Source organism: Streptomyces sp. NPDC001220 (genome assembly GCF_053597895.1).
Map to the genome: position 1 here is coordinate 57,672 of NZ_JBSFJE010000019.1, position 57,671 is coordinate 115,342.

Genomic DNA, 57,671 nt, shown 5'->3' on the forward strand with positions numbered 1-57,671 from the left:
CCGCACACGCCTCCCGCCCCTGGACCTGGGAGGGTCTGGACGACGCCGCGTACGCGGGCCGGCCCCGGTTCGACGCGGCGACCCACCCCGGGCGACTGACCGACCCCGACGGGTATGTCTCCGACCTGGTGGAGCCCCCCGGTGACGGGAACCGCTTCTACGCGGCCGTGACGACGGCGCTGGCGGCCGCCCGGGAGCAGGCTCCCGACGAGTCCACCGTGACCGTCCCCGGCCCGGCCGAGGCGCTGCCCGTCACCGCCCGGCTCGCCCCCCGGACGACGTTCCGGCTGGAGGAGCTGACGGCCGCCGGGCTGACGCTCACCCCGGAGCAGCTCCGTGAGTTCCGGCAGAGCGGAGGCCGGCTGCCCGCGTCCCTGACGCTCGCCCGCCCGCAGGAGGAGGCTCTGATCCGGGCGCAGTTGACCGCCGCCCGGCGCTGGGACCGCGACACGGCACTGCTGGCCGCCGAGCTGACCGCGCGGGCCAACGGGATTCATCTGACCCTCGTCCACGAGGACGGCACGGTCGACACCTTCGGCACCGCTGCCGTCCGCGGTGCGAACACGGTGACGGTGTACGAGCGCGGGGACGAGTACCTCGCGGCCGTCCCGGTCGGCCTCCTCAACCCCGCCCCGCCCCTGAACCACCGCTCCGGCACCGGGCGGTCTCCGGAGCGGCGGACCGGCACCACCGGCCCCGATGCCGCGACGCGGCCCCCGACGGCTTCCCGGTACTCCGACGAGCAGTCTCCCGCCGGGCGCGGCAAGCAGGCCGTGCGCGACGAGCAGCCTGCCGCCGTGCGCGACGAGCGGGCCGTGGCGCGGACGCCGGAGGAGCGAGCGGCCGCTGTATCCGAGGCGTGGGAGGAGCGTGCGGCCGCCGCCGCGGAATGGGAACGGCTGAACGCCGTGCTCCGTACGGCGGAGGAGGCCAGGGGCACCGGTGCCAGTTCCTCCAGCGCATCCGACCCGCGGGTGGCGCCGAGGCAGCGTCAGGTCGATGCGGCGGCCCGCATGCAGGCGGCCGAACGGCGACTGGCCGAACTCGGGGTCGACGTCCAGCAGAGCCTCAGGGCCCCGGCACCCAGGCCGCCGGTCATCCGTGACCTGCGGGACGTACCGCAGCCCGAGCCGCAGTCGGTGCCCGCAGCCAAGGTGCCCGCAGCCAAGGTGCCTGCGGCCGAGGCGCCCGTGGCCGAGGCGCCGGTGCATGCGTCGGAGGAGAACCTCGTCGCCGCGCCGCTCCCGGCGGTCGACGGGCGGACGGTCGTCCAGGTGCCCGGCCACGAGGGGCTGCTTCTGCGGGCTCCTCGCGGCGAGGCTCCGAAGCTGCTGGGGAGCGGTGCCGATTCGGGCCTGTTCACCGTGGCGAACGTGAGCAACCGGGTCGTGGTCCAGGAGGTGGCGGCGGCCGGTGGTCCGGCCGTACACACCTGGACCTTCGCTCGCCTGGGCGGCCTGCGCCTCGCGGAGGAGAACGTCCGGCTCAGCGAGGGCTCCTTCCACGGCTCCATGATCACGATCGCGGGCGGAAGGGTCGGGGACGTATCCGCCGACGGTGCCGAATGGCCGGCCAAGCTGGGAGAGGGCGACGAGATCGTCATCGCCTCGATGACCGGCAACCAGGTCTACCGCCGTACCACGGGTGAGTTGGTCAGGGTGTCCGCACCGGATCTCGCCCCGCCGGTACGGCCCGCACACCTGCCCGGCGCGCAGGGTGAACGCTGGGACGCGGCCGTGAGCCTGGCCCGCACCCATCTGGCCGCGGCCGCGGCCGACCACCAGCTGGAGGTGTACATGCTGGACGTCACCGTCAGCACGTTCACCTCCAAGAAGGGCTACGGCGGTTTCGTCACTCCCCGCGCCCTCGCGGGCGACACCGACCTGGTGGCCGAGGCCCGGACCTTCAACAAGATCACCAGGGGTCTGTTGTACGCGGGTCCGAACCAGCGCGTCACCCTGTGGCGCGGTGTGTCCATGGACCCCGATGCCGCACAGGCCGACCACTTCATCGAGCGGCTGCCCGCCTCCACCTCCAACTCCCGTGCGTTCCAGGCCACGTGGGCCAGGCAGGGCATCAACAGCAACCGCGTGATCTTCGAGATCGACGTCCCGGCCGACCACGGCAAGCTCGCCATGGCCTACCCGCCCGGCTACGCCAGGACAGCCGATGACGCGCCCGCAGTCAACCAGGACCAGTGGGAGGTGACCCTCGCCCCGACCAGGCTGATCCGCACCGGCCCGTCCCGGGTCGAGGACGGCATCACCGTCATCCCGGTCCGCGCGGAACAGATCCCGGCCGGTGAGCTGGAGAGCGTGATCACCGAGCCGTGGCCGGGTGTTCCGTCGGCGACCGCGTTCGCCGACTTCGGCAGGGCTTTCGAACAGGACTCCCTCCGCAGGTGGCACGGCCTGGAGGACGCCACGGTCCGCGAGGTGGGCACCGACCCGCTGGTCCGGTCGTTCGTGGTGAGCCGCCCCGGGCTCGCCGACGAACTCACCATCACCGTCACCCACAAGCCGGCCGACGACGCGGTCTCGGTGACGTTCTCCGGCGACGATGTCCGGCCCTTCAGCAAGGAGTGGAGCGGAACCGGCTTCGGCGATCTGGCGTCCGACCTGCGCGGCAACGTGCTGTACAACAACGATCTCTTCGCCAGGCTGCCGACCCCTGCCTCCTGGCGGGACCTCGCCGCCGGTCCCGCACACCCCGAACTGATCCCCGGCATGTCCGCCGGCCCGCTGACCGGCCCGGGGAAGAGTGCCCCTTCGACCCCGGCACAGTCGGACGCGGTCGCCGGCGGCACCTTTGCCGCCGGCCGGAGCGCCGTCGATCCGGCCGTCACCGAGGGGACCGCGTCGTCGGAGCCGTGGACCACCGGAAAGGTCACCTTCAAGGAGGGCTCCGAGGACGTCGACCCCCTCCAGCGCGGCTACCTCGCCCATCTGGCCCGCAAGGTGGTGCGGGCGGGACTGCGCGACATTCGGGCGGGACTGCAGGCACCCTGGATCACCGTCACCGGGCATGGCAACGGCTCGTGGCTCATGCCGAGAAGCCCCGATTGGGGCGCCGAAAGCAGGGGCCAGGGGCGTGCCAACGCCGTCGCCGAACTGTTGCGGACCGGGATACGGAACGCCCTCGACCAGCTCCAGCGGAACGAACCGCCCGGCAGGCACGTCGATTCCAGTGCCTTCGTGATCGTCAGCGACAGCAGGGGGCGGGACGTCGCCGCCGACGGTCCGTCCGGCGGCGCCGACGCGGGGGCCGCGCGACGGCAGGCGACCATCGAGATCGAGCTGGCGCCCCGCTCGCAGGCCGTCGCACGCCTCGACGCCCTACGGCTGGCCGACACCGATCCCGGTCTGCGCGAGGGCGCCTTCGATCCGGGTCCGCTCGCCCGCCGGATTCTGCACCTGGACGCGCAGCACACGGTGCGGGACACCGACCGGCACGCGCTGTACGCATTGGTGGACGAGGCGATCGCGGCGGGCCGGGCGACGAGTCTGGCGGCACTGGGCGCATACGACCTGTGGCGGCGGGGAGCGCTGTCCGACGCGAGCCGGATCAGCGGCGCGGACGGCCGGGCCCTGGGCCGCAACTGGACGGGCACCCCGGCAGGCGACCTGCCCACGGAGTCCTACCTCGTGCTGCGCGAGGGCGGCGTCGCCGACAGCCCGACGGCGTTGTGGCTGCGGCAGGGACCCGATGACAACCGCCCGTACGTCGTCGCGGCCAAGGGCGATCACGAGCGAGTCGGGGTGCGGCTGGCGGACGGGTCCCTGCCCCGCGTGCCGTTGGAGGAGTTCGCCGAACTGCTGGCCATGGACCCGGACCTGGCCGCGCTCGACGACCGGCTTCCCGTCGTCCTCGCCGTCCCGCACGCGGGCGCCCGGAGTCCGCGCCTGCCGCGTACCGCCGCCGCCCGGACCGGCAGGACCGTGTGGTCGCACACCGGCGAGGTGAAGCTGCACGAAGACCCGTCGACGCGGACGACCCGGATCGCGGTGGTCAACCGCCGGTCAGCGGGGGAGCCGTTGGGAAGCTGGTTCGCCAGCGAGCCGGACCGTCCGGGGCTGGTGGACCGGGCGCCCGGGATCGAGGAGCGATTCCTGCGCGTGATCGACGGTACGCCGGTCCCGGACGACGAGATCATGAGCCACACCCTCACCGCCAAGGGGCGCCCGTACGGCCGCGCCGTCCTCACCAAGGGCGACGTGGTCGAACGGGAGGGGCACTTCGATTCGGTGCTGCGTACGAACGAATACGTGCACATCGACCCCGTCTCCCAGAATCAGTACGGTGACGCGGAGGACGTGCCCTGGTTCGGCCGGGACGCGTACTTCTTCTACCTGCACGGGAACCCGGGCTCGTTCCAGATCGTGAGGGCGGACGGGACTGCCAGGACCACGCCGGGCGACCAGATCGGCGGGTATCTGCAGCGGCGCCCGAGTCTGCGGCGGCTTGCCGCCGACGGCGTCGTCGTCCTCATGTCGTGTTGGGCCGGCGCGGCCGCCGACGACCTCTCCGTCCCCGGCGAGGCCGCCCGCGCCCCCTTCGTCGCCGACCCGCTGGCGACCGTTTCCGAGGCCCAGCAGGTGGCCAACCAGGTCGACCGCACCGTGTTCGCGGTCGATCGGGTCCACTACGTCTCGCGCGGCGGGGGGCAGAGCCGGCAAGGCGTCGCCATGACCGCCGAGGGGGAGCGGAGCGGCTGGAAGGAGTTGCGGCCGGAGCCGACCGGGGCGGCGCTCGACGAACTGGCCCGTACGGCGGGCCTGCACACGGGCACGGACCCGGCCTCGGAGGAGAACAGGGCCGCGACCCTGCGACTGGTGCGGGCGCTGCGGCAAGTGTTCGGCGCCTCGGTCGAGGACGACAAGGACGATGCCTACGGGGAGTACCAGCGGCTGCTGCGCGGTATCGGCGCACTGGAGACGATGCGCCGCGACGATCCGGGGCTGCGGGACAACGGTGCGTTCACCATGGACCTGCTGGACCGGGTCGCCCGGTCGCATCTCGAGCGGTCCGCGGGACGCGCCGAGCCCCCGGGTACGACCTTGGACTCGACCGAGATCCTGACCGTGCTGGAGGCGGCAGGGACCCAGCCGGCCGGGGTGGCTCTGCGGGACTTCGTGCCGCTTCCGTCGGTGGACGCGGCCCTCTCCTTGCTGGCGACGGACGATCCCGAGCGGCGGGCCGTCCAGGTCCTGGACCTGGGGTCCGGTCCGGTCACGGCGGTCCACCGGCAGCGGCTGCTGTGGGCGACGGCCAAGGCTGTCGAGGGCCTGTCGGCCGCCGCCGATGTGAATGCCCTGGCGGTGAAGGTCCTGCACCTGGACGGCTCCGCGCTGCCCGTGGACGACGCACGGCGTGGGGAACTCCTGTGGACGATGACCGGGGCGGCCGCGGCCGGCCGTGACGTCCACAACCCGACCGCGCTCGCCGCGTACCACCTCGAACGGGCCGGTGCCCTGTCTCCGGACACGCTGTTGCTGTCGTCCGGTGGCCGGGCGGTGGGCCGCAACTGGACCGGCAGGCCGATGACCGATCCCCTGGTCAGGGACGAGTACCTCGCCGTGGACACGAACGTCGGTGCGAGCAGCGCCGTGCTCCACCGTATGCCGTGGCGCGTTCGCGGAGCCGGCACGGGCGGGAGCGCCTTCTTCGTGCTGGCCGACGGTGGTCGCGACCACGTGGACATGCCCTGGCCCGACGGCTCCTCTCGCCCGGTTCCCCCTGAGGAGATCGCCGAACTGCTCGCCAACGACCCGGTGTTGAGTGCTCGTCCGCCGAAAGACCCGATCGTGCCGATCATGCCGCACACCCGGCGGAGCGGCCCGCTGATGAGGGCCCTCACGGACCGGGCGGCGACCGGCAGGACCGTGTACATGCCCGCGGTGAACGTCGAACTGTTCCACGACACCAGGAGGAACGAGTACGACATCATCGTCGAAGAGCCCGCCCACCCGAGCTCCAAGACCGGCTGGGTCCGCAAGGACCCTCCGGCTCTGGTCCCGCCCGCCTCGGCGTCACCGGCGGTACCCGTCACCACCGCGGTGTCGGCAACCGACGCGCCCGCGCCCACGCGGCACGTCGAGGCGAGGTCCGCGGCCGGCGCCACCGTCTCCCCGGACCTCGGCGTGCGTCCCGAACTCCTCCCCACCATGCCTGCCCCGTCCCCGCACAACCTCCGCCCGGAACAGACGCACGCGGTCGGCACAGCCGGCCAGGCCGCTGGCCAGGATGCCGTCGATCCGGCCACCGCCGACGCGACCGCGTCATCCCGGGCGTGGACCAGAGAAAAGGTCACCTTCGAGGAGGGCTCCAAGGAGATCGACGACCGCGGGAGCGGCTGTCTCAGCACGTTCGCCCGCAGGGTGGCGGAGGTGGGTCTGCGTGACGTACGGGCCGGGCTCTCGGCCCCCGAGATCACCGTCACCGGGTACGGCAACGGATCGTGGCTCACGCCGGGACTCCGTGACTGGGGCGCCCGCCGCACGGGCCAGGAGCGCGCGGACGCCGTCGCCGGGAAGCTGCGGACCGAGATATGGAACGCCCTGTACCTGCTCCAGCAGAACGATCCGCCCTCCGCGAGGCGTGTCGGCGACGGCGAATTCATGATCTCCACGCGCAGCCGGGGCCAGGACGTCGTCACCGACGGCTCGTCCGGCGGCGCGGAGCTGCGGGCCCTGCGGCGGCAGGCGACGATCGAGGTCGAGGTGGCGGCCCGCTCGTCGGCCTTCGAGCAGTTGGACGCCCTGCGGCTGGCCGATCCCGACCCCGCGCTCAACCAGGGCCTCTTCGATCCGGATCCGCTCGCCCGCCGGATTCTGGGTCTGCCACCGGCACAGAAGGTGACGAGCGCCCATCGGCGCGAACTGCACGCGGTGATGGACGCGGCCACCGCGGCCGGCCGCGCGACGAGCCTGGCGGCGCTGAGCGCGTATCACCTCGTACGGCAGGGAGCGCTGTCCGCCGCGACCCGGATCACCGGACCGGACGGCAGGGCCCAGGGCCGCAACTGGACGGGCGAGCCGGTCGTGGACCTGATCTCGATGTCGTACGCCACCCTGCGCGCCGGCCGCCTCGTCGACCTCGAGCCGGCCCTGTGGCACGAGGCGTCCGGTGACCACCGGCCCTTCGTCGTCGTCGCCGAGGGGGACCAGGACCATGTGATGGTGCGCCTGGCGAACGGTTCCCGGCAGCGCGTCCCGCTGGCGGACTTCGCCGAACTGCTCGCCATGGACCCGGACCTGGCCGCGCTCGACAGCGGGGTCGCCGTCGTTCTGGCGGTACCGGGAGCGGGCGCCGGGAACCTGCGCCTGCCGCGCACCGCCGCCGCCCGGACCGGCAGGACCGTGTGGTCGCACAGCGGCGCCGTGTCCTTGTACCAGGACCCCAAGGACAAGCGGACCCGGATCGCGGTGAGCCATCGCGCGGACGCGCAGGAGCCGCTGGGCAACTGGTTCGCGGGCAAGCCGGACGAACTCACGGCCGGGGACCCGGCGGTGGACGCCGAGGACCGCGTCGTACAGACGATCGACGGCACGCTCGTCCCGGACGACGAGATCCTGAGCGAGACCATGGCCGCCGACGGCATCCCGCACGGCCGCGCCGTCTTCGACAAGGCGGACATGCTCAGCCGCGAGTTGTACTTCGCCGCGGCGCCCGAGATGACGGAGAACCGGCATCTCGACCCCCTCACCGGGAAGCAGCACGGAGCCGTCGACGACGTGCCCTGGGCGGGCCGCAAGGCTTACTACTTCTTCCTGCACGGGCAGCCGGGCGGGTTCTCGCTCGAACGGCGGGACGGCACCGCCAAGTGGGCCCGCGGCGACCAGGTCGGCGGGTATCTGCGGCGCAGGCCGAGCCTGCGCGGGCTGGCCGCCGACGGCGTCATCGTGATCATGTCGTGCTGGGCCGGCGCCCCCGCGGAGCGGTCCACCACCGTGAACGCCGCCAGTCGCGCTCCCTTCGTCGCCGACCGGCTGGAGACCGTCTCCGAGGCCCAGCGGGTGGCCAACCAGACCGGCCGCACCGTGTTCGCGGCCGACCGATCGCACTACGCGGCCAGGGACTCCCTGCCGCCCCAGCAGGGAATCGCCACGACCGGGGACGGCAAGCGCGGCCAGTGGGCGGAGCTGCGCCCCGAGCCGGGCGAGGCGGAGCTGGACGCCCTGGCCCGTACGGCGGGTCTGCACACCGCCCAGGGCCCCGCGTCGGCGGAGACCAGGGTCGCGACCCTGCGGCTGGTGCGGGCCCTGCGACAGACCTTCGGCGTCGCGGTGGAGGACGACAGGGAGGATGTCTCGGGTCGCTACCAGCGGCTGCTGGGCGGTATCGGCGCGCTGGAGACGATGCGCCTGGACGATCCGCTGCTGCGGGACACCGGGCAGTTCACCCTCGACCTGCTGGACCGGGCGGCCCGGTCCCGGCTCGGACAGTCCCCGGCCCCCGGCGCCGAGGTGGCACCGGACGACGTCGAGACGCTGCTGGACGCGGCGCGGACCCAGCAGCCCGGAACGGCTCTGCGTGACTTCGTTCCGCTGCCCTCCGTGGAGCAGGCCCTCGCCACGCCCGCGGACGCCGACCCCGACCTGAGGGCGCGCCACGTCCTGCGTCGGGGATCGGCACCGGTCACCGCGGCGCACCGGCAGCAACTGCTGTGGGCGATGGTCAAGGCCGTCGAGACACTGGAGGCCGCCCCGAACGTGGACGCGCTGGCCGCCAAGGTCCTGCATCTGGGTGCCCTGAGCGGTCCGGTGGACGACGCACGGCTCGAGGAGCTCTTCTGGACGGTCGCCGGGGCCGCCGCGGCCGGCCGCGACACCGGCAACCCGGTGGCGCTCGCCGCCTTCCAGCTCGAGCGCAACGGCGCCCTGTCGTCCCGGACGCTGCTCCGGACGGCGAGCGGCGCGGCGCTCGGGCGCGACTGGACGGACGGGCAGCTGAGCGGCCCGCTGGCCACGGAGAGGTACCTCTCCGTGGCGTCCGGCGCCGATCCGGCCCGCGCGCAGGCCAGGAGTGCCCCGTGGAACGCCTCCGCGAACAGCGGAGACCGGACCACTCCGGCCTACTTCCTGCTGGCCGACGGCGGTGCCGACACCATCGACATGCCCTGGCCCGACGGCACCCGGCGCCCGGTACCGCACGACGAGATCGCCGAGTTGCTCACCAACGACCGGTACCTGACGGCCGTCGAACCGACCAGGCCCGTCGTACCGGTCGTGCCGCACTCCGGCAGCGGCACCTCCCTGACGAAGGCCCTCACCGACCGGGCGGCGACCGGCCGGAAGGTCTACTCGCCCGCCGTGGACATCCGGCTGTTCCACGACACCACGGCCGGCGAGCACGTCATCGTCGTGACCACGCCGCCGACCGGGCCGGGCTCCGCCGACTGGATCCACACCCGCCCCCCGAAGCCGGCCGCGCCGGCAGCGGCGGCCACGGCGACGACCGTCGCGAACGGCGGGACCGACGTCACCGACGGGATCGACGAGGCGTCGCGCGCCTCCGCCGCACCGCCCGCGCCGACGTCCGTCGTCGACGGCACCGCCTCCCCTGACTCCAGCACCTCGGAGACGACTGCGGCTTCGAGGTCCTGGCCCACAGTGAAGGTCACCTTCGAGGAGGGCTCCAAGGAGGTCGGTCCGGATCAGCGCGGCAACATCGCCGCTCTGGCCCGCAAGGTGGTCGAGGCGGGGCTGCGCGACGTCCGCGAGGGGTTCGCGACGCCGTGGATCGCCGTCACCGGGCACGGCAACGGCTCGTGGCTCAAGGTGAGAAGCAGTCATCGGGGCGCCACACGCACGGGCCAGGAACGCGCGGACGCCGTCGCCGACGTGCTCCGGACCGAGATCGACACTGCCCTGGACCTGCTTCAGCGGAACGTTGCGCGCGCCGACCGTGTCGGCACCGACGCTTTCCGGATCGTCAGCCGCAGCAAGGGGCGGAACGTGGCCGCCGACGGCTCCGCCCTGCGGGACCTGCGCCGGCAGGCGGACATCGACATCGAGCCGGAGCCCCGCTCACCCGCCATCGAACTGCTGAACAGCCTCCGGCTGGCCGAGCCCGGATCCGGTCTGGCCGACGGAGCCTTCGACCCGGATCCGCTCGCCCGCAGGCTCCTGCACCTGGATCCGCACGAGCCAGTATGGGAGGCACAACGCCAAGCACTGTACGACCTGGTGGACGAGGCGAACGCGGCCGGCCGGGCGACGAGCCTGGCTGCGCTCGGCGCGTTCGACTTCTGGAAGCGGGGGGCGCTGTCCGACGCGACCCGGATCACCGGGCGCGACGGCAGGGTCCTGGGCCGCAACTGGTCGGACACGACGGTCCGGAACATGATCACGGCGTCCTACCACCAGACGAGCGGGAGCGGCCTGCAAACCTCCACGGCGTTGTGGGAGCAGCAGGGAGCCGGTGACAACCGCCCCTACGTCGTCGCGGCCAAGGGTGATCACGACCATGTCGTGGTGCGGTTGGCGGACCGTTCCCGGCCGCGCGCGACGCTGGAGGAGTTCGCCGAACTGCTGGCCATGGACCAGGACCTGGCCGCGCTCGACGGCCGGCTCCCCGTCGTACTCGCCGTCCCGCACGCGGGTGCCGGGAGCCCGCGTCTGCCGCGCACGGCCGCCGCCCGGAGCGGCAGGACCGTGTGGTCGCACAGCGGCAGGGTGAAGCTGTATGAGGACCCGTCGACGCGGCAGACCAGGATCGCGGTGATCGACGACCAGGCTCAGGGGGAGCCGCTGGGAAGCTGGTTCGCCAGCGAGCCGGACGATCCGCCGCTCACGGGCCGCCGGGCCCTGGGGCACGAGCACTTCGTGCGCATGATCGACGGGACGCTGGTACCCGACGACGAGATCATGAGTCACACCCTCGCCGCCGACGGGCGCACGTACGGCCGCGCCGTCCTCACCAAGAGCGACCGGCTCGAACGCGAGCGGTACTTCGATTCTCTGCCGACGATGAACGAGTACATTCACATGGATCCCGTCTACTGGGACCAGCACGGTGATGCGGAGAACCTGCCCTGGGTCGGCCGGCCGGCGTACTACTTCGTCCTGCACGGGACCCCCGGGGCGTTCTCCCTGGTGAGGTCGGACGGGTCGCGCCGAAAGGCACGCGGTGACCAGGTCGGCGAGTACCTTCAGCGGCGTCCGAGTCTGCAGGGGCTCGCCGCCGACGGAGTCCTGGTACTCATGTCGTGCTGGGTCGGCGCGGCACCCGCGGAGGGTCTCCCGAGCGTTCACGACGCCAGCCGCGCCCCCTTCGTCGCCGACCCGCTGGCGACCCTTTCCGAGGCTCAGCAGGTGGCCAACCAGGTCGACCGCACGGTGTTCGCGGTCGACCGGGTCCACTACCTCACGCACGCCGCCGGCGTGAACCAGCAGGGGATCGCCACGACCGCCGAGGGAGAGCGGGGCAAGTGGCTGGAGCTGCGGCCGGAGCCGACGGGGGCGGCGCTCGACGACCTGGTCGGTACGGCGGGTCTGCACACCGCCCAGGGCCCGGCCCCGGCGGAGACCAGGGTCGCGACCCTGCGGCTGGTGCGGGCCCTGCGTCAGGTGTTCGGGCCCTCGGTCGAGGACGACAAGGACGATGCGCACGGGAAGTACCAGCGGCTGCTGCGCGGTATCGGCGCACTGGAGTCGATGCGCCGCAACGACCCGAAGCTGCGGGACACCGGACCGTTCACCATGGACCTGCTGGACCGGATCGCTCGGTCGTATCCCGGACGGTCCGCGGGGCCGCCCTTGAAACCGGCGGACGTCCAGGCCGTGCTGGAGGCGGCGGAGACCCAGCCCGCCGGGGTGGCGCTGCGCGACTTCGTTCCGCTGCCCTCGCTCGACAAGGCCCTCGGGCTGCTGGCGGACGGCGATCCCGACCAGCGGGCCGTCCAGGTCCTGGACCTGAAGGCCGGCCAGGTCACGGAGGTCCACCGGCAGCGGCTGCTGTGGGCGACGGTTCAGGCCGTCGAGACCCTGGAGGCGACCACCGACGTGGACGCCCTGGCGGTCAAGGCCCTGCACCTGGACGCGTCCACCCAGCCCGTGGACGAGGCACGGCGAGCGGAACTCCTGTGGACGACGGGCGGGGCGGCCGCGGTCGGCCGTGACCTCCGCAACCCGACCGCTCTCGCCGCCTACCACCTGGAGCGCAACGGTGCCCTGTCCTCGCGCACCCTGCTGTTGTCCGACGACCGCGAGATCCTCGGCCGCGACTGGATCGACATACGGATGGCCGATCCGTTGGTCCCGGACAGGTATCTCGCCTCGTCCAACGGCACCGACGGAGCCAACGCCAAGGTGCACAATGCGCCGTGGCGCGCCGACGGGGCGTACCTGGGCGAGCGGCCCCCCGCCTACTTCGTCCTGGGCGAGGGCGGTCCCGACCACATCGACATGCCCTGGCCCGACGACTCCCGGCGCCCGGTGCCCCTCGACGAGATCGCCGAACTGCTGGCCAACGACCCGGTGCTGAGTGCTCGCCCGCTGCACGAGGCACTCGTGGCGGTCGTGCCGCACACCGGCCGCGGTGAGGCCCTGGCGAAGGCCCTGTCCAGCCGGACGGCCACCGCCAGGACCGTGTACACGCCCGCGGTGGACGTCGATGTCTTCCGCGACACCCTGAGGGAAAAGACTTTCGTCGTCGTGGCGCCGAAGCCCCCAGGATCCGCATCCGCATCCGGATCCGACTGGGTCCGCACCGACCCGCCCAAGCCGGTCACCCATGTCCCGGCCGCGCCGGCGGCACCCGCTCCCGTCGTCGTGACCACGGCCGGCGCGCACAGCACCGGCGGCGAGGAGTTGCCGCCGGTCGCGGCCGGGCGGGAGACGGAACCCGCCCCCGCCGTCATGGAGCTGGTCGAGGGGCCGATGCCGAACGCCGCGATTCCCACGGACGCGGCGGACATCATCCCGCCGCCGATCCCGTACCCGGGGCGGCCCGTCTTCGTCGCGGCCACCGGCAGTCCCGAAACGGTCCGCACCGAAGGGCTGGTGCCCGGCGGCACCGGCCTCGACCTCGTCGCCTACGCACAGGTGGGCGGCCCCGGCCATGGGTTCGTGAGCGCCGACACCTCGCCCGAGGCAGCGGCGCAGCGGCTGCACGAGGGCCATGTCTGGGAGGTCGACACGCCGGGCGGTATCGACATCACCGCGACGCTCGGTGCCTACGGGATCCGCCCGGAGACCACCGGCCGAAACGAGGTCCTCTTCGCGGGCGGCGTCGCCTCCCGGTTCGTCAAGGGCGGCTGGCCGATCGTCCCCGGCGCCGGTGAGGGGAACACCCTCGGCGAGTGGATCGCCAACCCGGACTACCGGCCGTACACCGACGTTCCCGCCCCGGCGCCGACCGCCCCCGGGCGCCGGCTGCCCCTCGAACCGCTGCTGGAAAAGCGGGTGTTCCGCGTGGAGGACGTGGTGTCCCCGGCTGAACTCCAGGCCCTGTCCGAGGCGCTTGCCACCGCGGACCCGGCACCGGGCGAACAGTACGCGCACGAGCTGGGCACCGGGCTGACCGAGCACATCAGGGCGGGGCTGGCGGCGGAGGACCTGGCGGTCGGCCATGTCGATCTGCACCTGAGCATGGAGGACCCGAACCACTCGATGGCGGGCATGGCACTGGCCCGTGCCGTGGCCAACGGTCTCGGTCGCCGGGCCATGCTCACCGTCGGCGCCCTGCGGACGCCCACCGACATCTGCCCGTCCAGAAACTGACACAGACCCGTTCGGACCTCGGATCCGTATCTCCCAGTGGAACCCCTGAGCGCAACCCCCCGAGTGAACAACGGCCCCCAGGAAGGCAGATGCTCGCATGCCCGAGTACGAGCAGGTCGACTTCTCCGCGCTCGCGCACCATGCCCGCCGGATGCAGGGCACGGTGGCCGACGCCCAGCTCGACCTGCGGAACATCGAGGCCACGGGCCACAGCACGGACGGCATGGTCAGCGCGACCGTGTCGGCCGAGAGCCGGGTCGTGGACCTGCGTATCGACCCGTCGGTGATCGACCCCGACAACCCTGAGCGACTGGTCCGGCTGATCGTCCAGGCCATCGACAGCGCGCACGACACCGTCACCGAGCAGCGCGCCGAGGTCATGTCGGGGATCACGGGCGGCCTGCAGGACATCCTGGCCGGGCTGAACGGCGACAAGAACGGGGAGAAGAGGCCGCCCGTAGTACCGCGCTTCCCCGAGCGCCGTCCCCGGCGATGACCCCGCCCCTGAGCCCGACCGACGAGGAGAACTGATGTCCCGGGTCATCTTCCACCGGCCCGCCAGGGTCGTACCGCCCCCGTTGCCCACCGACCCGGTGGTGCTCTCCGCGCCGCCGCAGCCGGTCGGCAAGGACAGCAACGCCAGCTGGCTCATGCTGCTGATGCCGCTGCTGTCCAGCATCAGCATGGCCGCCTACCTGATGTCCGGCGGCCGGCGGATGCTGGTTCTGCTGGGCATCGCGTTCGTCGTGATGTCCATCGGCGTCACCGTCGGCGTCCGGATGCAGATGCGCGGCCAGGCCCGTAAACAGAAGCTGCGGGCCCGCGACCGCTACCTGGACCACCTGGTCGAGGTGCGGCGGACCGCCCGGCAGGTGGCGGAGAACCAACGCACCGTCGCCGCCTGGCAGTTCCCCTCCCCGCACCGGCTGTGGGCGATCGCCTCCCAGCGCCGCCGGGTATGGGAACGCCGGGTCACCGACGCCGACTTCCTCAAGGTGTCCGTGGGAACGGGCAGCGCGCCGCTGTCCACGCCCATCCGGATGTCCACCCGCAACGACCCGACCGTGGAGTACGACCCGCGCGCCAAGACGGCCGCCGACCGGCTGGTCGACACCATGTCCGTGGTCGGAGACCAGCCCGCCGTGCTGGACCTGGCGAAGGCCGGCGTGGTCAGCGTGCTCGGCCCGTCCAAGTCGGCCCGCGCGGCCGTACGTGCCCTGCTCTGCCAGATCGCCGTGCTGCACGCCCCGGACGACGTGGGCATCGCCATCGCGACCGGCGGCGAGGACTGGAACTGGGCCAAGTGGCTGCCCCACACCCATGAACCGGACACCACCGGGGAGGCCGGCGTGGTGCCGCTGGTCGCGGAGGACTTCGAGGGCATCGCCGACCACCTTCAGCAGGCTCTGGAAGCGGCCGTCCAGCAGCCGTCCCGCCGGCTGGGCCTGACCGACCGGGACGTCCCGGACACCCGCCGCCGCCTCGTGGTCGTCCTCGACCGCTACCTGCCGCGGGCGGCCTGGGCCCGCTCGCCGCTCGCCGCCGAACTCCTCGCGGCGGCCGGCCCGCAGAGCGCGATCACCGTGATCTGCCTGGTGGAGCAGGAGAACGACGAGCCCACCCGGGCAGACGTACGGGTACGGCTCGACGCGCACGGCGCGGTCACCGTGGAGGGCCGCCGCGCCGACACCCGTTCGGCGGTCGAATCGGCCGTCGCGGGCCGCGCGGAACTGCCGCTGTGCGAGGCCGTCGCCCGGGCGCTGGCCCCGCTGCGGCTGTCCGCGGAGGGCGAGGAGATCCTCGCCCAGACCATGTCGCTGCCCAGCATGCTCGGCATCTCCGACCTCGAGAACTTCAGCCCCGAGTCGCTCTGGGTCGACGCACAGGACGAGGAGGTGCTGCGCATGCCGATCGGGTTCGACAGCGGCGGCCGGCAACTCGTCCTGGACCTGAAGGAGTCCGCGCAGGGCGGCATGGGTCCGCACGGCCTGATCGTCGGCGCCACCGGCTCCGGCAAGAGCGAACTGCTGCGCACCCTGGTCACCGGCCTGACCATGACCCACTCACCGGAACTGCTCAGCCTGGTCCTGGTCGACTTCAAGGGCGGCGCCACCTTCGCCGGTGTCACCGACCTGCCACATGTGGCGGGCCTGATCACCAACCTGGTGGACGAGGTCGCGCTGGTCGACCGGGTCAAGGACGCCCTCGTCGGCGAACAGCAGCGGCGCCAGAAGATGCTCCGCGACGCCGGCAACATCGACAACGTCCGCGAGTACCAGCTGCGCCGCGCCGCCGGGGCCACGGGCCCGGACGGGCGTCCCCTGGAGCCGCTGCCGTACCTGCTGGTCATCGTGGACGAGTTCGGCGAACTGCTCGCCACCCGGCCGGACTTCATCGACCTCTTCGTCCAGATCGGCCGGGTCGGCCGATCGCTCGGCATCCACCTGCTGCTCGCCACCCAACGGCTGGAGGAGGGGCGGCTGCGCGGCCTGGAGGCCAACCTCTCCTACCGGATCTGCCTGCGCACCTTCTCCGCGGCGGAGTCCCGGGTCGTCATCGGCACCCCGGACGCCTACCGGCTGCCGCCGATCCCCGGTTCCGCCTACCTCAAGGTCGCCGACACGGTCCTGGAACGCTTCCGCGTCGCCCATGTCTCCGGGACCCATCTGTCGGAGGAGCAGCGTGCCCTCGCCGCCGGGCCGCCGCCCACCGATCCCGTGCACTTCGCGCTGCGGCTGCCGCCCGACCCCGACGCAGAGCCGGAGGAAGAGCGTGAGCGGGTGCGGCCCATGCTGGACGGGCCGAGCGAAATGCAGGTCATCGTCGAACGGCTCGGCACAGCGGGCCAGTTGGCGCACCAGGTGTGGCTGCCCCCGCTGCCGGGCGCGCTGGCCCTGGACGACCTCACCGGACCAGTCGTGGTCCACCCCGAGCGGGGTATGTCCGCCGACTGGTGGACGCACAAGGGCGCACTGCGCACCCCGGTCGGCGTCCTGGACGTGCCGCTCCAGCAGCTCCAGCAGCCGCTCGTACCGGACTTCGCCAAGGCCGGCCACCTCGCGGTGGTCGGTGCCCCGCAGACCGGCAAGAGCACCTTCCTGCGCACCCTGATGCTCTCCACGATGCTCACCCACACGCCCGCCGAGGCGCAGTTCCTCTGCCTGGACTTCGGCGGCGGCTCGCTCCAGCCCTTCGAACGGGCGCCGCACGTCAGCGGGGTGGCCGGCCGGCACGACCCGGCCCGCGCCCGGCGCGCGCTGGCCGAGGTGCGCCAGCTGATCGCCGAAAGGGAACGGCTCTTCCGCCACCTCGGCATCGACTCCGCCGACGAGTTCCGGCGGCTGCGCAACACCGACCGGCTGCCCAAGGGGATACGCTCCGCCGACGTCTTCCTGGTGATCGACAACTGGGGTGCGATCCGCGGCGAGATGGAGGGCATCGACGCGGTCGTCCTGGACATCGCCGGCCGCGGCCTCGGCGTCGCCGTCCACCTGGTGCTGACCGCGGGCCGCTGGGCCGACATCCGCACCGCGCTGCGTGACGCCATCTCGGCCCGCCTCGAACTGCGCCTGAACGACCCGGGCGACTCCGAGATCAACCGCCGCGCGGCCCGTGCCTTCGGCCTCTCCGCCCCCGGCCGCGGCATGGCGCCGCCCGGCATCCAGTTCCAGGTCGCCCTGCCCCGGCTCGACGGCAAGGACACCGCCGACGGCCTCGCGGAGGCGCAGGAGGAGGCGATCGGCAAGCTCGCGGCGTCCTGGTCGGGAGCCGTGGCCCCGCCGATCCGGATGCTGCCCGAGCGGCTCACCGTCGCCGAACTGTCCAGCCGGATCCGCGAGGACGACACCACCCCGGGCGTGCCGATCGGCATCGCCGAGACCGACCTCGCCCCGGTCCGCCTGAACCTCACGGACGCCGACCCGCACTTCCTGGTCTTCGGCGACGCCGGCAGCGGCAAGTCCACGTTCCTGCGCGGCTGGATGAAGGGCCTGGCGGCCCGGCGCTCCGCCTTCGAAGCGCGTTTCATCGTCGTCGACTACCGACGGGCCCTGATGGGCGCGGTGGACGAGGAGTACATCGGCGCCTACGTCGGCGATGCCAACGCGGCCCAGGTCTACGTCGAACAGGTCGTCGCCAAGCTCACCGAGCGGCTGCCCCCGGCGAACGTGACCATGCAGCAGTTGCGCAACCGCGACTGGTGGACCGGCCCGGAGTTCTACGTCGTCGTCGACGACTACGACCTGGTCGCCAACGGCCGTACGTCACCGCTCAATCCGCTGCTGGACTTCCTGCCCCAGGCGCGTGAGATCGGCCTGCACATGGTGGTGGCCCGCCGGGTCGCCGGCAGCGCCCGTGGCTCGATGTCCGAGCAACTCCTGACACGCGTGAAGGAGTTGGGGACCGCAGGTCTGGTCCTGTCCGGTGACCCCCGGGAAGGCGTGGTGCTCGGCAGCGAGCGCGCGGCGCACCGCCCGCCCGGTCGCGGGGTCCTGGTCGGCCGCCAGGCGCCGCCGACCCTGGTCCAGGTCGCCCTGGACGCGTGAGAAGGAGCCCGGCGGGACGGAGGGGAAGCGGGAAACGTTCATCTCCGCGGAACCTTCGTCTCCTGGGCGATCGCTACGCTCCGCGGCATGGCGGCGCACACGACGGCCTCGACGGTCGGCCGGAAGGCCGAACCCGCCCTGGAAGAAGCTCTGTTGACGGATCCCGGCACGGGACATGGCCGCGCCGTGCCCATGCAGGGTGGCGAGCCGGGGGCCGGCAGCCCCGCGCTCGGGTCCGCGGTGCGGACAGCCGTACGCCGGGCACCGTGCGCGCCCCACGACGAACCGGCCCGGCGGCTGGCGTCCCGGACGGAGACCGAAGCCCCGATGACCTCGGCGGTCGGTCAACTCGCCGACCTGACGCATCGGCCGTGCGGCGCGCCCCAGGCCGTGCCTCCGGCCGAAGGCCCGCACCGACCGCCGCGGTGCTCTCACCACGACGCAACACCTGCCGCCGCCCTGCGCGTCACCGCAGACCGGCAGCACCGGCACACCGGGCAGACGCTGCCCGTGGCCGGTGCACCGAGAGAACACGGCACCGCCCCTCGACCGCCGGTGTGTGCGGAGGCCGAGGGGCGGGCGACGAACTGGATCGCGGAGGGCGCGGAGGGCGCGGAGGGCGCGGAGGGCGCGGAGAGCGCGCAGGGCGTTCAGGGCACGGTGTCCACGGAGGGCGTGGGCGCTCCGGGTGCCGGGGCGCCCGAGGCCGTGCACCGGGTGGGCCGGGCCGTCGTCCGGTACGCCGGTTCGGCCGTCCTACGGGGCAGCGGCGGCCCGGCCACCGGCGGGAGCTCGGTTCCGGCCATGGGCGTCGCCACTGACAACGTTCTACGGCGAGGACGGACCCGCCCCATGCCGCGGCGGTCGACGGCCCTCGTCGGGACTGACGGCGGGGCAACTTCCGTTGTCTGGACAGGCGTTGGCGGACCCTGGCCAGTACTGCGTCCGCAGCGGGCCGGAGGCCGGTCTCCATCGCGAGGAGGCGTGGACGCGATGGCCCGTATCGGTCCGGAGCGGGAGGAAGCGTCGCGCCGGGATCCGGTAGGGCCGGGACCCGGGCGTAGCGGATCAGTGCGCGGCGACGGCGGTCCGTGCGGCCGGACGCACGCCCGGGTGCCGCGGCGCCGGCGCCGGAAGGCCGTGCCGGGCGCGCAGGGTCGCCCCGTTGCGGTCGCCGAGCGCCTCACGCAGCGCCCGCAGAGCGTTGTGGGTGCGCGACTTGACCGTGCCCTCCGGGACGTTGAGCGCCTCGGCCGCGTGCCGGACCGGCCGGTGCAGGAAGTAGACCTGGGCCAGCACCGCGCGGTGGGTGGCCGACAGCTCGGCGAGCGCCGTGCGCAGCACCTGGCGGTCGAGAACCTGCTCCAGCGGCTCGGCTGCCACCGGTATCGACTCCAGCGGATCGTCCTCCACCTCGGTGGGGCGCGAGGAGCGGGCCCGCAGCATGTCGATCGCCAGCCGTCGCGACACCGTCAGCAGCCAGGGTCGTACCGCGCGCGGGTCGTCGGGCAGGATGTCCAGATTGCGCCAGGCCCGGAGCATGGTCTCCTGGACGAGGTCCTCGGCCGTCTGGCGGTCGCCCTGGGTCCACCCGAGCAGACTGCGCATCAGGGAACCCTTGTTGACGTCGTAGATCATCCGCATCTTCTGCTCCGGGGACCCCGGGGTGGGGGACGCCTGCGGTGCGGAGATGCGTGCCTCGGGTGCCAGTGCCGTCGTCATGAGCCGCCCCATCCGTTGCCGACCGATGGAACGAGCCTGCGGCAGCGCGGATACGGAGACATCCGTGAGCCTCACTGAGATCCCGGAGGCTCCGGGGACCACCGACTCAGTGAGCCGGGGGCGGCCGTGTGAGTGAGGCCGCAGTTTCCCCAGGCGTCATCTGAAACGGAGTGGGACCTCACAGAAAGGCTCTAGAGTCATGAGCATGCTCGGGCAACAACTGCACCCGGTGATCGGGCGGGAAGCGGAGCGGGCCACGTTGGATCGCTTGCTCTCCGATGTCGCCGCAGGTCGCGGCGGGAGTCTGCTGATCGAGGGTGAGCCGGGCATCGGCAAGTCGACCTTGCTTGCGCACGCCCTGGCCAAAGCCCGCGCGACCGGCTGCGAGGTCTCCACCGGCCAGTGCGACGAGCTGGGCCGACGGCTTCCGCTCTCCGTGATGACCCGGCTCCTCGGCGTCGAGGCAGGCTCACCCGACCCCCGGCGTGCGGAGGCCGCGCTCGCCCTGGAGCAGCCCCAGCAGGCGTCGGGCTGGACCATGCGCCTGCTCGCCGGGGACCCGGTGGTGGCGGCCACCGAGCAACTGCTCGTCCTGGTGGACCGGTTGTGTACGACCGGCCCGCTGGTACTGGCCGTGGAGGACCTGCACTGGGCCGACGAGGCGAGCCTGTTGATGTGGCGCCGGCTGTGCCGGGCCTCGGTCCAGCTGCCTTTGCTGGTCATCGGCACCTGCCGTCCGGCACCGGGCCGTGCCGAGTTGGAGCCGCTGCGCCGCGATCTGCGGTCCATGGGCGGGCAGTCGATCTCCCTGGACCGGTTGCCCGAGGAGCGCGTCGCGGAGCTGACCGGGCTGCTGGCGCGCGGTGAACCCGGACCGGTACTCACCGAACGGCTGCGCTCCGCGGCGGGCAACCCGCTCTACGTAAGGGAGTTGCTGGACGCCCTGGCACGGGTCGGCGCCCTGCGGTCCGCGGACGGCCGGGTGGAGCTGACGACGGCCGGCCGGGACGTGGAGCAGCTCACCGAGTTGCGGGACGTGATCGCGGACCGGCTGGCCGGGCTCTCCGCCGACACCCAGGAGGCACTGCGCGCCGCCTCGTTGCTCGGGCCGGAGTTCTCGGTGCGGGACCTGGCGGCGGCGGTGGGCCGCGGCACGGGATCCCTGCTGGCCGTGGCCGAGGAGGCGCTCGGCGCCGCCGTGCTGGAGTCCGCCGGGTCCCGGCTGCGCTTCAGACACGGCCTTCTGAAGGAGGTGCTCTACGAGGCCATGCCGCCCGCCCTGCGGACCGCGTTCCTGCGGCGCGCGGCGCAGGAGCTGATGGCCTCCGGGGCTCCCGTCGAGCGGGTGGCCGAGCTGATCCTCCCGGTCCTGGAGACGGCCGAGGACCGCGAGTGGGAGTGGCTCGCGGACAACGCCGAGCGGCTGGTCGCAAGGGCCCCGATCGCCGCCGCGGAACTCCTGGAACACGCCGTGCGCCAGGCGGCCCCGGACGATCCGCGGCTGTTCGTGCTCACCGCGCAACTGGCCGCGCTCTACTTCCGCATGGGCCCCCTGGACCGTGCCGAGGAGCTGGCCCGGACCGTGCTGCGGCAGACGTCCGACCCCGAGCTGCTCGGCCGGGTCAGGTGGCTGCTCAGCACCATCGGGATGCGGACGGGCCGCTACGAGGTCGTGATCGACAACTGGCGCGCGGCCACCGGCGACCCCCGGATCGGACCGGTCTGGCGGGCCCGGCTGCTGGCCCTTGTGGCGCTGGCCCGGCACGTACTCGGGCAGATCGGCCGGGCCCGGCTGGCGATGGCGGAGGCGCTGGACGAGGGCAGGAAACTGGGCGACCCGATGGCCGTCGGATACGCCCTGAACGCCGCATCCGTCATCCGCAGCTGGCACGGTGACCAGGCCGGCGCCCTGGCCCTGAACGACGAGGCGCTGGCGGAGGTCGGCAACGACCCGGACCTCGTCGACCTGCGGCTCATCCTGCTCGGCCACCGGGCCACCGACCTGGACGGCGTCGACCGTCTCCAGGAGGCCGAGGAGGCGCTCACCCAGGCCCGCAACCTCGCCGAACGGGTCGGCGCGACCCGGTTGTCGATGACCCTCGTCCAGGGGGCCGAGCGCTACTACGAGCACGGACGCTGGGACGACGCGCTGACCGTGCTGGACGAGGTCACCGATCTCCCGCCGCTGTGGCGGCTGGCCCGCCGCGGCCTGAAGGCGCTGATCAGCGCCCGCCGTGGGCAGTGGGAGGAAGCGGCCGGTCTCCTCGACGCCCCGGGCGGTGGCCGGACCCCGGGGCAGGGGCCCGTCGCCGCCGGACACCTGCTGCTGGCCCGCAGCCTGGTCGCCGAACGGGCGGGCCGGCTCCCCGAGGCCGTCGAGGTCCTCACGGAGCTGATGGCCGACACCTACGCGCACGACGTCGGCAACCACCCGGAGTGGCTGCCCGCCCTGGTCCGGCTGGCGCTGGCCGCCGACGACCGGGAGATCGCGACCGCGGCCACGCTCGCCGCCCGCCAGGCCGCCGACCGCCGGCCGCGGCCGCGGACCAGGGCCGCCGCCGACTGGTGTTCCGGGCTGCTCGACCAGGACCCGGCCCCGCTGCTCACCGCCGTCGGCTACCACCGCACCGCCGACCGGCAGCCGGATCTGGCCAACGCCCTGGAGGATCTGGCCGTCGTCCAGGCCGGGTCCGGGGACCTCGACGCGGCCCGTGCCTCCTTCGGCGAGGCCCTCGCGGTCTGCGGCGAGCTGGGCGCGGACTGGGACGCCCGCCGGACCGCCGCGCGGCTGCGCCCCTGGGGCGTACGTGCCGGGAGCCGGGCCCCGCACGTGCGTCCGTCGTCCGGCTGGGAGGCGCTGACCGCGACCGAGCGGCGGGTCGCCGACCTGGTCGCCGAGGGCCTGTCCAACCCCGACATCGCCGCCCGGCTGCTGCTCTCGCGGCGCACCGTGGAGACCCATGTCTCGCACATCCTCACCAAGTTGCAGGTACGTTCCCGGCGTGAGGTCGGCCCCGCCGCGCCGCCCCCCACGCCGTAGGCCGCCAGGAAGCACCCGCGCTCCCGTTCCGGCCCCGAAGGACCTGCGGCGCCAACCTGCCCCGGTACACCCGTGGTTGGCGCAGCCCAAAAGGTAGGAACCCGGCCCCGCCGCCCGACAGGTCCCCGTTCGGGGATCTGTGCCTGTCCTCGTGGTGCGGCCGTACGGTGGCGAGGCGCTCGAAACGCCGAAGGCGGTACCGCGTTCGTTCCCGCCCGCACCCCCAGCGTGTGTCCACACCCCGGCCCACACCCCAGGAGGTACCGCGTGACCAGCCCTCACACCGAGGCCGTGACCCTCGACAGCGACGGCGGCAGACGTCTGTACGAGCAACTCCACGAACTGCGTGCCGTCGGCCCCGCCGTCCGCGTGCGCCTGCCCGAGGACGTGGTCGCCTGGTCGGTCACCCGCGGAGACGTCGCCAGGCAGCTCCTCGTCCACCCGCACGTCTCCAAGGACGCGCGCAAGTCCTGGCCCGGACACCAGCCCGGCGCCGTACCGTGGCTCTATCCGTGGGTCGACGTGGTCAGCATGTTCACCTCCGACGGCGGCGACCACGCGCGGCTGCGGCAGCTGCTCGGCAGGGCGTTCACCCCCCGCAGGATCGAAGAGTTGCGGCCCGCGATCGAGGTCGTCGTCACCGATCTGCTGGACGCCCTGGAGAACCGAGGCGCCGACGAACACGTGGACCTGCGCGCCGAGTTCGCGCACGGTGTGCCCACCCGAGTCATCTGTGACCTGTTCGGTGTCCCCGCCGACCAGCGGCCCGAGATGCTCCGCGTCATGGGGGCGGTGTTCGCCACCGACGTCACGCCCGAGCAGTCCGCGGCCGTGGCCGACGACCTCTACCGTGCGATGCAGACGCTCATCGAGGCCAAGCGCCGCGCACCCGCCGACGACATGACCAGCGTGCTTCTGACCGCCCACGAGGAGGACGGCGACCGGCTCAGCGAGACGGAGCTCGTCTCCACCCTCATCGCGATGATCGGCGGCGGCAGTGAGACCACCGTGGCCCTGATCGACGCCGCGGTGCGCGAACTCCTCACCCACCCCGACCAGCTCGCCGCCGTCCTCGCCGAGCCGGCCCGCTGGACCGACGTGATCGACGAAACGCTGCGGCTGCACCCGCCGATCATGCACCTGCCGCTGCGGTTCGCCACCGATGACATCGACCTCGGCGAGGGCGTCACCGTACGGGCCGGAGACGCCATCCTCATAGGCTTCGGCGCCCACGGCCGCGACCCGGGCGTCCACGACGACCCGGCCGCCTTCCACATCGACCGTGCCGACAAGCAGCACCTGGCCTTCGGCCACGGCATCCACTACTGCGTCGGCGCCCCGCTCGGCAGGCTCGAAGCCGAGATCGCCCTGCCGGCCCTGTTCGACCGCTTCCCCCGGCTGACCCTCTCCATCGCCCCCGACGAACTGGAGCCCCAGCACTCCTTCATCGGCAACGACCTCGCCGCGCTGCCCGTCCTCCTGGGCCCCGCCGCGTAGCCGAGCCGACCAGCACGGGCCACGACCAGCACGGGCCATGACCGGCACAGAACGGCGTCACCCCGGCCGGGCTCCCCACGGCCGGGGTGACGCCGTCGTCCTGGGCGACCCGCACCCGCAAGACGCCGAAGCCGCGCGACACGTTGCCGAACCGGTCCGGACCGGGGAACATGCGCTCGTGCCGGTCGGTCGAGCCGTCGAAGAGACCGGCGTGGGTCGAGGGAAGGTCCATCGGAGGGTCAGACCGCCTTCGCCTCGGCGATGCGCATGGTGCCCGAGGTCTCGGTCATGCCGGTGAAACGGAACCCGGCGCCGTCGAAGAGCGCGGACAGCTCGCTCTCCGAGCGTTCCCGGCCACGGGTGAGGGCGAGCATGATGAGGTCCATAGTGAGCGCCGCCGGGGTCGGACGGTCGTCGGGCAGCACGTTCTCGATGACGAGCAGGGTGGCTCCCGGGGCGGCCGACTTCCTCACCGTCGCGAGGATCCGCGCCACGTGCTCGTCGTCCCAGTTGTGCAGGACGTGCATCAGCACGTAGGCGTCGGCGGCCGGCACCGCGTCGAAGAAGTCACCGGCCCGCAGCCCCAGGCGCGGGTGGTCGGGGAAGCCCTGCGCCTCGATGACGCTCGGCTGGTCGACCAGGACGCCCTCGGCGTCGGGCACGGCGTCCAGGACGGCGCGCAGCAGGTGCCCGCGACCGCCGCCGATGTCGGCGATCACCGCGAACGGCGTGAAGTCGTAGGCGTCGACGACCGCCGGGACGTCGGCGGCCGCCTTGGAGGTCATGGCCCGGTTGAAGATCTCGGCCTGGTCGGGGTGACCGTCGAGGTAGGCCCAGATACCGCCGGGCCGGAGCGTCTCGATGCCGGGCTCCCCGGTCGTCACGGTGTGCTGGAGCAGCGCGAGGCTGTCCAGATGCATCGGCAGACCCGTCAGCCGGATCAGGGGGCGTGCGCTCATCGGGTGGTCGTCGCGCAGGTGGCGGGAGGCGACGGTGTGCGCGTAGCCGCCGTCCCGTTCCTCGAAGACGTCGAAGGAGGCGAGCAGGCGCAGCGCCCGGGTGAGCATGCCGGGGTCGGCGCCGCAGGCCGCCGCGAGCTTGCCGACCGGCACCGGCTCGTCGTCGATGTGGTCGGCGACGCCGATCTCGCTGACGACCTGGAGGCAGCGCGCCGGGTACGCGCCGTAGGCCAGTTCGTGCAGGGTCTCGAGAGGTTGCTGTGTCATGACGGGCAGGGCTCCATCTCGTCGGTGTGACACGCCACGTCGGCCCGGTGCGGGCCCGGCGGCCCGGCGGAGCAGCGGGGACGCCGCGGCCGGCCATGTCCGGGTCGCGTGGGACAGAAAGGTAGGAGCACGGCCGTGGCGGCGGACAGGTCTTCGTTCGGGGATCTGTCGGTGTCCCCAGGGTGTGGCCGTACGGTGTCGAGCGGCATCACCCCAGGGCCGCGGCACGCTTGCGGGCCCGGACCCCGGACCGAGAGGCGGCCGATGAGCTCGCACCGCAACGGGTTCGACCGCGGCACGGCGACGACCGTGCCCGCCGGAGAACCACCCCTGCGCGCAACGGAGTTGTCCGACACCGACGGCGGCCCCCGGCTCCCGCCGTCCGGGCGGGGGCCGGCCCGTGTCTGACGACGCCCGGATCCTCTTCGTCCCGGGCGCCGCCGCCTGGGGTCCGTACAACGCGCTACGGGCGATGGCCGAGGTGGTCCGCGACCGCGGCCAGCGGCCGGTGTTCGCGATGGACGGCAGCTTCCGCGGGGTCGCCGCCGCCCACGGCTTCGACGAGGAGGTGTACGACGCCTCGCCCCCGCCCACCGACCCGGCCGACGGCGGCCCGGCGATGTGGGCCGCCTGGGTGCGCGAGAACGCCGCGCACTTCCGCGGCACCACCCTGGAACAGCTGCGCACCGTGATCCGGCCGCAGTGGGCCGAGTTGGCGCGGGCCGCCGAGTACGCCCACCCCCGGCTGTGCGCGATCATCGACGAGGTCCGGCCCGACCTGATCGTGGTGGACAACGTCCGTGCGGACCCGTCCGTCGCCGCCTCCGGCACCCCCTGGGTCCGGTCGGTCTCGGCGAACCCGCTGGAGCTGGCCGACCCCGATCTGCCGCCCGCCTTCTCCGGCTACCCGCTCGACGACCGCTCCGGCTGGGACGCCTTCCACGCCGAGTACGCGGCCCTGCACACCGGACTGCACGCCGAGTTCGACGCCTACTGCACCGCCCAGGGCGCCCCGCGGCTGGAACCGCTGCGGTTCTCCCACGACTCGCCCTGGCTCAATCTCTACACCTATCCGAGCGCACTGGACTACCCGCGCCCGGCGGAGTTCACGCGGCGCTGGCACCGGCTCGACACCGTGGTCCGAGCCGGCGAGCGCAGGTTCCGGGTGGCCGACCACCTGCCCGGCACCGGACCCGTCATCTACCTGTCCCTGGGCTCCCTGGGGTCCCTGGACACCCGGCTCCTCCAGCACGTCGTGGACGTCGTGGCCCGCACCGGACACCGCACCGTCGTCTCCATGGGCCCCTGCCACCACGAGGTCACCCTCGGCCCGAACATGTACGGCGAGCCGTTCCTGCCGCAGCCCGGCGTGCTGCCCGACTGCGACCTCCTCATCACCCACGGCGGCAGCAACACCCTGGGCGAAGGCGTCGCCGCGGGTCTGCCGATGATCGTCCTCCCGCTGTTCCGGGACCAGTACGACAACGCGCAACGCGTCGCCGACCTCGGCTTCGGAGTCCGGGCGGACACCTACGGCTTCGACCCCGACGCCCTGGTGGACACCATCGAGGACCTGCTCGCCGACGCCGACCGCCGGCAACGCCTCGCAGAGGTCCGCGAGAACGTCCGCCGCGCAGCGGGCCGCGAGACCGGCGGCACCCTGATCGCCGACCTCGCCGCCTCGCTGACCGGCGCCCCGGTCCGTGCCGGGGGCTTCCCGCGCACCGACACCTGAGGAACCCCACCACCACGTCCTCCCAACGGGTCCCGCCGGAACGGACCGGTTCGCGCGCCCGCGTCGCCATTCCCAATTTCTGGAACACGTTCTACGGTGTGCGCCGTCAGGACCGCCCGTCGGGAGCCTGGAGGCGCCGTGCACCTCGACCACACGCCCGAGCAGCAGCGGCTGCGCACCGAACTGCGCGCCTACTTCGCCGGCCTGGTGCCGGACAACGCCTACGCCCGCTACGCCGACCCGGCCGCGCAGAAACGCTTCTACCGGGAGACGATCCGCCGGCTGGGCGCGGACGGCTGGCTCGGCGTCGGCTGGCCGAAGGAGTACGGCGGCCGGGGTCTGACCGCGATGGAACAGTTCATCTTCTTCGACGAGGCCGCCCAGGCGGGCGTACCGCTCCCGCTGATGGCGCTGAACACGGTCGGCCCGACGATCATGCGGTACGGCACGGACGAGCAGAAGGCGTACTTCCTGCCGCGCATCCTCTCCGGCGAGATCGACTTCGCCATCGGCTACAGCGAGCCCGACGCAGGCACCGACCTGGCCGCGCTGAAGACCCGGGCCGTCCGCGAGGGCGACGAGTACGTGGTCGACGGCCAGAAGATCTGGACCACCAACGGGGACACCGCCGACTGGGTCTGGCTGGCCACCCGTACCGACCCCGAGGCCCCGCCGCACAAGGGCATCACCATGCTCCTGGTGCCGACCTCCGACCCCGGCTACAGCTGCACCGTGATCAACACCCTCGCCTCGCACGACACCACCGCCAGCTACTACGAGCACATCCGGGTCCCCGTCTCCCGCCGGGTCGGCGAGGAGAACCAGGGCTGGCGGCTGATCACCAACCAGCTCAACCACGAGCGGGTCACCCTCGCGGCCCACGGCACCATGGCGATCCGCGCCCTGCACGACGTCCAGCGCTGGGCCATGGAGACCAAGCTCGCCGACGGCCGCCGCGTCGTCGACCTGTCCTGGGTGCGCCGCAACCTCGCCCGCACCCACACCCGCCTCGACGCCATGAAGCTGCTGAACTGGCAGATGGTGACCGCCGTGCAGGAGGGCACCCTCACCCCGCAGGACGCCTCCGCCGTCAAGGTCTACGGCTCCGAGACCCGCCGCGACGCCTACGCCTGGCTGATGGAGATCGTCGGTGCGGCGGGCCCGCTGAAGGAGGGCTCGGCCGGCGCGGTCCTCCACGGCGACCTGGAACGCGGCTACCGCTCGGCGGTCATCTTCACCTTCGGCGGCGGCAACAACGAGATCCAGCGCGAGATCATCTCGTGGATCGGACTGGGGATGCCACGGGTCCGGCGTTAGTCTGCGGTCATGAACGGCGACCCCGGGCTGTTCACCCCGGACTCCGTGACCTGGCAGGTGCACGGCGACCCGATGATGTGGGTCGCCGGTGTCCGCGCGCTCTACCTCCAGGCCCTGCACCCGCGCGCGGTGCGCGGCGTGATGGAGAACTCCGACTTCCGCCGCGACGCCTGGGGCCGGCTGATGCGGACCGCGAACTTCGTCGGCACGACGACCTACGGCACGACGGAGGCCGCCGAGCGGGCCGGGGCGCGGGTGCGGAAGATCCACAGCATGCTGGGCGCGACCGACCCGGACACCGGCGAGCGGTACGGCGTGGACGACCCCGAACTGCTGCTGTGGGTGCACTGCGCCGAGATCGACTCGTATCTGCACGTCCTGCGCCGCTCAGGATTCCCGCTCACCGACGCCCAGGCCGACCGTTACCTCGCCGAGCACCGGGTCAGCGCCCGCCTGGTGGGCCTCGACCACGCCGCCGTACCGGCCGACCGGGCGGACATGGCCGCCTACTTCCACCAGGTACGGCCGCTGCTCGCCGCCGGAGCCGACGCACGCGCGGTGGACGACTTCCTGCTCCGCCCCCCGACGCACCCGCTCCTGATACCGGCGCGCGAGGTGCTGTGGCGGCGCGTGGCCCACCTGGCGTACGCCTCTCTGCCGCCGTACGCCCACGAGTTGTACGGCAGACCGGCCCCCGAACCCGCCGTCGTGACCCGGCGACTGCGCGCCACCGGCACCCTGCTGCGCAGTGTTCCCGCACGTCTGCGCTGGCAACTCCCGCCCAAACACATCCTGCGCGCCATGGCGAGGCTCGGTCCCGACGCGCGCCCGGCACCGTACAAAGTCGGGCATTAGACCGCCATACTGGACGACCAGGGGAGTGTGTCACGGAACGGGCCGGTTCGGCGCGGCCGCACCTTGACCGCGACCCCCTGGGGAGGGCGGGGCTGCAGCGACGGGGGGCGACGGCGCGCGATGGCTGACACCAGGCTGGTCCAGGGGCGGTACCGGCTGCTCGACCTGATCGGACGGGGCGGGATGGGCGAGGTGTGGCGGGCCCGCGACGAATCCCTCGGGCGCCAGGTCGCCGTCAAGTGCCTCAAACCGCTGGGCCCCCACCACGACCAGGCGTTCACCCGCGTCCTGCGCGAACGGTTCCGCCGTGAGGCGAGAGTGGCCGCCGCCCTCTCCCACCGCGGGGTGACCGTCGTCCACGACTTCGGCGAGCACGACGGCATCCTCTACCTCGTGATGGAACTGCTGGACGGCCGCAACCTCAGCCAGCTCATGGAGGACAACAAGCACCATCCGCTGCCCGTCGGCGACGTCGTCGACATCGCCGAGCAGGTCGCCGCCGCCCTCGCCTACACCCATCAACAGGGCATCGTGCACCGGGACCTGAAACCCGCCAACATCATGCGGCTCACCGACGGCACGGTGAAGCTCTGCGACTTCGGCATCGCACGCCTCGGCCACGACATCGGCCTCACCTCCCGGCTGACCGGCACCGGCATCGCCATGGGCACCCCGCACTACATGTCACCGGAGCAGATCGGCGGCACCGAGGTCGACCAGCGCAGCGACCTGTACTCCCTGGGCTGCGTGCTGTACGAGATCGCCACCGGGGCACCGCCGTTCGACCTCGCCGACGCCTGGGCGATCCTCATCGGCCACCGTGACACCCCACCAGCCCCGCCCCGCGACCACCGCGCCGAACTGCCGGGCTGGCTGGAGAAGGTCGTCCTGGACCTGCTGGCCAAACGGCCCGAGCAACGGCCCTACGACGCCAAGGAAGTGGGCCGCCGGATCATCTCCGGGCGTACGACACCCACCTACGTCCCCACCGTCGTCACCCCGCAGCCCCGGCTCAGGGCCCCGGACACGGCGCTCCGCGAGCCCCGGCTGCCGTCCTGGACCCGGGGCATGACCACCGGCCACAAGGCGACCGGCACCGGCCTGCGCACCACCCCGCCCGACCCCGCGGCCGGGCTCACCGGGGAGTGGACGGCCCGCCCGGGCGCCGGCCCCGCCGAGCCCCTCCCCGTGGTCCCGGCCCCGGAGGCCGTCGCCGCCCTGGCCGGCCGGCACAACGCCGGACTCAGCCTCGGCCGGCTCGGGCGATGGGCCGAGGCCGGCGAGATGCACCGCGCGGTCGCCGCCGAGCGCGCCCGCCTCCTCGGCCCCGGCCACCCGGACACCCTCGCCAGCCGCTACGAGATCGCCTTCACCCTCAGCCGCACCGGGCGCGCCGCCGACGCCCTGCGCGAGTACACCGAGGTCGCCCACGCCCGGGAGCGCGGGCTCGGGGCCGACCACCCCGACACCCTCGCCGCCCGCCAGGAAATGGCCTACGTCCTGGGTCAGTTGGGCCGCCACTTCGAAGCCCACCAGGCGTACACCGCCGTACTCGCCGTCCGGCAGCGGCTGATGGGCCCGGACCATCCCGACACCCTGCGCTGCCGCCACAACCTCGCCTTCAACCTCAGCAGACTGGGAAGGCTGGAGGACTCGTACCGCATGGCCCACGACGTGGCCGTCGCCCGCGCGCGTGTCCTTGGCCCACAGCACCCCGACACCCTGGTCACCCGCTTCGAAGTCGCCTACGCACTGGGACAGTTGGGGCGCTGGGAAGAGGCCCTGCGGACCTACCGCGAGGTCGCCGAGGCGCGCTCCCGGGCCCTCGGCCCCGACCACCCCGACACCCTCGCCGCCCGCTACGAGGTCGGCATCAGCCTCGGCCGCCTCGGCCGCAGCGCCGACGCGCTCAGCCTCTATCGTGCCCTGATCGACGACCGCACCCGCGTCCAGGGCCCCGCCCACCCCGAGACCCTGCGTGCCCGCCACGGTCTCGGCGTCAACCTGGGCCGCCTCGCCCGCTGGGAGGAGGCCCTCGCCGAATCCCGGGACGTATGCGCCATCCGCGAACGCGTGCTCGGCCCCGACCATCCCGACACCCTGGTCAGCCGCCGCGAGGTCGCGGTGAGCCTGGGCTGGCTGGGCCGCTGGGCGGACGCGCTGACGGAGTACCGGCGGGTGGCCACCGCCCGGGAGCGGGTCCTCGGCCCGGACCACCCGGACACCCTGGCCAGCCGCAACGACGAGGCGCACTGCCTGGAACAACTGGGCCGAGGGGCCGAGGCCGTGGAGCTGTACCGACGGGTGGCGGTACTACGCCAGCAGCAGGCATCGGGCGGACGCCTGTAGAACGGGCGCCCCGTCAGGCCGCGTGGCTGTGTCCGTGTGCGGCTCAGTCGCGTGGGCGCGCCTAGCCCCCGCGATCCGCACTGTCCGAACGGCCCTCCCCGCAGAGCGAACCGGCAAGCCTCTTACCCACCTAGATCATCATGTGTTACGAAGAACCATGCCCCCTGCCACCGAACCATCCAGGACCTACGACGCCATCATCGTCGGCGGCGGCCACAACGGCCTGGTCGCGGCGGCCTATCTGGCCCGGGCCGGACGCACCGTACTGGTGCTGGAGCGATTGGCCCGCACCGGTGGCGCCGCCGTATCGACCCGCCCCTTCACCGGTGTCGACGCGCGGCTGTCGCGCTACTCCTACCTGGTCAGCCTGCTGCCCAGGAAGATCGTCCGCGACCTGGGCCTGGACTTCCGGGTCCGCGGCCGCACCATCTCCTCGTACACGCCCGTGGAGCGCAACGGCCGGGCGACCGGACTGCTCGTCGGCGGCGGCGAGCGACGCATCCGCGAGGCGTTCGAACGGCTGACCGGGGGCAAGCAGGAGTACCAGGCCTGGCAGCGGTTCTACGGCATGACCGGCCGGGTCGCCGAGCGCGTCTTCCCGACGCTCACCGGGCCGCTGCCCTCGCGCGAGGAGCTGCGCCGCCGGATCGACGACAAGGAGGCCTGGCGGGCGCTGTTCGAGGAGCCCATCGGGGTCGCCATCGAGGAGAACTTCACGGACGACCTGGTGCGCGGGGTCGTCCTCACGGACGCGCTGATCGGCACGTTCGCCGACGCCCATGATCCCTCGCTGCGGCAGAACCGCTGCTTCCTCTACCACGTCATCGGCGGCGGCACGGGCGCCTGGGACGTGCCGGTCGGCGGCATGGGCGCCCTCACCGACGCACTGGCCACCGCCGCACGCTCGGCGGGCGCCGTGCTCGCCACCGGACACGAGGCGGTGCGGATCGAGACGGACGGCCGGTCCGCCGAGGTCGCCTACCGCACCGCCGACGGCGAGGGCGTCGTCGCCGCCCGCCACGTGCTCGTCAACGCCGCCCCGCAGGAGCTCGCCGCCCTCACCGGCGACCCGGCCCCGGAACCCGCCGAGGGCGCCCAGCTCAAGGTGAACATGCTGCTGAAGCGGCTGCCCCGGCTGCGGGACACCGCCGTCGACCCGCGCGAGGCGTTCTCCGGCACCTTCCACATCGCCGAGGGCTACGAGCAGCTGGCCACCGCCCACGCCCAGGCGGCGGCCGGCCGGCTCCCCGCCGCCCCGCCCTCGGAGATCTACTGCCACTCCCTGACCGACCCCACGATCCTCGGCCGGGACCTGGTCGAACGCGGCTACCAGACGCTCACCCTCTTCGGCCTGCACACCCCCGCCCGGCTCTTCGCCGCCGACAACGACGCCGTACGCGCCGAACTCCTCCGAGCCACCGTCGCCCAGCTCGACGCCCATCTCGCCGAGCCCCTCGTCGACTGTCTCGCCCTCGACGCGGACGGCCGTCCCTGCATCGAGGCGAAGACCCCCCTCGACCTGGAACGCGACCTGCGCCTCCCCGGCGGCAACATCTTCCACCGCGACCTGTCCTGGCCCTACGCCCAGGACGGCGCCGGCCGCTGGGGCGTGGAGACCCGGCACGCCAACGTCCTGCTGTGCGGGGCGGGCGCGGTGCGCGGGGGAGGGGTGAGCGGGGTCCCCGGGCACAACGCGGCGATGGCGGTGCTGGAGGGGGAGTGACGGGCGCCTCGCCCGAACCGGTGGCCGCCGGAGGATCCGGCAGGTCGGAAATCCCACAGGGCGGAAGTCGGACAGCAGCGAACCGACACGGCCGAAGACCGGCGGAGCAGAAATCTGACGGAGCATCAGAAAACCTCTTCCGTCGGCCGGTCGACTGCGGCATCCTGCGCCCATGCAGACGGAGCTGAGCAGGACCCTGGGAATCGAGCACGCCGTCTTCGGCTTCACGCCGTTCCCCGCCGTCGCCGCGGCCATCAGCCGGGCCGGTGGGTTCGGGGTGCTCGGCGCGGTCCGCTACACCGCCCCCGACGAGCTCAGACGCGACCTCGACTGGATCGAGGAGCACGTCGACGGGAAGCCGTACGGACTCGACGTCGTGATGCCCGCCAAGAAGGTGGAGAACGTCAGCGAGGCCGACGTCGAGGCGATGATCCCGGACGGCCACCGGCAGTTCGTGCGGGACACCCTCGCCAAGTACGGGGTGCCCGAGCTGGCCGAGGGCGACGCGTCCGGATGGCGGATCACCGGCTGGATGGAACAGGTCGCCCGCACCCAGCTCGACGTCGCCTTCGACTACCCGATCCGGCTGCTCGCCAACGCCCTCGGCTCCCCGCCCGTCGACGTCATCGACCGCGCCCACGACCAGGACGTCCTGGTCGCCGCGCTCGCGGGCAGCGCCCGGCACGCCGTCAAGCACCGGGACGCGGGCATCGACGTCGTGGTGGCACAGGGCTACGAGGCCGGCGGCCACACCGGCGAGATCGCCACCATGGTGCTCACCCCGGAGGTCGTCGACGCCGTCGCCCCGCTGCCCGTGCTGGCGGCGGGCGGCATCGGCAGCGGCCGACAGGTGGCCGCCGCACTCAGTCTCGGCGCCCAGGGAGTGTGGCTGGGCTCCATATGGCTGACCGCCACAGAGGCCGATCTCTCCTCGCCCGGCGTGACGCGTAAACTGCTCGCCGCCGGCTCCGGCGACACCGTCCGCTCCCGCGCCCTGACCGGGAAACCGGCCCGTCAGCTGCGCACCGAGTGGACCGACGCCTGGGACGACCCGAACGGCCCCGGCACCCTCCCCATGCCGCTGCAGGGCCTGCTGGTCGCCGAGGCCGTCACCCGCATCCAGAAGTACGAGGTCGAGCCCCTGCTGGGCACCCCCGTCGGCCAGATAGTCGGCCGCATGACCAGCGAACGCAGCGTCCAGGCCGTCTTCGACGACCTCACCCGCGGCTTCGAGCAGGCCGTCGACCGCATCAACCGCATCGCCGGAAGGAGCGCCAAGTGACCAGCACGCCCCCCGCCGGATTCTGGGCCCAGGCCGCCAGCGAACCCGACCGCACGGTGCTCGTCGCACCCGACGGCGAGGAATGGACCGCGGGCCGCCTGCACGCCGCCGCCAACAGACTCGTCCACGGACTGCGCGCCGCGGGCCTGGAACGCGGCGACGCCTTCGCGGTCGTGCTGCCCAACGGGCCCGAGTTCTTCGTCGCGTACCTGGCCGCCACCCAGGCCGGCCTCTACCTGGTGCCCGTCAACCACCACTTCGTCGGCCCGGAGATCGCCTGGATCGTCTCCGACTCCGGCGCCAAGGTGCTCATCGCCCACGAACGCTTCGCCGGCCCCGCCCGGCACGCCGCCGACGAGGCCGGCCTCCCGGCCACCCACCGGTACGCCGTCGGTGAGGTCGAGGGCTTCCGGCCGTACGCCGAACTCCTCGCCGGACAGCCCGAGTCGGCGCCCGCCGACCGTGAACTCGGCTGGGTCATGAACTACACCTCGGGCACCACCGGCCGCCCCCGCGGCATCCGCCGCCCGCTGCCCGGCAGGCTCCCGGAGGCGGCCTACCTCGGCGGCTTCCTCGGCATCTTCGGCATCCAGCCCTTCGGCGACAACGTCCACCTCGTCTGCTCGCCGCTCTACCACACGGCCGTCCTGCAGTTCGCGGGCGCGTCACTCCACATAGGCCACCGCCTGGTCCTGATGGACAAGTGGAGCCCCGAGGAGATGCTCCGCCTGATCGACGCACACCGCTGTACCCACACCCATATGGTCCCCACCCAGTTCCACCGCCTGCTCGCCCTCCCCGAACAGGTGCGTTCCCGCTACGACGTCTCCTCCATGCGGCACGCCATCCACGGCGCCGCCCCCTGCCCGGATCACGTCAAGCGGGCGATGCTCGACTGGTGGGGGCCCAGCGTCGAGGAGTACTACGCGGCCAGCGAGGGCGGCGGCGCCTTCGCCACCGCCGAGGACTGGCTGAAGAAGCCCGGTACGGTCGGCAAGGCCTGGCCGATCAGCGAACTCGCGGTCTTCGACGACGACGGCAACCGGCTGCCGCCCGGTGAACTCGGCACCGTCTACATGAAGATGAACACCGGCGGCTTCGCGTACCACAAGGACGCGGCCAAGACGGAGAAGAACCGCATCGGGGACTTCTTCACCGTCGGCGACCTCGGCTACCTGGACGAGGACGGCTACCTCTTCCTCCGCGACCGCAAGATCGACATGATCATCTCGGGCGGGGTCAACATCTACCCCGCCGAGATCGAGTCCGCGCTCCTCTCCCACCCCGCCGTCGCCGACGCAGCCGCCTTCGGCATCCCGCACGACGACTGGGGCGAGGAGGTCAAGGCGGTCGTGGAACCCGCTCCTGGACACGAACCGGGACCCGACCTCGCCGCCGCCCTGCTCGCCCACTGCGCGGAACGGCTCGCCGGCTACAAGCGGCCCAAGACCGTCGACTTCATCACCGAGATGCCCCGCGACCCCAACGGCAAGCTGTACAAGCGGCGGCTGCGCGACCCGTACTGGGAGGGCCGCACCCGCCCGGTGTGAGCCCCGGCGGCCTCAGAGCTGCCGGCGAGGGTGGTCCTCCAGGAACCCGGCGAGGCCGGCGGCGTCCGTGCCGATCTTGCGGTAGACGCGGGACAGCAACTGCCGTACGCCCTGCTCGGTGAGGCGCAGCTCCTTGGCGACCACGGCCACCGGGTGTCCCTTGACGGTCAGTTCGGCGGTCCGGAGTTCCTGGGCGGTCAGTGTGTCCGCCTGCACGTAGCGCAACGGCAGCGGGCGCATCCCGGCCGCCGACAGCTCCCCCCTGGCCCGCGCGGCGAGCGCCTCGGCCCCGCAGTGGACGGCTCCTTCCAGCCCCTGGTAGAGCCGGTCGGCGGCCTCCTGGAGCCGCCCGTTGCGGGACAGCGCGGCACCGTGCCCGACCTGGGCACGGGCGAGTTCGTAGGCGGCCGGCGACTGTTCCAGATGGCCGACGGCCTCCGCGTACAGATCGACGGCCGCGGGCCCGCCGGTCACCTCCGCGAGGGTGTGCAGGGCCTGGCCGACGGCGGAGGCGGCCCCGAACTCCCGGGCCCGCCGCACGGCTTCCTGGGCGTGGCCGACCGCCTCTTTGGGGGCGGTGGGGGCGAGTGCGGCGGCGAGATGCAGCTGCCAGGGGCACCAGGAGGGGTTGCGCCAGGCCCGTCCGTCCAGCCACTCGCCGACCGAGGACAGCAGCAGCGCCGCCTCGGCATGCCGTCCCTCCGCCAGCAGCAGCTCGGCGTACACGGTGCGGGGGTCGGGATAGATGACGGCGTTCGGGGCCGCCTCACCGAAGTGGTGCCGGTCGGCGAGGGCACGTGCCTCCGCAACCCGCCCACGGGCGACCAGGGTCTGGATCAGGATGCCGACGGCGAACCACTGTGCGGGCACGGCCCCTTCCACCTTGTCGGCGATCCGCAGACCCTGAAGTTCGAGGTCCTCGGCCTCGGCCAGACAGCCGCGTCGGTAGCGGATGTAGCCGGCGAGAGTGTGGCCGAGGGCCAGATGGGAGCCGCACCACCCCTTGGCCACACACTCGGCGATCCCCTTGCCGAACAGCTCCTCGGCCTGGCGCGGCCGGTCGCCGTACATGAAGACCAGCGCCACCGAAGCGGGTACCTCGAAGCCCCGGTTCTCGTCGGTCCAGCTCATGCCGCCGTCCAGGGCCTTCTCGGCATACCCGAGGGCGGTCTGCCGCGGTTCGCCGCGCATGATCGCGTCCCAGGCCCGCAGGCCCAGGATGTAGCGCTCCTCAAGACTGCGGCCAGGAAGGTGCTCGGCCAGCCGCGCCAGCCTCCGCGAGCGCGCGGGTGAGTCCCGGTCGTCGGTGCGGAACATGCCCCAGACGAACTGGTCGGCCTGCATCCGCAGTTTGACGCGCGGATTCGGGGCCTGCCGCGCCTCCTCGGTGGCCACCCGCTCCGCCTCGGCCATCTGGTCGGTGTGAGCCAGAGCCTGCGTCAGCCGGAAGACGACGGAGGCACGCAGATCGGGGTCGACGTCGGGCTCCGCCAGCGCCTGCCGCAGATGCCGCACCGTGGCCGTGGGTTCGATCAGGAAGGTGGCGCAGGCGAGTTCGTGCAGGATCGCGGCACGGTCCTCGGGAAGCGGCGGCTCCTGCAGCGCGCGGGTCAAAAGCCGCCCGGCCGCCTCGGTGGCCCCGGCACGAAGGTATTCGCGGGCGGCCTCGCGCAGACACTCGACCGTCTCGGTACTGCCGTCGCAGGGGACCTCCAGCAGATGGCGGGACGCGCTGGCCGCGCCGTATCCGGCGGCCAGGACCGCCTGCGCGGCGGCGTCGTGCAGGCCGGCCCGGAAATCCGTGCCGATGGACTCGTAGATGGTCGTGGCGATCAGCGGATGGACGAACTCCAGCTCGCCCTCGGGGCCGTGGCCCTCCGCCAGGATCCGCGCCGCGCGCAGTTTCCTGGTCGCCTCCGCCGCGGCCTGCTCGCCGAGGACCGCGATGGTCGCGGCGAGCTGCGGTGCGAAGGGCGACCCGAGTACGGCCGCGGTGTGCGCGAAGCGGACGGTGGCGGTACCGAGCCGCTCCAGGCGCGCGATCAGCCCCGGTCCCTTGATCGCCGCGGCCAGTTCGCGCATCACCGGTAGGTCATCCTCCGTGCCGCCCAGTCTCCGCTCGGCGAGTCCGATGGCGAGCTCCACCGCTTCGAAAGGGCTGCCGCTCGTCGCCTCCCAGCACTCCTTGCAGAACTGGTCCTCGGCCGCCTCCCCGATCTCGCTCCTGACGATCTGCGCCACGCCGTCGGCGGTGAGCGGCGCCAGGCCGTGCGGGCGGTCCCCGTGGCCCGCGACGAGGGCCCGGAGTTCGCCGGCCTCGGGCGGCAGTTCGTCGGGCCGGTAGGCCACCACGATCAGCAGCGGCAGGTCCTCGACCCGGGAGGCGAAGGAGGTGAGCCAGGTCAGCGACTCGGTGTCCGCCCAGTGCAGGTCGTCCAGGAGCAGCACGACGGGTGCCTGCTGCACCGTGAGGCGCGTCATGACCCAGTCCAGGCCCTCTCGGACCCCGGTCGGATCCGGTGCCGGGACGGCCCCCCGGGCTTCCAGGCCGAGCACCGCGGCGACGATGTCGTACCAGCTGCCGAGAAACGCGTGGAGTTGTGCTTCGTCCATCCTCGCCAGCGAGGGCTGCATCAACTGGCGTACGACGCGGAACGCCGACCCCTGCTCCGACTCGCCGCCCCGGCCCGACAGTACGGTGAGCCCGGATGCCGCGGCCCGGTCCCGGGCCTCCGTGACGAGCGCGGTCTTGCCCAGTCCCGCCCGGCCGGTCAGGGCGAGCAGTCCTCTGCGCCTCGCGCGCGGCACACCGTCCGTGGTTCCCCGAAGCTCCCGGAACGCGGCGTCGAGGGCCTCCAGTTCCCGTTGGCGCTCGATCAACGTCCCGCGGTCGATGATCGATTGCCTAGGCTCCGTCGCCATGTGCCGTACCGCTTTCTGTCGTTCGGCCCAGGGGAGCCGAGCGTACGCCCAGACCAGGTACGGCAGGCCGGATTGGGCACCATAGGGTGAATCATGAATTGAGAGGGGGATAATCTCCGATCTCCGGGTATAGAGCTCCGATGGCCAGGTCCCGGTGGCGCCGTCACCGGGGTGTGCCGGCCACCTACGAAGCGGCGGGCACCGACTCCACGTCCGCGTACCGTGGCACGGTCCGGGACCAGTGGTAACAGCCCCTGATCCAGCCGATCATGCCCTCCACGTAGCCGACGCCCGCGGGGCTCAACTCCGGCTCCACCTCGGCGTAGAGCCTCTCGAACTCCTCGATCGTGGCGTTGATCTGCTGGATGGCCAGGACGACGGCGGTCTGCAGGGAGCACCGGCGCTCGCGCTGGTGGGCCAGGGCCAGATTGATCATTCCGCCCGCCCGCTGCTCCTTCACCGCGGAGAACAGGTCGGGTATCCACACCGCCGCGTCGGCCGACAGCCGTCCCAGCCGCTGTACGACGGGGTGGTGGAGCTCGGCGGCGGAGAGTTCGTACGGCTGGGCGGCCTCGCACAACGGGTAGAACGGCTCGACGCCCGCGGTCAGCGACCGGATCGAGGTGCAGTCGCCCGCCCGTACGAGATACGGCTGGGCCTGCGCCACCGCCTCGTACAGCAGGCCGTGCACGTACTCACCGCTCTTCCAGGCCCACCGCGCGGCCTGTGCGGGGGTGCACCGCTCCCGGACCTGTCGGTACAGGTCGGCCAGGGCCGCGCCGAGGGCGGTGCAGGGCGGCCGATCGTCCCGCAGGACCGCGATGCTCTCGCACAGCATGGGGACCAGCCTGCCCGGGGAGCGTCGGCCGACGTCCTCGGCACGGTCGTCGAAGATGAACTGGTAGGCGATCTGGATGGCCACGATCTGGAGCAGGGCGGAGTCCATGGTGGGGCTGGTGTAGGACGCGAGCTCCGCCGGCCGGGTGTAGGCGATCATCGCCGCCACCCCCGGTTCGGCGGTCAGCCCCCACCTGCTCAGCCAGGTGTCGACGCCGGCGGCGGCCTCGGCTTCATGAGGGTTGCGTTGGAAGGGAAAGGGCATGTGGAGGTGGGTGTCGATCAGGTCGCGGAGGTTGGCGACCGGGGTTTCGTCCAGTACACCGACCGTGCTGTCCTCATGTGTTGCCGACAACGTGATCACCTGCCGTTCGGGAGTCCGAGACACGCGGGGTGGCCACGGATCGGGACGCGGGGGAGTCGGCGCGGGGCGTCGCGCCTGACGGCATGCGGGAGCGGGCTTCGCAGGCCATGACGAGGGAACGCGGGCCCAGCGTGATCGCGGGCCGCGGGGGCTGTTCGGCGGCGCCGGGCAGATGGCGCAGGCGCCGGCGGCCGGCGATGGTCGCGAGCGCCAGGGTGACCTCCACCATGGCGAACTCGTCGCCGAGGCATTTGCGGTTGCCCGCGGAGAACGGCATCGTCGCGCGGCGCTGTGCGGCGGTGGGCCGCCCGGGCAGCCAGCGGTCGGGGTCGAATCGCTCGGGGTCGGGGAACCACGACGGATCGTGGTGCAGGAGGTAGGGGCTGTAGAGCACGGTGGCCCCCGCGGGCAGCCGGCACCCGGCGAGTTCCGTCTCCCGGGTGGTGACGCGGGTGAAGAGCCAGCCGGGTGAGGAGTGGCGCAGCGTCTCGGAGACGACGCACCGGGTCTGGACGAGGCGCGGCAGGTCGTCCGGGCCGGGCCGGCGGCCGTCGGGGAGGACGGCGTCGAGCTCGGCGTGCAGCCGCTGCTCCGCCTCCGGGTGGCGGGCCAGCAGACTGAAGGCCGCGGCCAGCGCCAGTGCCGAGGTCTCGGCGCCGGTGAGCAGCAGCGTGATCAGGTGGTCGTGGATCTCCTGGTCGGTGATCGCCGCCGATCCGTCGGCGCCGCGCGCGGCCGAAAGCAGCGTGCCGAGCACGTCGTCGCGGTCGGCGCCGAGCCGGCGCCTCGCGATCGCCGTGTCGATGATCGCGTGCAGGCGGGTCAGGGCGCGCCGGTAGCGGCGGTTGGCGGGGGTCGGAACGCGGAAGAGGACGTCGACCGGGACGACCGTGCGGAGGAACAGGCCACGGACGACGTCCGCGAGACAGTCCCGCACCTGTGCGGCCGTCCGGTCGTCCAGGGAGTCGGAGAGCAGGACCCGGCTGATCACCCGGGTCGTGAAGGTCGTCATCGCCTCGGTGACCGGCACGGTCCCGCCCGCCTGCCATCCCTCGCACACCGACTCGGCCTCCTCGGTGACGAGGTCCGTGTAGGCGGCGACATGGGAGGGGCGGAAGGCCGGTTGCAGCAGCCGGCGCTTGACCCGGTGGGTCGGCTGGCGGCAGGTGACCAGACCGTCGCCCATCAGCTTCCCGAGCCGGTCGTAGAGCGGGCCCCCTTTGTCGAAGGTGTGCGGATCCATGAGCACCTCGTGGGTCAGCTCCGGGTGGCACACCATCCAGGCACGCTGGGGGCCCAGTCGTATCTCGACCAGATCTCCGTGTGCGGGCAAAGAATTCAGAAACGCCAGCGGTCGCCGGTAGAAGGCGATACCGTGACCGAGGAGAGGGAATATGCCGGGAGCAGTACCTGTCGTCCATGTTCGTTTTTGTTCAGGCACGGCGTCGTTCATGGAAACCTCCTGCCCGGTGCTACACGTGAAATGAGTGAAGGTGCCTCGGGTCGAACGTCCGAGACAAGTCCTGCCCAGGTTCCACGTTCCGCGGTTTCCCGAAACCTTTCTCCAAAGGGGCGCACGGGAGCACGCTGAAGCAGAATTCCCATGGTGTGAACGACTGGTGATGCATTGCGCATCGAGCGGGATGCCCCTGTGTCACTCAGGTGCGGTGCCGCCCCACGAGGAACGGGAAGCAGAGGTCGCTGGAGAGGTTGTCCCCGGCCGACGAGAGCGAGAGGTCGGTGGCCGCGGTGGCGCCGAAGAAGCCCGAGCGGTCGCCGCGTACGGTCGTGAATCCGTCGGCGACGGTGCAGACCCGGTCGGCCGCCTGCGCCCAGCCGGTGCCGAAGCCCAGGCCGGCGTAGCCGTCGGCGAGGATGTACGGAATGCCGTACTCGGTGTGGCGGATGACGGCGGACAGACCGCCGTGCGAGGGACGGTCCCCAGGGGCGGGCCGCCCCGCCGCGGCGGCCGGTGACGCGGCCGAGGCGGTGAGTACGGCGACGGCTGCGACGAGCAGCCGTCTCGCGCGGGTGGTGCGCATCTGTTTCTCCCAACGTCGTTGCGGGACAAAACGGTTGAGCCCGGTTGCGCGGAGGTGCGGTGCCATGGTGCTTGACCTCTCCCGGTGACGGGCCGAGGATCATGAGTCATGACGCAGGGACAGGGCAGCACGGTTGACGGAGTGCTGCGGCGCAGCGCCCGGCGCACCCCCGCACGGGTGGCGCTGGAGTACGGCGAGCGCCGGTGGACGTACGGGGAACTCGACGACGCCGTCTCCCGGGCGGCGAACGTCCTGCTCGACCAGGGCCTCACCCGCGGCGACCGGGTCGGCAGCTACGGGCACAACTCGGACGCCTACCTGATCACGTTCCTCGCCTGCGCCCGGGCCGGCCTGGTGCACGTGCCGGTCAACCAGAACCTGACCGGCGACGACCTCGCCTACATCGTCGGCCAGTCCGGCAGCTCCCTGGTGCTCGCCGATCCGGACCTCGCCGGACGGCTCCCGGACGGCGTACGGGCGCTGCCGCTGCGGGACGCCGACGGCTCGCTCCTCGCCCGGCTCGCGGACGCGCCGCCGTACGACGGTCCCGAACCGCGCAGCGAGGACCTCGTGCAGTTGCTGTACACCTCGGGCACCACGGCGCTGCCCAAGGGCGCGATGATGACCCACCGGGCACTGGTGCACGAGTACCTGAGCGCGATCGCCGCCCTCGACCTGAGCGCCGGTGACCGGCCCGCGCACGCGCTGCCGCTCTACCACTCCGCCCAGATGCACGTGTTCCTGCTGCCCTACCTGGCGGTCGGCGCGACCAACATCATTCTGGACGGGCCGGACGGCGACACCCTCTTCGACCTGGTCGAGGCCGGACGCGTGGACAGCCTCTTCGCACCGCCCACCGTGTGGATCGGGCTGTCCAACCGGCCCGACTTCGCATCGCGCGACCTGAGCGGACTGCGCAAGGCCTACTACGGGGCGTCGATCATGCCGGTGCCGGTCCTGGAACGGCTGCGTGAACGGCTGCCGAAACTCGCCCTGTTCAACTGCTTCGGGCAGAGCGAGATCGGGCCGCTGGCCACCGTACTGGCACCAGAGGAGCACAAGGGGCGGCTGGACTCCTGCGGCCGTACCGTGCTGTTCGTGGAGGCGCGGGTGGTCGACGAGGACGGCGAGGACGTGCCCGACGGCACGCCCGGCGAAGTCGTCTACCGCTCACCGCAGTTGTGCGAGGGATACTGGGAGAAGCCCGAGGAGACCCGGGAGGCCTTCCGGGACGGCTGGTTCCACTCCGGCGACCTCGCGGTACGCGACGCCCACGGCTACCTCACCATCGTCGACCGGGTGAAGGACGTCATCAACTCCGGTGGCGTACTGGTCGCTTCACGACAGGTCGAGGACGCGCTCTACACCCACGAGGCGGTCGCCGAGGCCGCCGTGATCGGGCTGCCCGACGAGCGGTGGATCGAGGCCGTCACGGCGGTCGTCGTGGCGCGCGGCGAGGTCGGCGAGGCCGAGCTGATCGCCCACGTCAAGGAGAAGATCCCCGCCTTCAAGGCGCCCAAGCGGGTGCTGTTCGTGGACGCGCTGCCCCGCAACGCCAGCGGGAAGATCCTGAAGCGGGAGCTGCGGGAACGGTTCGGGGAAGCCTCATGACAACCCAAGACGTCCGGTTCCATACCTTGCGCGGCTTCCGGTACCACGTCCGCCGTTCACCGGTGGCGTGCACATAGCAGACATGCGCTGCTGTCTCCCCGTCCCCCTCGGCGCACTCGCGGGCATCCCCGGCCCCTGCGAGATGCTGCGCTCCGGTTTCCTGCTCGCACCCGCCCTGCTCAGGTCCGCCACCGCCCCCGCGCCCCGTCACCCCCGCTCGCTCGCCGCCGTCCACCTGGAGCTGGTCACCCTCACCGAGGACCGTGCCGTCGTCACCTGGCACACCGCCCTGCCCGGCACCGACGACGGCACCGGCCGCATGCTGCCCGCCGTCACGGAGGGCGAGGTCGTCTACGGCACCCATCCCGGCCGCCTGAACCGCACCGTGGGCGAGGACCGCCCCACCGCCCACCACCATGTCGAACTCAGCGGCCTGGAGCCGGGCCAGACGTACTACTACCAGGCCCGCTCCCGGGGCGTGCCCGCCACACCCACCGCGCTGCACCTGGTGCGCGGCAACGCGGCCGGCACCTCCCGGCACGGCCTCGGCTCGCCCGGCGGCCCCTACTCCTTCACCACCCCCCAGCCCCCGCCCGGCCGCCACCTGCTCTCCCTCGCCCTCTGCAACGACCTGCACATCGGCGAGACCGTAGCCGGTCTGGTGGCCGGCGTGCCCTTCCTGCGCGGCGTGGCCCAGCGGGCCGGGCGCACCGCCTACCCGGAGCTGATGAGCCGCGCGGTGGTGGACGAGGCCCGCCACCGCGGCGCCGAGCTGCTGCTGGCCGCCGGTGACATCTCCGCCGGCGGCGGCCCCCGCGACCTGGCGGAGGCCCGGCGGATCCTGGACGGCTTCGGCACCCACCGGCGGGACTACCTCGTGGTCCGCGGCAACCACGACCGCGACGCGCGGGAGGGCGACGCCTTCCGCAGCGCCTTCGGCACGCCGGACGGTCCCGGCTGCTTCGAACACGACGTGGGCGGGCTGCGGATCATCGGCCTCGACACCTACGACAAGCGCGGGAACGGCGGTGACACGGGCGCTCTCGGCGCCGAGCAACTGTCCTGGTTCCGCCGCCGGCTGCGGGCCCACCGGGAACAGCCCACCGTGGTCTTCGGACACCATCCGCTCACCGTCCGGGACGCCCTCTTCCCGGTGAGCCCCGGCCAGCGCCTCGGCCGCCGCCAGGCCCGCGCGATCCTGCGTGCCTATGCCGCCGCCCCGGGTGTGTTCCTGCACCATGCCGGCCACACCCATCGCAACAAGCGCACCCATGTGTCCCTCGCCCCCCAGGTGACCCTGCAGGAGGTCGGCGCCGCCAAGGAGTACCCCGGCGGCTTCTTCCTGCTGCGCATCCACTCCGGCGGCTACGCCCTCAACTTCTTCCGGGCCCGGCACGCCGAGGCCCTGGAGTGGAACGAGCGCAGCCGGCGCCAGGCCGGCGGAGTCTGGCCCTACCACGCGCTCGGCCGAACGGTGGCCGACCGCAACAGCGTGGCCGTCCGCGACCTGTCCGGCATCGGCCGCCCCACACAGCCGTCCGCGCCGCCCCGTTCGCCCCAAGGGATGACGGCCGACCCGAACCCCCGCCAGGATGTGGCCTGAGACACGGCGCCTCCGTAGCGTGGACGCATGTCGACCCTGTGGGAACTCATGCACGACTGCATCCCTGACGACCACGCCCGCCAGGTCACCTCCCGCTACTACCTCGACGAGGCCATGAGCTCGCCGCGGGCCCCGGACCGGGTGGTCGACCTCGGATGCGGGCGGGGCACCTCGGCCGGGCTCTTCCGGCGGCACGCCCCGGACGTGCGGTGGGTGGGGCTCGACATCCGCGACTCCCCGGAAGCCGCACAGCGCTCGCCCGGCGGCGACCCGGTGGTGTACTTCGACGGCGTCAACATGCCCTTCCGCTCCGGCGCCGTGCCGCTGGTCTACTCGCACCAGGTCTTCGAACACGTCGCACGGCCCAGGGAACTGCTCGCGGAGGTGGGCCGGGTGCTGCGTCCGGGCGGACTGTTCATCGGCAGCACCTCCCAGTTCGAGCCCTACCACTCCTTCAGCCTGTGGAACTACACGCCGTACGGCTTCCGGGTGCTGGTGGAGGAGGCCGGGCTGGCCCTGGAGGAGATCCGGCCCTCGCTGGACGGCGTGACCCTGATCATGCGCACCTACCACTCCTCGCGGAAGAAGGAGTACGGCCGGTTCTGGCAGACGGAGTCGCCGCTCAACACGGAGATCGACACCTGGGCACGCAAGAGCGGGCGCCACACGGCCCTGGTGAACCTGCGCAAGCTCACCTTCTGCGGCCAGTTCGCGTTCCGGGTGAGCAAGCCGGCCCCGCGGACCTGACACCGCCGCCCGCGCGGGCGGGCCCCGCCGAACTCCGTTGCCGTACCGCGCCGCCGTCCCCCATGATCGGCCCCATGCCCACCTTCACCGCCTCGGACGGGACCCGCCTCGCCTACCACGTCCGGGGCGAGGGCGAACCGCTCGTCGTGCTGCCCGGCGGACCCATGCGCGCCTCCGCCTACCTGGGGGACCTGGGCGGCCTGACAGCCCACCGCCGGCTGATCCTGCTCGATCTGCGCGGGACCGGCGATTCCGAGGTACCCGCCGACCCGGATTCGTACCGCTGCGACCAACAGGTCGACGACGTGGAGATGTTGCGGGCGCACATAGGGCTCGACCACATGGACGTTCTGTCGCACTCGGCGGGCGCGAGCCTGGCGATCCTGTACGCGGCGGCCCGTCCGCACCGGGTACGGCGGCTCGCGCTGATCACCGGCAACCCCTCGGCCGTCGGCCTGCGGACCACCCCGGAGGAACGCCTGGCGGCGGCCCGGCAGCGGGCCACGGAGCCCTGGTTCGCCGAAGCGTTCCCCGCGCTGGAGGCCTGGCTGAACGGCACCGGGGACTTCGACGAGGTGTTCATGCCCTTCTTCTACGGCCGCTGGGACGACACCGCCCGGGTCCATGACGCGGCCGCCGAGGAACAGACCAACGACGAGGCCGGCGACCGCTACTTCGCCGACGGCGCCTTCACCCCCGAGGCCACCCGGACCGCCCTGCGCGCGCTCACCGCCCCCGTCCTGCTGTACGCGGGCGAAGTCGACGGCGGACCCAGTCCCGCACTGGTCCGGCGCGCCGCCGCGGCCTTCCCGAACGCCGAGGTCATCGTGCAGCCCGGAGCCGCCCACTACCCCTGGCTCGACGACCCCGAGGAGTTCGTCCGCCGTACGGTCGGTTTCCTGGACGCCTGAGCCGGGCTCGGCTCCGCGGCCCGAACGCTCTCAGGAAGCGGTCGCGGAACCGGTTCATCGCCCGGATCGGGGCGTCCCCGGCCGGCTTCGGACCCGGCGTCCAGCCCCAGCCGGCCACCCGGTCCAGGACCTTCGGGTCATGGGCGACGATCGTGATCGGGACGTCCCGGCGCGGGCCGCGCGCGACGGCCGCCGGGCGGGGCTGGTGGTCGCGAGGCGCCGGGGCGGCACGGCATGGTGCCCGGGGCCGTGCGCCGCGGCGGATGCTGAGGGCTCCCCCTTGAACCCGCTGGTCACCGTATCGAATGAACCCGCTGGTCAGTCGCATCGATCCGGCGCTGGGCGGGGTGCGCCCGCGCGTGGTGCGCGGCGCGCCGCCGCGGCCTACCGGTCGGCGGCCACCGCCACCTCCCGGGCCCACCGGTAGTCCGCCTTGCCGCTCGGTGACCGCTGGATGGACTCGGCGATCACCAGCTGACGGGGGATCTTGTACCCGGCCAGCTGGGTACGGCAGTGGGTCTGGATGTCCGTGAGAGAGGGCTGATCGGCGCCCTCGCGCAGCTGCACCACGGCCGCCACATGGTTGCCCCACTGGGCGTCCGGCACCCCGGCCACCAGCGCGTCGTACACGTCCGGATGGGACTTCAGCGCCTGCTCGACCTCCTCCGGGTACACCTTCTCGCCTCCGGTGTTGATGCACTGCGAGCCCCGGCCGAGCACCGTGACGACGCCGTCCTCGTCGACCGTGCCCATGTCGCCGAGGAGCACCCAGCGCCGGCCGTCCTTCTCGAAGAAGGTCTCGGCCGTTTTGCGCGGGTCGTTGTAGTAGCCGAGCGGGACATGGCCGCTCTGCGCGACCCGGCCGATCTCGCCGACCGCGACCGGCTCATGGGTGGCCGGATCGACCACCCGCGTACGGGAGTTCACGCGGACGCGGAACCGGCTGCCGGCCCCGGAGTCGTTCGTCGCGGTGCCGTTGAAGCCGGACTCGGAGGACCCGAAGTTGTTCAGCAGCATGCAGTTGGGGACGAGTTCGCTGAACTGCCGGCGCACGGTCTCGGAGAGGATCGCGCCGGAGGAGGAGACGCTGAACATGGAGGAGCAGTCGGTGCCCTTCAACGGCCCTTTCAGGGCGTCGATCAGCGGGCGCAGCATCGCGTCGCCGACCAGCGACATGCTGGTGACCTTCTCCTTCTCGACGGTCCGCAGCACCTCCTCGGGCACGAACTTGCGGTGGATCACCACCCGTTGCCCGAAGTTGAAGCCGATGAAGGTGGTCAGCGTCGACGTGCCGTGCATCAGCGGGGGAGTGGGGAAGAAGGTGATCCCCGTGCCGCCCGCCGCGACCCGCTCCGCCAGCTCCTCCGGCCGTTTCACCGGCTCGCCGGTCGGCGCACCGCCCCCCAACCCCGCGAAGAAGAGGTCCTCCTGACGCCACATCACACCTTTGGGCATTCCGGTGGTGCCGCCGGTGTAGATGATGAACTGGTCGTCCGCGGAGCGTGCCGGGAAGCCCCGTCCGGGCGACCCCGCCGCCTCGGCCTCCGCGAAGGACAGGGCCTTCGGACCCGGCTCCGCCTCTCCCACCCGCACCAGGTGCCGCAGCTTCGGCGCCCGCGGCAGCGCCGCCGCCACCCGGTCGTCGAACTCCGCGTCGAAGACCAGCGCGACCAGATCGGCGTCCTGGTAGAGGTAGGCCAACTCCTCCTCGACATAGCGGTAGTTGACGTTGACCGGCACGATGCGGGCTTTGAGGCAGCCGAGCACCGTCTGGAGGTACTCGACCCCGTTGTAGAGGTGCAGCCCGAGGTGCTCGCCCGGGCGGATCCCGCTGTCGGCCAGGTGGTGGCCGATGCGGTTGGCGGCCGCGTCCAGCTCCGCGTAGGTCAGCCGGCGTTCCGCACCCGTGCCGGGGTGGTCGAGGTACACGAGCGCCTCGCGGTCCGCGGCCACGTCGACGACCGACTCGAACAGATCGGCAAGGTTGTACTCCACCGCTCCTCCTGACCCCGGCAAACCATGGCGAAGAAAGGCGCACTTGTCGGTTCGCCGGTCATCAGAGCAAAGGGCGCGGCAAGTGGGAAGGGTTCGCGCGAATAAATCTGACTGTCTGTCAGAAAACCCTTGAAGTGCCTCCCGCCCTACTGCAACCTGTTCTCGTTCCGGCAGAGGGGAGAGGTCCATGGGTGGGACGGAACACCTCACCGTACGGCGCGAGGGCGCCACACTGGTGCTCACGCTCAACAGGCCCGAGGCCAAGAACGCGCTCTCGATCTCCATGCTCGTCGGCCTGTACGACGGCTGGATCGCGGCCGACGAGGACGACGAGGTCCGCTCGATCGTGCTCACCGGAGCCGGCGGCGCCTTCTGCGCCGGGATGGACCTCAAGGCGCTGGCCGGACAGGGCATGGCGGGCGAGCACCTCCGCGACCGGCTGAAAGCAGACCCGGACCTGCACTGGAAGGCCATGCTCCGCCACCATCGCCCGCGCAAACCGGTGATCGCCGCCGTCGAGGGCCACTGCGTCGCGGGCGGCACCGAGATCCTCCAGGGCACCGACATCAGGGTCGCGGGCGAGTCCGCGACCTTCGGCCTGTTCGAGGTGAGACGCGGGCTCTTCCCGATCGGCGGCTCCACGGTCCGGCTGCAACGCCAGATCCCGCGCACCCACGCCCTGGAGATGCTGCTCACCGGACGGCCGTACACCGCCCGCGAGGCCGCCGGCATCGGGCTCGTCGGCCATGTCGTCCCGGACGGCACCGCGCTCGGCAAAGCCCTGGAGATCGCCGAACAGATCAACACGTGCGGGCCGCTGGCGGTCGAGGCGGTCAAGGCGTCGGTGTACGAGACCGCGGAGATGACGGAGACCGACGGGCTCGCGGCGGAGCTGAAGCGTGGGTGGCCGATCTTCGACACGGCCGATGCGAAGGAAGGCGCCCGCGCCTTCGCGGAGAAGCGACCGGCCGTCTACAAGCGCGAGTGATGCCCGGGGTACGCCGGACGCCGCGGGCCGTGCGCGGCTGGTCGCGCCCGCGCGGCGGAGCCGCAGATGCGCGCGCCCCGCGCCCCCTCGGGGGCGCGACACATCGACCTTCTCAAGGAGGCAGCCCCCATGCCCGAAGTCCTCAAAGCCCCCCTCGTCGTCGAGTTTCCCTTCACCCGGTCCCTCGGGCCCGTGCAGAGCGCCTTCCTCACCGGACTGCGCGAACGCGTCGTCCTCGGCGTGCGGACCGGCGACGGCCGCACCCTCGTCCCGCCCGTCGAGTACGACCCCGTCACCGCCGAGGAGATCCGCGACCTGGTCGAGGTCGCCCCCACCGGCACCGTCACCACCTGGGCCTGGAACCACGAACCCCGCCGCGGCCAGCCCCTGGACACCCCCTTCGCCTGGGTCCTGGTCCGCCTCGACGGCGCCGACACCGCCCTGCTGCACGCCCTCGACGCCCCCGGCCCCGACACCGTCCGCACCGGCATGCGGGTCCGCGTCCGCTGGGCCGAGGAACGGTCGGGCGCCATCACCGACATCGCCTGCTTCGAACCGTACGACGGTGGGACGGCCGAACCGGGCGGCCACAGCGGCGAGTTCGAGGACGCCGTGCACGGCATCGTCGCCCATGCCCGCCTCGACTACACCTACTCGCCCGGCCGCGCCCAGTCCGCCTACATCGACGCCCTGTCCACCCGGCGGACCTACGGCGAGCGCTGCCCCTCCTGCCGCAAGGTGTACGTTCCGCCGAGGGGTGCGTGCCCCACCTGCGGGGTGGCCACAGCGGAACAGGTCGAAGTGGGTCCCCGGGGCACGGTCACCACGTTCTGCATCGTCAACATCAAGGCGAAGAACCTCGACATCGAAGTGCCGTACGTCTACGGGCACATCGCCCTCGACGGCGCCGGCCTCGCCCTGCACGGCCGGATCGGCGGCATCCCCTACGACCAGGTGCGGATGGGCCTCAGGGTCGAACCGGTGTGGACCGACGGGGCCCGCTACCCCGACCACTACCGGCCCACCGGCGAACCCGACGCGGACTACGACACCTACAAGGAGCTGCTGTGACCGCACCGACGCGGGACATCGCGGTCGTCGCCTTCGCGCAGACCGACCACCGGCGCACCAGCGAGGAGCTCTCCGAGGTCGAGATGCTCATGCCCGTGCTGCACGACGTCCTCCAGCAGACCGGGCTGCGCACCGCCGACATCGGCTTCACCTGCTCCGGCTCCAGCGACTACCTGGCCGGCCGCGCCTTCTCCTTCACCCTCGCCCTCGACGGCGTCGGCGCCTGGCCGCCGATCTCCGAGTCGCACGTCGAGATGGACGGCGCCTGGGCGCTGTACGAGGCGTGGACCAAGCTGCTCACCGGGGACGCGGACACCGCGCTCGTCTACTCGTACGGCAAGTCCTCACCCGGCTCGGTCCGGGACGTGCTCACCCGCCAGCTGGACCCCTACTACCTGGCCCCGCTCTGGCCGGACTCCGTCGCCCTCGCCGCGCTGCAGGCGCAGGCCCTCATCGACGCGGGCGAGACCGACGAGCCGTCGCTGGCCGCGGTCGGCGCCCGCAGCAGGGCCGATGCGCAGGCCAACTCCCATGCCCAGCTGCGGGGTCCGGTGCCGCAGGGCGACTACCTCGTTCGGCCACTGCGCACCGGCGACTGCCCGCCCATCGGCGACGGGGCCGCGGCGGTGATCCTCGCGGCCGGGGAGCGGGCCCGCGAGCTGTGCTCCAGGCCCGCCTGGATCCGGGGCATGGACCACCGCATCGAGGCGCACGGCCTCGGCGTCCGCGACCTGACCGACGCACCGTCCGCCCGGCTCGCCGCCGAGCGGGCGGGCGCCTTCGAGCGGCCCGTGGACACCGCCGAACTGCACGCGCCGTTCAGCTCGCAGGAGGTCGTGCTCCGCAAGGCGCTGCGGCTCGGCGACGACGTACGGGTGAACCCGTCCGGAGGGGCCCTCGCCGCCAACCCGATCATGGCCGCCGGGCTGATCCGCATCGGCGAGGCCGCCGCCCGCATCCACCGCGGCGACGGCGACCGCGCCCTCGCCCACGCCACCTCCGGGCCCTGTCTGCAGCAGAACCTGGTCGCCGTACTCGAAGGGGACCCACTGGAGAGCCCCGCCCAGGAAGGGGATCCGCGATGAGCAAGGAGCCCGTGGCCGTCGTAGGGGTCGGCCAGACCAAGCATGTGGCGGCCCGGCGGGACGTGTCGATCGCCGGGCTGGTCCGGGAGGCCGCGCGACGCGCCCTCGACGACGCCGAGTTGGACTGGGCCGACATCGATGCCGTCGTCATCGGCAAGGCCCCCGACTTCTTCGAGGGCGTGATGATGCCCGAGCTGTACCTGGCCGACGCGCTCGGGGCGGTCGGCAAACCCATGTTGCGGGTCCACACGGCGGGGTCCGTCGGCGGCTCCACGGCACTCGTCGCGGCCAACCTCGTCGCCGCCCGTGTCCACTCCACCGTGCTGACCCTCGCCTTCGAAAAGCAGTCCGAGTCCAACGCCATGTGGGGACTGTCCCTGCCGATCCCCTTCCAGCAGCCGCTGCTGGCGGGCGCGGGCGGTTTCTTCGCCCCCCACGTGCGGGCCTACATGCGGCGCAGCGGCGCCCCCGACACCGTCGGCTCGCTGGTCGCCTACAAGGACCGCCGCAACGCCCTCAAGAACCCCTACGCCCACCTCCACGAGCACGACATCACCCTGGAGAAGGTCCAGGCGTCCCCCATGTTGTGGGACCCCATCCGCTACTCGGAGACCTGCCCGTCCTCCGACGGCGCCTGTGCCATGGTCCTCACCGACCGGGCCGGAGCCGCGCGCTCCTCGAAACCGCCCGCCTGGATGCTGGGCGGCGCCATGCGCAGCGAACCCACCCTCTTCGCGGGCAAGGACGCCGTCTCGCCGCAGGCCGGCAAGGACTGCGCGGCCGACGTCTACCGCCAGGCCGGGATCGCGGACCCGCGCCGGGACATCGACGCCGTCGAGATGTACGTGCCGTTCTCCTGGTACGAGCCCATGTGGCTGGAGAACCTCGGATTCGCCGCGGAGGGCGAAGGCTGGAAACTCACCGAATCGGGTGTCACCGAACTCGACGGGGACCTCCCCGTCAACATGTCGGGCGGAGTGCTCTCCACCAATCCGATCGGCGCCTCCGGCATGATCCGCTTCGCCGAGGCGGCCCTCCAGGTCCGCGGCCTGGCCGGAGAACACCAGGTGGACGGCGCCCGCAGGGTTCTCGGGCACGCCTACGGCGGCGGCTCGCAGTTCTTCTCCATGTGGCTGGTCGGCGCCGCGGCCCCCGACTCCTGAAAGGACCCCCTCACGTGGCCTGTTGAGTGCCGGAACCGAAAGCTAGGCTGGCCGCGGACGACGAATTCGGGAGGAGCACGGACGTGGCCGAGAGCACCATCCAGCAGCAGTCGGTACTGGGCTGGGACAAGCCGGAGCTGGACCTCAGCGAGGCCGAGTGGCAGTCCAGCAGCCGTGGCCTGGGGGATGTCCAGATCGCCTTTGTCGAGGGATTCATCGCGATGCGCAACAGCGGCCGCCCGCAGAGCGCTTCCCTCATCTTCACCCCCGCCGAATGGGGCGCCTTCGTGTCGGGGGCCCGGGAGGGCGAGTTCGACCTGACCTGAGCACCGCCCCCGGTTCCGCGGCAGAGAGGTGAACCGGGGGTGTGTTCCGCAAGGATTTCCGGACACGTGACCAGCAGCGCCCTTCCGGGGCCGCCGCCTGAGACAGGCTGGCCCCGGACAGGGAAGGTCGTATTCCGGAGGTGAGCAACGATGAGCAGTGCGCCGGTCATCGCCGCGGTGGACGGTTCGGACGACAGCCTGCGCGCCCTGGACTGGGCCCTCGACGCGGCCCGGCGCCGGGGCGCGTCGCTGCGGGTGGTGCATGTCCGCCAGTACGCCGCCTGGGGACAGCCGGACGTCATGGTCGCCGGAGAGCGCGACGCGGCCGGTGACCCCGTCCTCGACGAGGTCCGCGACCGGCTGGCCGCCGACGCCGGGGGACCGGTCATGGAGCACGCCGCCGACGCCGGGGGACCGGCCGTGGAGCACGCCGCCGACGCCGGGGGACCGGCCGTGGAGCACGCCGCCGACGCCGGGGGACCGGCCGTGGAGTACGTGGCCATGGAGGGCGCCCCGTCCGCCGTGTTGCCCGAACTGGGCTTCGACGCCCAGCTGTTGGTGCTCGGCTCCCGGGGCCGCGGCGGCTTCGCCAGCCTGATCCTCGGCTCCAACGGCATGGCCGCCGCCCGCGACGCCGGATGCCCGGTGGTCGTCGTACCCCGGCCGGGGCGTGAGGTCGCCGAGGAGTTCCCCACGCGGCCCGGACCCCGGGTCGTGGTCGGTGTGGACGTGGACAGCCCCGACGACGCCACCCTCGCGTTCGCCTTCACGGAGGCCGCGTGGCGCGGCGCCCGGCTCCAGGTGATCGCCGCCTACCCGTGGCCGGTCCAGTTCTGGGCCACCGCCGGGGAACTCGCCCCGCCGGCCCTCGACCAGGACGAGATCGAGCAGGAGACCCGCACCCTCGCCGACGGCTTCCTCGCCCCGCACCTCAAGGAGCACCCGAACGTGGTCGCCGAGGCCCTCTCGCTGCCCGGCGACGCGGCCGGCGCCCTGGTCGCCGCCTCCAAGGACGCCGAACTGGTCGTCGTGGGGCGCCATCGACGGCGCCTGCTGGCCCCGACCCGCATGGTGGGCTCGGTCACCCAGGCGGTCCTGCTGCACGCGGCGAGCCCGATCGCGGTGATCCCGCCACCACCGTCCGAAGCGTCCTGAAGTGTCCTGTCAAGCCCCTTGGGTCAGTAACCGTCAGTAGGGAGCGGATCACGCTCATCGGGCGTACGCTGAGCTGCCTGCAAGCCACGGTGCGCGCCCGCTCCCCGCGCTCGCGCATCACCGTGGCAGGGGGTGGTCATGGGACAGCGGGTCCTTCGCAACCGACGGACGCTCTACGAACGGGAGAGCGAACTCGCCACCGTCGACGAGGCGTTGGCGGAACTCACCGGCCTGAGCGCGAACGGCGCGGCACCGGCCGACCGGCCGCTCGGCGCCCTGCTCGCCTTCGCCGGCCGCGCCGGCATCGGCAAGACCACGCTGCTCGCCGAGGTCCGCCGCCGCGCCGCCGCCCAGGGCTGCACCGTGCTCTCCGCCCGCGGCGGCGACCAGGAACAGCGCGTCGCCTTCCACGTCGCCCGCCAGCTCCTGCAGCCCCGCCTCGCCGGTGCGCCGGAGGCCGAACTCCGCGCCTCACTGGGCAGTTGGTACGACATCGTCGGCCCCGCCCTGGGCCTGTGCGCCCCCACCGAGGGCGCCCCGCCGGACCAGCAGGGCCTGCGCGACGGCCTCGACTGGGTGCTCACCCACCTCGTGGTGCGCCAGGCACCGATGGTCCTCGTCCTCGACGACGCGCACTGGGCCGACCCCGAATCCCTCGGCTGGCTCGCCGCGTTCGCACCCCGCGCCGAGCAACTCCCGCTGCTCGTCGTCGTCGCCTACCGGCCCGACGAACTCCCGGACCACGCCGAGTCGTTGCGCGGACTGCCCGGCCGGGCCGGCGGCCGCCCGCACGACCTGGAACCGCTCAGCGCCGGCGCCGTCGCCGGCCTGGTCCGCGAGAGCCTCGGCGCGCACGCCGACGACACCTTCTGCCACGAGTGCTGGGCCGTCACCGCCGGCAACCCCTTCGAGACCGTCGAACTGACCGCAAAGGTCCACGACCGCGGCCTCGACCCCACCGAGGCCGGCGCCCCCCTGCTGCGCGACCTCGCCGCCGCCGTCAAGGGCAGCGGCCTGATCGCCCGGCTGGAGCGCCTCGGTCCCTCCACCGTCCGGTTCGCCTGGGCCTGCGCCGTGCTCGGCACCGAGATCCATCCCGCGCTCGCCGCCGCCGTCGCCGGCCTCGGCCACGAGGAGGCCGCCGACGCCGCCGACGCCCTGCGCGGCGTCCGTGTCCTCACCGGCGCCGAGACCCTGGAGTTCGTCCACCCGCTGATCGCCACCGCCGTCTACCGGGCCATCCCACCCGGCGTCCGGGTCGCCCTGCACGGCCAGGCCGCCTGGTGCGTCACCGACGACGGCCAGCCCGCCGCCACCGCCGCCCGCCACCTGCTGGAAACCCACCCCGAGGGCGACACCTGGGTCGTCCAGCGGCTGCGCGCCGCCGCCGGCGAGACCCTGCGGGCCGGCGCCCCCGACGCCGCCTGCCGCTACCTCGCCCGCGCGCTGCGCGAACCCCCGCCCGCCAAGGACCGCGCCGCCGTCCTCTACGAACTCGGCAGCGCCTCCCTGCTCACCGAACCCGCCACCACCGTCAACCACCTGCGGGCGGCCCTCGCGGAGCCCATCGCCGAGCCCGAACTGCGCCAGAACATCGTCTACCGCCTCTCCCAGGTCCTCGCCCACAGCGACCGGCTCGCCGAGGCCTCCGAGACCCTGGCCCGGGAGATCCGGCTGACCGGCGACGCCCGGGTCCGGCTGCGGATGCTCTCCGAACAGTTCATGTGGGACGCCTTCCGCGCCGACGAACCCGACCACCCCTCCCGCTCCCGCCGGCTGGCCCGGCTCGCCGACCGGCTCCAGGGCCGCGACCTCACCGAGCGGTACATCATCGGCCTGCGCACCTGGGACGCGGTCCAGCGCGGCGAGCCCGCGCAGGTGGCGCTCCACCACGCCGAGCGCGCCCTCGCCGGCGGCCTGGGCTGGGCCGAGTCGGACCGCGGTTTCGAGGTGCCCGTCCTGGTCGCCCTCGCCTTCATGTACGCCGACCGGCCCGACCGCACCGAGGAACTCTTCGCCACCGGCACCGCCGACTTCGAACGCCAGGGCTGGCGCGGCGCGCACCTCTCCTTCGCGTACACCCTCCACGGTTACGTCCGCTACCGGCGCGGCCGCCTCGCCGAGGCCGAGGACCTGGTCCGCTCCGGGCTGCGCCTCGCCGAACGCGTCGGCCCCGGCACCCCCGCCCACTGGTACGCGGTCGGCACCCTCGTCCAGACCCTGCTCGCCCGCGGCCGCACCGACGAGGCCACACAGGTCGCCGAGCACCACTCCTTCCACGAGCCCT

29 protein-coding genes and 1 pseudogene (2 of these 30 cut by a window edge) are annotated in these 57,671 nt (G+C 72.8%); 23 read left to right on the plus strand and 7 right to left on the minus strand.

Annotated features, from left to right (window positions below; all coding sequences use genetic code 11):
- The 3 genes from ACWDGI_RS36350 to eccCa form a co-directional block, all read left to right on the plus strand.
- Positions 1-13,724, plus strand: the 3' portion of a protein-coding gene (locus tag ACWDGI_RS36350; RefSeq protein ID WP_450766546.1) for a lonely Cys domain-containing protein. It extends 13,678 nt beyond the left edge of the window; 13,724 of the gene's 27,402 nt are visible here — the last part of the coding sequence; its start codon lies beyond the left edge, outside the window; it ends in the stop codon at positions 13,722-13,724.
- A 97-nt stretch (positions 13,725-13,821) separates the two neighbouring features.
- Positions 13,822-14,220 carry a YbaB/EbfC family nucleoid-associated protein gene (locus ACWDGI_RS36355; protein ID WP_450766548.1) on the plus strand — a complete coding sequence of 133 codons (399 nt, stop codon included), beginning with the start codon at positions 13,822-13,824 and terminating at the stop codon, positions 14,218-14,220.
- A 34-nt stretch (positions 14,221-14,254) separates the two neighbouring features.
- Positions 14,255-18,268: a type VII secretion protein EccCa gene (gene eccCa, locus ACWDGI_RS36360; RefSeq protein ID WP_450766550.1), complete on the plus strand. Its 4,014-nt coding sequence runs from the start codon at positions 14,255-14,257 to the stop codon at positions 18,266-18,268.
- A 1,068-nt stretch (positions 18,269-19,336) separates the two neighbouring features.
- Here eccCa and ACWDGI_RS36365 read toward each other — a convergent pair.
- A complete protein-coding gene (locus tag ACWDGI_RS36365; protein WP_450766552.1) occupies positions 19,337-19,990 on the minus strand; it encodes a sigma-70 family RNA polymerase sigma factor in 654 nt (217 codons plus the stop codon).
- A gap of 205 nt (positions 19,991-20,195) precedes the next feature.
- Here ACWDGI_RS36365 and ACWDGI_RS36370 point away from each other — a divergent pair, with 205 nt between their 5' ends.
- Both ACWDGI_RS36370 and ACWDGI_RS36375 read left to right on the plus strand, forming a co-directional pair.
- Complete coding sequence (locus tag ACWDGI_RS36370) at positions 20,196-23,030, plus strand: ATP-binding protein (protein WP_450766553.1); 2,835 nt, start codon at positions 20,196-20,198, stop codon at positions 23,028-23,030.
- Between the two features lie 267 nt (positions 23,031-23,297).
- Positions 23,298-24,527, plus strand: a complete 1,230-nt coding sequence (locus tag ACWDGI_RS36375; RefSeq protein ID WP_450766555.1) for a cytochrome P450 family protein — start codon at positions 23,298-23,300, stop codon at positions 24,525-24,527.
- A 239-nt stretch (positions 24,528-24,766) separates the two neighbouring features.
- Here the strand turns inward: ACWDGI_RS36375 and ACWDGI_RS36380 are convergent, their stop codons facing one another.
- Positions 24,767-25,753, minus strand: a complete 987-nt coding sequence (locus tag ACWDGI_RS36380) for a methyltransferase (RefSeq protein ID WP_450766557.1) — start codon at positions 25,751-25,753, stop codon at positions 24,767-24,769.
- 400 nt (positions 25,754-26,153) lie between these two features.
- Between ACWDGI_RS36380 and ACWDGI_RS36385 the strand changes: the two genes are divergently transcribed.
- The 7 genes from ACWDGI_RS36385 (at position 26,154) to ACWDGI_RS36415 (ending at position 36,564) form a co-directional block, all read left to right on the plus strand.
- On the plus strand, positions 26,154-27,488 hold the full coding sequence (locus tag ACWDGI_RS36385; RefSeq protein ID WP_450766559.1) for a nucleotide disphospho-sugar-binding domain-containing protein: 1,335 nt from the start codon (positions 26,154-26,156) through the stop codon (positions 27,486-27,488).
- Between the two features lie 138 nt (positions 27,489-27,626).
- Entirely contained in the window at positions 27,627-28,805 is a 1,179-nt protein-coding gene (locus tag ACWDGI_RS36390; protein WP_450766561.1) for an acyl-CoA dehydrogenase family protein, read from the plus strand.
- Positions 28,806-28,814: 9 nt separating this feature from the next.
- Complete coding sequence (locus tag ACWDGI_RS36395) at positions 28,815-29,660, plus strand: oxygenase MpaB family protein (protein ID WP_450766563.1); 846 nt, start codon at positions 28,815-28,817, stop codon at positions 29,658-29,660.
- 120 nt (positions 29,661-29,780) lie between these two features.
- Positions 29,781-32,009: a tetratricopeptide repeat protein gene (locus ACWDGI_RS36400; RefSeq protein ID WP_450766565.1), complete on the plus strand. Its 2,229-nt coding sequence runs from the start codon at positions 29,781-29,783 to the stop codon at positions 32,007-32,009.
- Between the two features lie 157 nt (positions 32,010-32,166).
- On the plus strand, positions 32,167-33,732 hold the full coding sequence (locus tag ACWDGI_RS36405; protein WP_450766566.1) for a phytoene desaturase family protein: 1,566 nt from the start codon (positions 32,167-32,169) through the stop codon (positions 33,730-33,732).
- Positions 33,733-33,904: 172 nt separating this feature from the next.
- Positions 33,905-35,014, plus strand: coding sequence for an NAD(P)H-dependent flavin oxidoreductase (locus ACWDGI_RS36410; RefSeq protein WP_450766568.1), 1,110 nt, complete (start codon positions 33,905-33,907; stop codon positions 35,012-35,014).
- Positions 35,011-36,564, plus strand: a complete 1,554-nt coding sequence (locus ACWDGI_RS36415) for an acyl-CoA synthetase (protein WP_450766570.1) — start codon at positions 35,011-35,013, stop codon at positions 36,562-36,564. The genes ACWDGI_RS36410 and ACWDGI_RS36415 overlap by 4 nt, the downstream gene beginning before the upstream one ends.
- A gap of 12 nt (positions 36,565-36,576) precedes the next feature.
- Here ACWDGI_RS36415 and ACWDGI_RS36420 read toward each other — a convergent pair whose 3' ends face one another.
- The 4 genes and pseudogenes from ACWDGI_RS36420 to ACWDGI_RS36435 all read right to left on the minus strand — a co-directional run.
- The gene (locus ACWDGI_RS36420; protein WP_450766572.1) at positions 36,577-39,486 is read right to left on the minus strand and encodes an ATP-binding protein; all 2,910 of its coding nucleotides are present in this window, start codon (positions 39,484-39,486) and stop codon (positions 36,577-36,579) included.
- A gap of 184 nt (positions 39,487-39,670) precedes the next feature.
- Entirely contained in the window at positions 39,671-40,687 is a 1,017-nt protein-coding gene (locus ACWDGI_RS36425; RefSeq protein ID WP_450766574.1) for a (-)-alpha-amorphene synthase, read from the minus strand.
- On the minus strand, positions 40,662-42,140 hold the full coding sequence (locus ACWDGI_RS36430; RefSeq protein ID WP_450766576.1) for a cytochrome P450: 1,479 nt from the start codon (positions 42,138-42,140) through the stop codon (positions 40,662-40,664). The genes ACWDGI_RS36425 and ACWDGI_RS36430 overlap by 26 nt, the downstream gene beginning before the upstream one ends.
- A gap of 235 nt (positions 42,141-42,375) precedes the next feature.
- A pseudogene (locus ACWDGI_RS36435) lies at positions 42,376-42,729 on the minus strand (penicillin acylase family protein); the annotation flags it as partial.
- Positions 42,730-42,837: 108 nt separating this feature from the next.
- Between ACWDGI_RS36435 and ACWDGI_RS36440 the strand changes: the two are divergent.
- The 4 genes from ACWDGI_RS36440 to ACWDGI_RS36455 all read left to right on the plus strand — a co-directional run bounded on the left by ACWDGI_RS36440 (position 42,838) and on the right by ACWDGI_RS36455 (position 47,601).
- The gene (locus ACWDGI_RS36440) at positions 42,838-44,340 is read left to right on the plus strand and encodes an acyl-CoA synthetase (protein WP_450766578.1); all 1,503 of its coding nucleotides are present in this window, start codon (positions 42,838-42,840) and stop codon (positions 44,338-44,340) included.
- A gap of 67 nt (positions 44,341-44,407) precedes the next feature.
- Positions 44,408-45,943 (plus strand): fibronectin type III domain-containing protein, encoded by a 1,536-nt coding sequence (locus ACWDGI_RS36445; RefSeq protein WP_450766580.1) that lies wholly within the window; start codon positions 44,408-44,410, stop codon positions 45,941-45,943.
- 27 nt (positions 45,944-45,970) lie between these two features.
- Positions 45,971-46,690, plus strand: a complete 720-nt coding sequence (locus tag ACWDGI_RS36450; RefSeq protein ID WP_450766582.1) for a class I SAM-dependent methyltransferase — start codon at positions 45,971-45,973, stop codon at positions 46,688-46,690.
- Positions 46,691-46,764: 74 nt separating this feature from the next.
- Entirely contained in the window at positions 46,765-47,601 is an 837-nt protein-coding gene (locus tag ACWDGI_RS36455; RefSeq protein WP_450766584.1) for an alpha/beta fold hydrolase, read from the plus strand.
- A 384-nt stretch (positions 47,602-47,985) separates the two neighbouring features.
- Here the strand turns inward: ACWDGI_RS36455 and ACWDGI_RS36460 are convergent, their stop codons facing one another.
- Positions 47,986-49,596 carry an acyl-CoA synthetase gene (locus tag ACWDGI_RS36460; RefSeq protein ID WP_450766586.1) on the minus strand — a complete coding sequence of 537 codons (1,611 nt, stop codon included), beginning with the start codon at positions 49,594-49,596 and terminating at the stop codon, positions 47,986-47,988.
- Between the two features lie 187 nt (positions 49,597-49,783).
- On the opposite strand from ACWDGI_RS36460, the gene ACWDGI_RS36465 reads away from it, so the two are divergent.
- From ACWDGI_RS36465 to ACWDGI_RS36495, 7 genes are all read left to right on the plus strand, one after another.
- The gene (locus ACWDGI_RS36465; RefSeq protein ID WP_450766588.1) at positions 49,784-50,584 is read left to right on the plus strand and encodes a crotonase/enoyl-CoA hydratase family protein; all 801 of its coding nucleotides are present in this window, start codon (positions 49,784-49,786) and stop codon (positions 50,582-50,584) included.
- Between the two features lie 129 nt (positions 50,585-50,713).
- Positions 50,714-51,655: a Zn-ribbon domain-containing OB-fold protein gene (locus ACWDGI_RS36470; protein ID WP_450766590.1), complete on the plus strand. Its 942-nt coding sequence runs from the start codon at positions 50,714-50,716 to the stop codon at positions 51,653-51,655.
- A complete protein-coding gene (locus tag ACWDGI_RS36475) occupies positions 51,652-52,740 on the plus strand; it encodes a thiolase domain-containing protein (RefSeq protein WP_450766592.1) in 1,089 nt (362 codons plus the stop codon). The genes ACWDGI_RS36470 and ACWDGI_RS36475 overlap by 4 nt, the downstream gene beginning before the upstream one ends.
- Complete coding sequence (locus ACWDGI_RS36480) at positions 52,737-53,903, plus strand: thiolase domain-containing protein (RefSeq protein ID WP_450766594.1); 1,167 nt, start codon at positions 52,737-52,739, stop codon at positions 53,901-53,903. The genes ACWDGI_RS36475 and ACWDGI_RS36480 overlap by 4 nt, the downstream gene beginning before the upstream one ends.
- 83 nt (positions 53,904-53,986) lie before the next feature.
- Positions 53,987-54,229 carry a DUF397 domain-containing protein gene (locus ACWDGI_RS36485; RefSeq protein ID WP_450766598.1) on the plus strand — a complete coding sequence of 81 codons (243 nt, stop codon included), beginning with the start codon at positions 53,987-53,989 and terminating at the stop codon, positions 54,227-54,229.
- Between the two features lie 150 nt (positions 54,230-54,379).
- A complete protein-coding gene (locus ACWDGI_RS36490; RefSeq protein WP_450766600.1) occupies positions 54,380-55,384 on the plus strand; it encodes a universal stress protein in 1,005 nt (334 codons plus the stop codon).
- A 138-nt stretch (positions 55,385-55,522) separates the two neighbouring features.
- Positions 55,523-57,671, plus strand: partial view of an ATP-binding protein gene (locus ACWDGI_RS36495; RefSeq protein WP_450766602.1) — the 5' portion only. Its footprint extends 515 nt past the window's final position; 2,149 of the gene's 2,664 nt are visible here — the first part of the coding sequence; it begins with the start codon at positions 55,523-55,525; its stop codon lies off the right edge, out of view.

Bases quoted from the DNA above. Each gene is read 5' to 3' on its own strand.
- ACWDGI_RS36470 (WP_450766590.1), top strand. From the start codon at position 50,714: ATGCCCGAAGTCCTCAAAGCCCCCCTCGTCGTCGAGTTTCCCTTCACC.
- ACWDGI_RS36370 (WP_450766553.1), top strand. From the start codon at position 20,196: ATGCTCGGGCAACAACTGCACCCGGTGATCGGGCGGGAAGCGGAGCGG.
- eccCa (WP_450766550.1), top strand. From the start codon at position 14,255: ATGTCCCGGGTCATCTTCCACCGGCCCGCCAGGGTCGTACCGCCCCCG.
- ACWDGI_RS36410 (WP_450766568.1), top strand. From the start codon at position 33,905: ATGCAGACGGAGCTGAGCAGGACCCTGGGAATCGAGCACGCCGTCTTC.
- ACWDGI_RS36450 (WP_450766582.1), top strand. From the start codon at position 45,971: ATGTCGACCCTGTGGGAACTCATGCACGACTGCATCCCTGACGACCAC.
- ACWDGI_RS36480 (WP_450766594.1), top strand. From the start codon at position 52,737: ATGAGCAAGGAGCCCGTGGCCGTCGTAGGGGTCGGCCAGACCAAGCAT.
- ACWDGI_RS36440 (WP_450766578.1), top strand. From the start codon at position 42,838: ATGACGCAGGGACAGGGCAGCACGGTTGACGGAGTGCTGCGGCGCAGC.
- ACWDGI_RS36365 (WP_450766552.1), bottom strand. From the start codon at position 19,990: ATGACGACGGCACTGGCACCCGAGGCACGCATCTCCGCACCGCAGGCG.
- ACWDGI_RS36430 (WP_450766576.1), bottom strand. From the start codon at position 42,140: ATGAACGACGCCGTGCCTGAACAAAAACGAACATGGACGACAGGTACT.
- ACWDGI_RS36380 (WP_450766557.1), bottom strand. From the start codon at position 25,753: ATGACACAGCAACCTCTCGAGACCCTGCACGAACTGGCCTACGGCGCG.
- ACWDGI_RS36355 (WP_450766548.1), top strand. From the start codon at position 13,822: ATGCCCGAGTACGAGCAGGTCGACTTCTCCGCGCTCGCGCACCATGCC.
- ACWDGI_RS36395 (WP_450766563.1), top strand. From the start codon at position 28,815: ATGAACGGCGACCCCGGGCTGTTCACCCCGGACTCCGTGACCTGGCAG.
- ACWDGI_RS36400 (WP_450766565.1), top strand. From the start codon at position 29,781: ATGGCTGACACCAGGCTGGTCCAGGGGCGGTACCGGCTGCTCGACCTG.
- ACWDGI_RS36490 (WP_450766600.1), top strand. From the start codon at position 54,380: ATGAGCAGTGCGCCGGTCATCGCCGCGGTGGACGGTTCGGACGACAGC.
- ACWDGI_RS36455 (WP_450766584.1), top strand. From the start codon at position 46,765: ATGCCCACCTTCACCGCCTCGGACGGGACCCGCCTCGCCTACCACGTC.
- ACWDGI_RS36465 (WP_450766588.1), top strand. From the start codon at position 49,784: ATGGGTGGGACGGAACACCTCACCGTACGGCGCGAGGGCGCCACACTG.
- ACWDGI_RS36405 (WP_450766566.1), top strand. From the start codon at position 32,167: ATGCCCCCTGCCACCGAACCATCCAGGACCTACGACGCCATCATCGTC.
- ACWDGI_RS36420 (WP_450766572.1), bottom strand. From the start codon at position 39,486: ATGGCGACGGAGCCTAGGCAATCGATCATCGACCGCGGGACGTTGATC.